The following is a 56,101-nucleotide window of genomic DNA, read 5'->3' on the forward strand; positions in this document are numbered from 1 at the left end:
ACGACCCGGTCGGTGTCGCGCTGTCCGTGCTGATCGCCGTCGGCGCCGCGACCGCCGCGCTGTGGTCGGCCGTCACCATCCGCGGCTTCCTGACCAGCCTCGGGGCGAGCCTGGTCATGGGCGTGGCGGTGTCCGGGATGCACTACACGGGCATGGCCGCCGTCAGCGTCCATGTGCACGACTCGACCGGCGGGACATGGGCGGGCGACTCACCCACCTCCCTGCTGCTGCCGATGCTGCTGGGGCCGGTGGTCTTCCTGCTGCTGGCCGGGGTCGTGGTGATGTTCGATCCCCTGCTGGTGCTGGGCGAGCGGTCGCCGGCGCCCCGGCCGGACGCCCCCGCCGCCAACTCGGCGACCTCGAACCGCCCTTCGTGGCGCGCGTCGGCCTCGTCCGTACGCAAGCGGTGAGCGGCCCGCCCGCGGACGGGCCTGGCTCGATTGTTACGGTGCACCGGTGTCTGACTCCTCACGCGATACCGCCGAAGGCGCCGGCTGGGGTACCAGCGAACGGGGCGCGTACCGGCGGTTGATGCCGCCGAAGACCGAGAAGATCTCCTGGCTGGATCCGAAGATGCTGTGGGTCGCGCGCAACGGCGTGCTGGCCTCGTGGTTCGGGGATCCGACGGGCCGGACGCGCAGCCGGTGGGTGGCGCAGCGGGCGGCTTGCGGCGCACCGGCCGACAAGGTGATCCGGCGCGACGACCCGGACCGGTTCTCGTTCCTCGTGATCGGCGACACCGGTGAGGGCGACGACCCGCAGTACGCCGTCGTGCCGGGCTTGCTGAAGACCGGTCAGGACACCCGGTTCGCCGTGCTGGCCAGCGACGTGATCTACCCGGTGGGCAGCGCGGACGACTACGACGCCAAGTTCTTCCGCCCGTACCAGGACTACCGGGCGCCGATCTACGCGATACCCGGCAACCACGACTGGTACGAGGACCTCGGCGGCTTCATGCGCGTCTTCTGCGACGATGCGCCGCCCCTGCCGCCCGAGCACCGGCCGCGCCCGTTCACCCGGGCCTGGCTGCGCTCGCTGCTGTGGCACCGGCCGCGCCCGGACGCGGGGCGACACCTCGCCGAGGTACGTACCTTGCGCTCCGCTCCGGAGCAACAGGCCGTCCAGCCGGGCCCGTACTGGGCGATCGACGCCGGTCCGGTGCGGATCATCGGCATCGACACGGGTCTGCTCGGCACCCTCGACGCCGAGCAGGGCGCCTGGCTGCGTGAGGTCTCCCGGGGGCCCCGCCCGAAGATCCTGGTCACCGGCTCACCCCTGTACGTGGACGGCCGGCGCGAGCCCTGCGCCATCGAAGGGGGCGGCACCGTCGACGACATCGTCCGCGACCCGGACCACCATTATGTGGCGGCGATCGGCGGCGACATCCACAACTACCAGCGCTACCCGGTGCGGCTGGACGACGGACGCACGCTCCAGTACGTCGTCGCGGGCGGGGGCGGCGCGTTCATGCACGCCACCCACACGATCCCCCGGGTCAACGCCGCGGGCGTCTCCGAGCAGGACTTCCGCTGTTACCCGCTGCGCGGCGACTCCCTGGCCTTCTACAGCCGCCTCTACGGCCGGCGGCTGCGGATGCGCCGCTTCTTCACGCTCACCGAGGCCGAGGCGACGGCCGTGATCGCCGAGCGCCTCGGGATCAAGCCCACCCGCGTTCCGGGCGCCCCGGCCCGTGTCACCCGGCGCGTCCGCCTGGTCGCCGGACTGCTCGGCACCGGCCGCCGCCCCGACAAGGCCAGGCGGTTCCGGCTGCCGGTGCGGAAGATCTACACGTCGCTGTTCTCGCCGAGTTCGGCGACGTACAGCCCGCCGTTCTTCAAGTGCTTCCTGCGTCTGGACGTCTCTCCGGAGTCGGTCCGGCTGCGCTGCCACGCCGCCACCGGCAACCGCGCCCAGGAAGTCGCCCCGCCGGTCGAGGACGAGGTGACGATCCCGCTGCGCTGACCGGGCGGAGCGGGAACAGGAGGGGCCACCGTCCGGGTCGCCCAACGACCGCCCCGCTCGTTTGTGCGAAGGCACGGTCGAAACCGCCGGAGTCGACGACTGCCAGGACATACTCCGGCTCACGCACTTCCATCAGGCCCCCCTGCATCGCCACGGCGCCGGTCACGTCACGTCACGCGAGTGCCCTCGCGGTCTTCGAGGGCGCTGATGGCGGTTGCGGTGAGGCTGTGCGTGATGTGACCTCGCATCAGCTGAGCGGCTTCGGCGGAGCGGCCGTCCACGATGAGGGAGACGAGTTGGTGGTGTTCCTGTAGATCCCGGGTGCGGGGTTCGTCACCGGGCGGGAGTTCGAGGCCGAGGCGCCGGTAGCGGTCGGACTTGTCCCACAGGTCGTCCAGGAGCCGGATGAGGACGTCGTTGTGCGAGGCCCGGTACACCGCCTGGTGGAAGGCGCGGTGGGCCGTGAGTGCCTCTTCCCCCCATTGGCGGGTGACGGGGAGGAGCTTGTCGACGGCGGCCTGCATGGTGGCGATGTCGTCGTCGGTCCGTCGCTGGGCGGCGAGTTCGGCGGCGGTCGGGTCCAGGGACAGACGGACCTCGAAGAGCTGGCGGGCCTCGTTCGAGTTCATGACGGAGACCCGGACGTCGCGGTGGGTGTCGACGGTGACGAGTCCCTCGCTGCTGAGGCGGCGGATGGCCTCGCGCAGGGGCGTGATGCTCATGTTGAGGGACTCGGCGAGGTCGTACTGGGCGAGCCGTGACCCGGCATGCTCAGCGAGCCGATCGAGGCGGTGGACAACGGCCAGGTGGAGAGCGTGTACACCGCCGAGCTGCTCGGCCGCCCCGTGGTCAAGGCATGGAACGCCGCCCTGGCAGAGACCCAGCGGACCAAGGGTGTTCCGTCCGGAACACCCGGCCGCCTCGCCATCCCCGTCGCCGGCGACTTCGAGGAGGCGCGGCGTGTGGCCATGCAGCTGGTGGACGACACCGGCTTCGACCCCTACGACGCCGGCACGCTGGCCGACTCCTGGCGCCAGCAGCCCAACAGCCCCGCCTACTGCACCGAACTGACCCTCGCCGAACTGCCGGCAGCCCTGGCCGCGGCCGACCGCGTCAAGGACGCGGCCATCCGCGACAGCCTCCCGGAACGCTTCGCCGCCCTCCCGGCCCACCCCACCGTCGACGACGTCGTCGAGATGAACCGCGCCGCCCACCGCTGATACACCCGACGCGGCTTTCGTGCACCCAACGGCACGAGGGCGGCAGCGCTGGGCGCCACGAACACACAAAGACGAACACAAAGAGCACACAGTCCCCCCACGCCGCAGCCTCGGCACCCCGCTGCCTGTGAACATCCGCAAGCCTGCAAGCACCCGCACGAGTGCATCTCGCGTCAGGCCTTCACTTCGGCTGCCACCTCGCACGGCCTGCCGTACCGCGCCGTGCCGCGGCCGCCGTGGCGGCGACTGCGCGCCATGGAGAGGAATCACCTTGCCCGCCACCACATCAGCCTTCACCGAGATCGCACACTCCCGACGCTCTCCCCGGCAGTTCCTGCCCACCGCCCTGTCCCCTTCGGACATCCGCGGCGTGCTGGAAGACGCACAGACGGCGCCCTCGAACAGCAACACCCAGCCGTGGTCGGTGCACGTCGTCTCGGGTGCGGTGCGAGACGCCCTGGCCGAAGAGCTGCTCCGGGCCGAAGAGGAAGGGCGGACCTCCCCGGATTTCACCGACGGCTACGGCGACGGCCTCTACCTCGAGCGCTCGCAGGCCCTGGGCGCACGTGTCTACCGGGCCCGGGGCGTCGAGCGCTCGGACCGGGACGGCCGGAGGGCGGCGGTGCGCGAGAACCTGGAGTTCTACGGCGCTCCCCACGCCGCCTTCCTCTTCATGCCGGCACTCGGCGACGGGGTACGGACGGCCGGCGACATCGGCATGTACGCGCAGAACTTCCTGCTCTCGCTGGCGGCCCGGGGACTGGCCGGCATCCCGCAGACCGTACTCGGCGTCTACGCCGACACCGTCCGCGAATTTCTGGGTGTGCCCGCGGAGCTCAAGCTGCTGTTCGGCATCTCCTTCGGCATGGCTGACCCGGCGGCACCCGTGAACACGCTCCGCACAGAGCGGGTTCCGCTGCACCGGAGCGTGGTCCTGCACGACACACCCGGAGTCCTCGACAGGCCGTAGTTCCTGCGCCCGCGGACCCCATCCAGTGCTGTGCTCGGGTTTGGGGCCGACCCTCGGTCGGCCCCAAACCCGGGTATCCTCACGGCCTTTGACAACCCAGAAGAAGCCTCCGCCCCCGAGGGGGCAAGTGGAGGTGTTCTCCCCTTAAAAAGGGGGTCCGTTCCGGGCAAGGAGTCACACGTGAAGATCGGTATTCTCGGCACCGGGAACATCGGCAAAACGTTGATCAGTCGGTTGAGCGCGGCCGGGCACGAGGTGAAGGCGGCCAATTCGCGCGGCCCGGAGACGATCGGGGCGGACGTGCCGGCCTCGGGCGGACGCGCGGTGACCGCGGCGGAAGCCGTAGTGGACGTCGACGCCGTGATCCTCTCCCTTCCCTTCGACCGCATTCCGCAGGTCACACCACTGATCGCCCCGTGAGAGGCTCTCGCATCTCGCGGCACCCCACCGGAGACTGGTCTGGCACCCGGGCAGGTAGACCTCCCCGTCAGGTCACCAGTGGCCCGGAGAGGTCCCGGTGATCGGCTCCGACGCCGTGCCGTCCACCCCGACGGGCACATCCCCCGCGAGCATCACCCGGTGCATGATGCGCGGATGGTCGAGCTGGGACGTGTCGCCCGGGGCCAGATGCATCGTGGCGCGGTTGTCCCAGAACGCCACGCTGCCCGGCTCCCAGCGGAAGCGGACCGTGTACTCGGGCCGAACCGCCTGCTCCAGCAGCATCTCCAGGATCGCGGCACTCTCGGGCCGGGAGAGGCCGGCGATCTGCTCGACGTAGTAGCCGTTGACGTACAAAATCCGCTCCCCCGTCTCCGGATGGACGCGCACCAGGGGGTGCAGGGAGGCGACCTGACGGTCGAGCAGGTGGCGGACGTACGCGTCGTCGCCCGGCCGCGGCTGATAACCGACGCCGAGGCGGTGTTCGGCACGCAGTCCGTCGACGAACCGCCGCAGCGGCGCGGAGAGTCCGGCGTACGCCGCCGCCAGGTTCGACCAAGTGGTGTCGCCGCCGTAGGGCGGTACGGTCTCGGCGCGCAGGATCGTCGCGGCGGGCGGGTCGACGCGGGCGCCGTGGTCGCAGTGCCAGCCGCGCAGCAGGGTGTGACGGCGGCGCCGCAGCCACTCGTCGTGCTCCATGCCGAACCGTCCGCCCAGCTCCAGCCGGTCGGCGGTCGTCTCGATCCCGGGGAAGTCCGGGGGCGAGGCCTTGCCCCGCCGGGGCAGCTCCACGATCTCGCCGAACCGGCGCGCGAACGCCATGTGCCCGGCGTGGTCCAGCCGTTGCCCCCGGAAGAAGACCACCTTCCACCGCAGCACCGCCGCCCGGATCGCGGCGACCACGGCGTCGTCGAGATCCCCGGCCAGATCGACCCCGCCGATCTCGGCCCCGATGTACCCGGCGGCCGGTTTCACCTCCAACCCGGCCTTCCGCGCCGCCTCGTCCGTCATCCCGCTGTCCGTCGTCATGAGCGCTCCGCTGGTCGTGGGCGTGGTCCGGCCTTCCCGAAGATCGTGACAGCGATCTCAGCCGAGGGCGACCATGCCTCAGCGTTCCGGGCCTGCGCCCTGACCGCCCTGCGCCCTGCGCCCCGCGCCCTGGCCGACCTAAACCCTGAACTCGCGGATCACGGTGTTCCGGAACACCGCCTTCCCCTCGACCGTGAAGAGCGCCAGCCCCGTGTCGACCAGGTAGGGGAAGGCCGCCGACGAGTGCACGTACCGGCCGTCGTCCACGAACATCTCCACGGAGGTGCGGTCGACCAGGACACGCAGTCGCACCGCCCGCCGGCCCGGGTCGAACGGGCTGTGGCTCTCCTGCCACCTGCCCGTCATGTCGGGCGACACGGTGGGGCGGCGGTTGAGGTAGGCGTAGTCGCGGTGGACACCCGCGTCGATGTGCCGGACGCCGTCCGGGGAGCGCCGCAGTTGCACCCCCGCACCCGTGAGCTGGTCCCAGGTGATCTCGCAGGTCAGCTCGTAGGCGGTGCCCCGGTAGTCGAGCAGACGCGTGCCCTCGACCTCCAGGTCGCCCAGCGTCACCGTGCGCGAGACGTACCCGTCGAGCGCGGCGACCGGCCGGGACGCCAGGAAGTACCTGCCGTCACCCCCGCGCTTCAGCGTGATCTCGCGGACGATCGAGTCGGTGCCGTTGAAGCCGTCGCTGTCGATCGTGGGCGTGATGTGGGCGTAGTCCCAGTTGTTCAGCCACCCGATCGCGTAGCGGGTCCCCTCGTCGGGGGTGCCGTCGGTGCCGCGCTTGTCGAAGGTCACCGCCCCGTACCAGTCCCAGCCGTAGTCGAGCCACTGGGGATCGGTCGTGTCGGCGGTGAAGGCACTGCCGTCGAAGGAGCCCGTCCAGTACGCGTACGTGTTGGGCAGCCCGGCCCCCTTGCCGTTGGCGCTGACCCCGAGCACCCACTTCGGCGTGCCGTCCCCGGCGCGGATCCGGAACAGGTCGGGGCACTCCAGCACGCCGATACCGCCCTTGACGAACCCGCTCACGTACGTCCAGGTCTTGAGGTCGGCGGAGTGGTAGAAGCCCACCTTGTCGTTCTCGGCGAGGGTCATCACCCACCGGTCGCGTTCCTCGTCGCGGATCACCTTCGGGTCGCGGAAGTCGCGCACACCGGGGTTGGGCAGCACCGGGTCGGTGCCGTGCGGGGTGAAGGTGCGGCCGCCGTCGGTGGAGTAGTACAGGTACTGCGCCTGGTCGGCGGGGCCGTCGTGCGGTGACATCGTGGCCAGCACGACGACCGCTCCCGCCCCGAAGCCTGCCGTGTCGTGCGTGTCCACCACCGCGGACCCCGACCAGACGTCGCCGCCCGGCGTGGTGTCCTTGGGCACGGCGATCCCCCCGTCCGTGAAGGAGACCAGGTCGGTGCTCGTGGCCAGGCGCCAGGCGGTGCCGACCTCACCGGCGAGGTAGTCGGCGTTGTGGAGGTAGTAGTAGTGATAGCTGCCGTCGATCCAGACCGGCCTCTGCGGGTCGTTCTTCCACTGCTCGGGGACGGTGAAGTGGTACCCGGCGCGGTAGCTCGCGCGGGCCGTCCGGGGCCCGGCCGCCGCCGGACCCGCCGTCGGCAGCAGAGCGCCGGCCGCGCCCACGGCCGACCCGGCGAACAGAGCTCTCCTGGTGATCCCTCGCATCACACACCTCGTCCCTCTCCTCGGAAACTGCGGCTCATGGGATCAGGACTTTCGGACCTAACTCGTTAAAGGTCAAGCGCCCGCGCGCCTTGACAGGACCCTTCCGCACTCACATCATCTGGGGCATCAACCCACGGCTAACACGAGTTAGGCCCCACACACGATGACCGACTCGCACCTCACCCGCCGCTCTCTGCTGCGGTACGGCGCCTATGGCGCGGGCGCCGCCGCCCTGGCCGGCACCGCCGCGAGCTGGGACCGGCTCACCGGAGCCGACATCCCCGGCCGGGACGACGGCTCCCTCGTCGTCGCCACGCTGGGCCCCGCCTACGGGCCGGAGGCCATCCGCACGCTCCGCGAGGGCTTCGCCGAGCTGCACCCCGACATCAAGCTCCGGATCAACGCGGTCCAGGCCGTCGACTGGTCGGACTTCTTCGCGAAGATCCTCACTCAGGTCGCCGCGGGCACCGCCCCCGACCTCGTCTACGTCGCCACCGAGGGCGTGCAGCTGTTCGCGCAGCGGCTCGGGGTGGCCCTGGACAAGTGGGTGAAGCGGGACGCGGCCGAACTGAAGGAGTACTTCACCGACGTCCACCCCTCGCTGGTGGAGTCGATGATGTACGAGGGCAGCCTCTACCAGCTGCCGGTGGAGTTCAACGCGGCCGACATGTACTTCAACCGCCAGGTACTGCGCCGGGCGGGGGCGAACTTCCCGCCGGCCGACTGGACCCGTGACGACTTCACGGCACTGCTGCGGGACATGAAGAAGTCGAGCGGCGCCCGCTTCACGCCGTACTTCTGGACCAACCGGCTCTGGGGCGGTGTGGTGCCCTGGCTGTTCGCGAACGACACGAACCTGCTCACCGAGTCCAAGGCACCCGGCGGCGACTGGCTGTGGGACGGCTTCTATCCGGCCGGGCAGCGCAAGGGCCGCGGCGGGGGCTTCCGCTGGACGACGCCGCAGGCCACGCACGACCGGGTGGAGGAGGTCTACGACTACCTCGCCTCCCTGATCCAGGACGGCCTGTGCACCCGCCCCGAGGGCGGCAACGGCCAGAACCTCATCGGCGTGTTCTCCACCGGCCGGGTCGGCGTCACCCCGGCGGGCGGCTTCTGGGCGGGCGGACTGCACCTGGCCGGGATGGAGCGGGACGGGTTCGACGTGCAGTACTTCCCGCGCTGGCGCACCCAGCGCATGCAGTACGGCGCGGCGGGCTACGCGCTGCTGCGCACCTCGAAGATGCAGGACGAGGCGTGGGAGTTCATCAAGTACGCCGCCCGCAAGGACACCCTGGAGCGGCTGTTCGCCACGAACCAGACGACCCCGGCCCGCCGCTCGCTGCTGACCGCCGGCCGCTACGCGAAGACCGGCCCGGTCCACTGGCCGGTCTTCTACGACACCCTCGACCGGTTCCCGGACACGGGACCCATCCCGGCGCCGCCGCAGGTCGCCGAGGTCGAGCAGGTGCTGCTGAAGCACACCGGCACGGCCCTGGCCTCCGCGCGTTCGGTGCGTCCCGCGCTGCGCCGGATGCAGGGCGATCTGGAGAAGGCCATGGAGCGTGACGTATGACGAACACCCAGATACCGCCCGCGCGGGCCGAACGCCCCGCGGCCCCGCCCGTCCCGGCGCCGAAGGGCCCCTCGGCCCGTGACCGCGGCACCCGGCTGCTGGCCACACTGTTCCTGACCCCGACGATCGTCGGCATCGTGGTCTTCACGGTCGTGCCCATCGTCGGCTCGGTGATCCTGAGTCTCTTCCACTGGAACGTCATCGACTCGCCCTCCTACGCCGGGCTCTCCAACTACGGCGAGGTGTTCGGCGACGAGACCGTGCTGGTCTCCTTCCGCAACACGCTGGTGTTCATGGTGTTCGCGGTGGCCCTGCAACTGTTCGTCGCGCTGGCCCTCGCGCTGACGCTCAACGGGCGGATGCCGATGTGGCTGCGGTCGGTGTTCCGCTCGGCGTTCTTCTTCCCGCTGGTGCTGTCCGCCGCGTCGATCTCGGTGGTGATGAAGTACCTGTTCAACCAGGACTTCGGGGTGATCAACTGGGCGCTCGGCTTCGTCGGGATCGCGCCGGTGCCGTGGCTGACGTCGGAGAACGCGGCGATGGTGACGGTGGTCCTGGTCTACGTCTGGCAGCAGTTCGGCTTCTCGTTCCTGCTGTTCGTCGGCGGGCTGAACAACATTCCGAAGGAGATCCACGAGGCGGCCGCCCTCGACGGCGCGACGGGCCTGCGCAAGCACCTGACCGTCACGCTGCCGCTGCTCTCGCCGACGCTGCTGGTCGCCTCGGTCGTCGGCATCATCAACGCCCTCCAGGTCTTCGAGCAGCCGTACGTCCTGACCAACGGAGGCCCCGGCGACTCCACCCGCACGGTCGTGATGGTCATCTACGAGACGGCGTTCGAGCAGCTGCGCTTCGGCGAGGCGTCCGCGGTGGGTGTGCTGCTGTTCGTGCTGATCATGGCGGTCACCGCCCTCCAGTTCCGGCTCAGCCGGCGTTTCGTCCACTACCAGTGAGCCGGGTGAGTCCTCCCATGAGCCAAGCAACCCTCTCCTCCAGCCGTGTGCGGCACGGGCTGGCGCCGTGGGCGCGGATCGCCGGCCTGGCCGTGTGCGCGCTGCTCACCCTCGGCCCGGTGGTGTGGACGGTGTCCACCTCGCTGCGCACCCCGGCCGAGGCCTTCGACCTCCCGCCGCAGCTCATCCCGTCGAACCCCTCCACCGAGGCCTACCGCGGGGTCTTCGACCAGATCGACGTCTGGCTGCTGGCGTTGAACTCCACGCTGGTCACGGCCCTGATCGCCGTCGGCCAGATGATCACGGCGGGCCTGGCCGGATACGCCTTCGCCCGGCTGGAGTTCCGCTTCAAGAAGCCGCTGTTCGGCCTGGTGCTGGCGACGATGATGGTGCCGTTGCAGGTCACCATCGTGCCGGTGTTCCTGGTGCTGAAGTCGATGAGCCTGACCGACACCCTGCTCGGGCTGATCATCCCGGCCTTCCCGACCGCGTTCGGCACGTTCCTGATGCGCCAGTACTTCCTCGGCATGCCCAAGGACCTGGGCGAGGCGGCGATGCTGGACGGGGCCGGGCCCTGGCGGACCTTCCGGTCGGTGTACGCCCCGCTGGCCGCGCCCGGCCTCGCGATCGTCGGCGTCCTGGCCTTCAACTACCACTGGAACGAGTTCTTCCGCCCGCTGATCCTCGAGACGTCGGGCCAGAACTACACGTTGCCGCTGGGGCTGGTCTCCCTCCAGGGCAACCTCGGCACCGGCTCCATCTCCGTGGTGCTCGCCGGTGTCGTCCTCTCCATGATCCCCGCTGTCGCCGTGTTCGTCGTCGGCCAGCGCCCTCTGCGCGAGGGCATCACGTCCGCAGGAGTCAACCGTTGAGCCTCGCCGCTCCCCCGCACGACCCGCACGCCCCGCGTTTCCGGGTCCGCCCGCCCGCCAACTGGATGAACGACCCCAACGGTCCCTTCCGCTGGCGCGGCCGCCATCACCTGTTCTACCAGCACAACCCGGACGCCCCGGTGCACGCCAACGTCCACTGGGGCCATGCCTCCAGCGTCGACCTCGCGCACTGGGAGCACCATCCGATCGCGCTCACCCCCACCCCGGGCGGCCCGGACGAGGCGGGCTGCTGGTCGGGGTGCGTGGTCGACGACGGGGGCGTGCCGACGGCCGTCTACACCGGGGTCGACCGCGATCACACCGGGCTCGGCACGATCTGTCTGGCCCGGGCGGCGGACCCGGACGATCCCGCGCTGACCGAGTGGAGGCCCCGGCCCGTCCCGGTGGTCACGGGCCCGCCCGAGGGTCTGGACGTGGTGATGTTCCGCGACCCGTTCGTCTTCCGGCACGAGGGCCGGCGCTGGGCGCTGGTCGGCGCGGGGCACGCCGACGGCACCCCGTCGGTCCTCCTCTACGACTGCGACGACCTCACCGACTGGCGGTTCGCGGGCGTGCTCCTGGACGGACACGACCCGGTCGTCCGGGCCACGTTCGGCGGCCGGGCCACCGGCTGGGAGTGCCCGCAGCTGTACGCCGCGCGGGACGGCGCGTGGGTGCTGGTGGTGTCCCTGTGGGACGGCCACCCGTGGACCACGGGCTACCTCACGGGCCGCCTGGACACGGACCTGCGCTTCACCTCCCGCACGGGCGGCCTGCTCGACCACGGCCGTGACTTCTACGCCCCCGCCGTGCTCCAGGAACCGGACCGGGCCCTGATGTGGGGCTGGTCGTGGGAGGCCCGCGAGCAGGGCGAGGCCGACTGGGCCGGTGTCCTCACCGCTCCCCGTGTCGTCGACGTCCATCCCGACGGGGCCCTGCGGGTGTTCCCGGCGCCGGAGCTGCGCCGGCTGCGGGCCGCCGAGCCGTTCGTCACCGCCCCGGGCCGGGCCGCGCTGCCGGCGGCCTACGACCTGACGGTCAGCGCCCGCGCCCGCACCACGGTCGGTCTGCTGAGGTCGGCCGCGGGCGACGAGCTGACGGTCTGCCTGGACCCGGACGCGGGCACGGTGACACTGAACCGGGGCGGCTGGCCCCGCGAGGAGGCGGCGGCACCGGTCGTCGTCCCGGTGCCGCCGGGCGAGGACCTCACCCTGCGCGTCCTCGTGGACGGCTCGCTGTACGAACTGTTCGTGGGCGACCGGGCCACGGTCACCGAGCGCGTCTACGAACGCGCGGACGACATCAGGGAGTTGAGCGTGACGCCCGGTGCGTCCGTCACCGGATGGGCGCTGGTCCCACCGACGAACGGCTGATCACCGGGCAGGCCAGGCGCCGCACCGTGGCGGGCGGCGTCCGGCCGGTGGCGAGGGAGTCGAGGAGCAGCCGCGCGGCGGCCTCCCCCATCGCCCGGTGGGGCAGCGCGACCGTGGTGAGGGGCGGCGCGAGGTGGGCTGCCATGTGCTCCTGGTCGTCGTAGCCCACCACCGACAGGTCGCCGGGGACGGTGATGCCGAGCCGGGTCGCTGCGTGCAGGACGCCCGCCGCGACCCGGTCGTTGTAGGCGAAGATCCCGGTGGGCCTGAGCTCGGGTGCGGCGTCGTCGAGGAGGCGTGTGGCGCCCTCGTAGCCGGCGGAGATCTCTCCTCCGGTGCGGACCACCCAGTCGCGCGGCACGGTGATGCCCTCGGCGCGCAGCGCGTCGCGGAAGCCGCGCAGCCGCTCCACCGAGGCGATGTCGTCCTGCCCGCCGACGAGCGCGACCCGCCGGTGCCCCTGTTCCAGGAGCAGCCGGGCCGCCGTACGGCCGCCGGCGCGCTCGGCGGGGATGACGGCGGGCAGCGAGTCGTCCTCCGGCAGGCAGTTGGCGAGGACGGAGAGGGTGCGGTGCAGGCCCTCGGGGACACGGACGCTGCGCAGCGACATGGCGGCGTAGATGATGCCGTCGACGCGCCGGTCGAGGAGTTCGGCGACCGCGGCGTCCTCCTTGTCCGGGTCGCCGCCGGAGTCGATGGTGAGGACCAGGTGCTCGCCCGCCCAGGCCGTGTCCATGGCGCCGCGCAGCAGCCGTCCGGCGAACGGGGAGGAGGCGATCTCGTCGGTGACCAGGCCGATCACGGCCGTACGGCTGCGGCGCAGGCCGCGGGCGACGGGGTCGGGCCGGTAGCCCAGCTGGGTGGCGGCCTGCCGGATGCGTTCCTGGGTCGCGGGCGAGAGGTTGCCGGCGGCCCGGCCGTTGAACACGAAGGACACGGCGGTGTGCGACACGCCGGCGAGCCGTGCGACGTCCCGCGAGGTGGGTCGTCCCGATCCCGTCGCCGGCTTCTCCTCGGCGCTGCCCATGCCGTCCGCCGCCTTCATCCCCCACCCGTCCGGTTGATCATTGCTCACCCTATCCGTGACGCTGGAGGGACGACACAGTCAAGGGGAAGGTCCGACGGTGATCAGCATCCCGACACACACGCTCCATGACGGTACGGCGCTCCCCGCCCTGGGCCTGGGCACCTGGCCGCTCGGCGACGACGAGGCGCAGCAGGCGGTGCTCTCGGCCCTGGAGGCCGGCTACCGCCTGATCGACACGGCGACGAACTACCGCAACGAGACGGGAGTCGGCCGCGGTGTGGCCTCCGGCGTGGTGCCGCGCGAGGAGGTCGTCGTGACGACGAAACTCCCGGGCCGGCACCACGGCTACGAGGAGACCCTCGCGTCGTTCGAGGAGTCGCGGGCCCGCCTGGGCCTGGAGTACGTCGACCTGTACCTGATCCACTGGCCGCTGCCGCGCGTGGACCGGTACGTCGACTCCTGGAAGGCCATGATCAAGCTGCGCGAGGAGGGGCTCGTCCGGTCGATCGGCGTCTCCAACTTCACGGCCGGCCACATCGAGCGGCTGGAGAAGGAGACGGGGGTGCTGCCCTCGGTCAACCAGATCGAGCTGCACCCGCTGCTGCCGCAGGAGGAGCTGCGCGCCTTCCACGCGGGCAAGGGCATCGTCACCGAGAGCTGGAGCCCGCTGGGGCGGGGCACGGACCTGCTGGAGGATCCCGCCGTGGCGCGGATCGCCGAGGCGCACGGGGTGTCGCCGGGGCAGGTCGTGCTGCGCTGGCACACGCAGCTGGGCGCGGTACCGATCCCCAAGTCGGCGAACCCCGAGCGGCAGCGCGCCAACCTCGACGTCTTCGGCTTCGAGCTGAGCGAGGACGAGATGCGGGCCGTCGCGGACAGGCGGCAGCGGAGGGTCGGCGGGGACCCCGAGGTGCACGAGGAGTTCTGACGGGTACCCGGGCGCCGGCGAGGCGGGAAGGAGCCGCAGGTGGCTGACCGGGACCGGCTGCGGGACTACCGCGGCAAGCGCGATTTCGACCGGAGCGGCGAGCCCCGGGGACGCGGTGCGTCCGCCGGCGACGGGCCGCGGTTCGTGGTGCAGATCCACGACGCGAGCACGGTGCACTTCGACTTCCGGTTGCAGGTGGACGGCGTGCTGAAGTCCTGGTCGGTCCCGAAGGGCCCCTCGGCCGACCCGAAGGACAAGCGGCTCGCCGTGCCGACGGAGGACCATCCGCTGGAGTACGAGGAGTTCGAGGGCGTGATCCCCCGTGGCGAGTACGGCGCCGGCACGGTGATCGTCTGGGACCACGGCACGTACGAACCGCTGAGCCACGACCGCAAGGGCCGGCCCGTCGACTTCGCGGAGTCGCTGGAGCGCGGTCACGCCACGTTCCGGCTGAGCGGTTCCAAGCTGCGCGGCGAGTACGCCCTGACCCGGTTCCGCAGCGGTCAGGGCGGCGACGGTGAGGAGGCCTGGCTGCTGGTGAAGCGGACCGGGGGCGGGACCCGTGCGCACGGGGCTCCCGATCCCCGCCGGGCCCGCTCGGCCACGTCCGGCCGCACGCTCGCCCAGGTCGCCTCGGACGCGTCCGGAGAGTGAGCCGGCCGGTCAGAACAGCGGTGTGAGCGACTGTTCGCACCAGATCGTCTTGCCCCGGGTGGTCTGCCGGCTGCCCCAGCGCTGGGTGAGCTGGGCGACCAGCAGCAGACCGCGGCCGCCCTCGTCGTCCTGGTGGGCCCGTCGCAGGTGCGGGGAGGTCGAACTGCCGTCGGACACCTCGCAGATGAGGGTCTGGTCCCGGATCAGACGGAGCTGGATGGGCGGGGCACCGTACCGGATGGCGTTGGTGACCAGTTCGCTGACGACGAGTTCGGTGACGAAGGCCGTCTCGTCCATGCCCCACGCGGCGAGCTGGTCGGTGGCGGCCTGCCGGGTCGCGGCCACCTCCGCGGGGTCGGGGGAAACGTCCCAGGTGGCGACCTGGTCGGCGCCCAGGGCCCGGGTCCGGGCCAGCAGCAGGGCCACGTCGTCGCTGGGCTCCTCCGGCAGGACGGCCTTCAGTACGGTGTCGCACAGGGCGTCCAGCGAGTCGGCGGGCACGGTCAGGGCGCGGCACAGCTCGTCGGTGGCGTGGTCGACGTCGCGGTCGCGGTCCTCGACGAGTCCGTCGGTGTAGAGGGCGACGACGGAGCCCTCGGGCAGTTGGAGCTCCGTCGCCTCGAACGGCAGACCTCCCACGCCCAGCGGGGGGCCTGCGCTCATGGGGATCAGCCGGGCGGATCCGTCGGGCAGCACCAGGGCGGGTGCGGGGTGCCCGGCGGCGGCCAGGTTCAGCCGGCGTGTGACGGGGTCGTAGACGGCGTAGAGGCAGGTCGCGCCGAGTTCGGCGACCTCGTCGCCCTGGTCGTCCGAGGCGAGATGGGTGACCAGGTCGTCGAGGTGGGTGAGGAGCTCGTCGGGCGGGAGGTCCACGTCGGCGAGGGTGCGGACGGCCGTGACCAGCCGGCCCATGGTGGCCGTGGAGGGGATGCCGTGCCCCACGACGTCCCCGACGACCAGCGCGACGCGGCTGCCGGACAGCGGGATGACGTCGAACCAGTCGCCGCCGATGCCGGCCGCCGATCCGGAGGGCAGATAGCGGTGGGCCACCTGGACGGCGGCCTGGCCGGGCAGACCCCTGGGCAGCAGGCTGTGCTGGAGGGCGAGGGCGGTGGTGCGCTCGCGGGCGAACCGGCGGGCGTTGTCGACACAGACCGCGGCCCGGCTGGCGAGTTCCTCGGCGAACACGGCGTCGTCCGCGCCATAGTCGTCGGCCTGCGCCACGCGGACGGCTACGGCGACACCCAGCGTGGTGCCGCGGGCCCGCAGCGGTACGGCCAGCATCGAATGGGCGCCTTCGCGGTAGGGCCGTCCCTTCGGGGCGCGGGAATTGCGTTCGGCGACCCAGCGCATGAACGCCGGCTCTCCTGCCTGGCTGAGGATGGCCCCGCCTTCCCGCATGGCCCGGGCGATCGGCGAGAACGGGGTGTAGACGTCGACTTCTCCCAGATGCACGGCCGCCTCGGGGGTGCCCTCGGTGACGGAGCCGTGCGCGACCCGCCTGAGGGCGATCTCGTCGGCCGGCACCGTCGGCTGCTCGTCCGCGCCGAGCACCCAGTCGAACAAATCCACGCTCGCGAAGTCCGCGAAGCGGGGCACCACGACCCCGATGAGCTCCTCGGCCGTGCGCACCACGTCAAGGGTGGTGCCGATGGCGGCCGCGGCCTCGTTGAGCAGGGCCAGCCGCTGGCGGGCCCAGTACTGCTCGGTGCTGTCGAACGCGGCCAGGGCGGTGCCGACGAGCTCGCCGGCGGCATTCCGCACCGGCCACATCTCGGTGACCCAGGCGTGCTCCCGGTTCAGGGCCGGCGCACCGGTGTAGCTCTCGTAGCGCACCGGCCGGCCCGTCTCCACGACATGCCTGAGATGCCAGTTGAAGCCACGCATGTGCTCGGCCTCTCCCACGGTCTCCGGGAAGTGCCGGCCGAGCAGGGTCTCCTCGGGCACGCCCATCACATGGCAGGCGGCCTCGTTGAGCCGCAGGTAGCGCTGGCCGGTGTCGAAGACGGACATCGACATGGACGCCTGCTGGAAGGCGAGGCCCGCGAGGGACGTCTCCCCGTGGCCGGGCGACGCGGCGGTGATCACGTACCCGCCCGACTCCCCGTCCGGGCCCGTCACGGCGCACGCTCTGACGCGGAGCCCGACGAGATAGCCGTCGCGGTGCCGCACCATGACGGTGCCCGACCGCGCGGACACCGCCTCGGGCGGCACGGCCTCGGCGAGCAGCTCCCGCACGGCACGGCCCAAGGCCTCATGGGCCGGATAGCCGGTCAGCCGCCGGGCTCCCTCGCTCCACCCCGTCAGAATGCCGCGGGCGTCGATGATCGCAGCAGCGGAGGCGTCCTCCATTCGTCCAGGATTATCCCTTTGGCGCCCTCTATCAACCGCGGCGCCGCATTCGTGACGATGTCAGGCCCGGTGGGCGCGCAGTGCGGTGAGCGCCCGGTCGGCGTGCGCGTTCACGCGCAGTTCGCTGCGGACGACGTCGAGGACGGTGCGGTCCTGAGCGATGACGAACGTGGTGCGCTTGGTGGGCGCCAGGGAGAAGCCGCGCTTCACCCCGAACCGTTCGCGGACCGCGCCGTCGGCGTCGGACAGCAGCGACATGCCGAGGCCGTGCCGTCCGGCGAACTCCTGCTGGCGCTCGACGTCGTCTCCGCTGATGCCGACGGGGCGTGCTCCCACGGCGGCGAACTCGGCGGCGAGGTCACGGAAGTGGCAGGCCTGGGCGGTGCAGCCGGGGGTCAGGGCGGCCGGGTAGAAGAAGAGCACGACGGGGCCCTCGTCGAGCAGCTCGGACAGGCTGCGGACGGTGCCGGTCTCATCGGGCAGGGCGAAGTCCTCGACCTTGTCCCCGGTCTCCACGCGCGCGGTCACGACCTGCCCTCCGCGTTCCGGGCGACGCCGCGGGCCCAGAGCACGAGGGGCACCTGCAGGGGCAGTCGTCCGAAGGCGGCGGCCTTCTGCGGGGTGGGGCGGTGGCGCCAGTCGGCGGCCATCTTGACGTTGGCCGGGAACACCCCGACGAAGAAGGCGGCCGTTGCGAGCGCGGCGGCCCTGCGGGTGCGCGGCAGCGCCAGACCGGCGGCGAGGGCGAGCTCGGCGGCGCCGCTGGCGTAGGTCCAGGCCCTCGGTGTGCCGGGCAGGCCGCGCGGGATGGTCGCGTCGAACGGGCGTGGGGTGGCGAAGTGGGCGACGCCCGCGGTGGCCAGGAGGCCGGCGAGCAGCAGGGGCGAGCGTTCGGACCGGGACACGGTTCCTCCTCTGAAGGCCTGCCGCGCATTATTACCGGTCGGTAGTCGAGTTCAGTTCACCGGGTCGAGGGTGTGCCGGTGGTGGCTGCCCGGCGTGTAGCCGAAGGAGCGGCGAAAGACGTCGATGAACGCGCTGGCGGAGGACCAGCCGCAGCGGTGTGCCACGGTCGTGACGGGCAGGCCGTCGGCCAGCATCCGCAGGGCGTGATAGAGCCGCGACTGGGTGCGCCACTGCGGGAACGTCATGCCGACCTCGGCGCGGAAGAGCCGGCTGAGGGTCCGCTCCCCCACCCCGGTCGCCGCCCCGAGCTCGGCGAGGGTGCGCACGTCGGCCGGGTCGGCGTGCACCAGCGCGCAGACGGCGGCCAGGCGCGGGTCGGTGGGGGTGGGCAGGCGCAGCGGCTGCTGGGGCGAGAGCCGCAGTTGGTCGCGCAGGACGGCGCGCAGCCGGCGGCGCTCGGGGCTGTCGTCGCCGGGGTCGCGGGTGTAGGCGAGGATCAGCTCGCGCAGCAGGGGGCTGACGCCGAGGACGGCCGGGTGGTCCAGGCCGAGGGGGTTGTCGGCTGCGGACAGGCCGACCAGGTGCAGGTCGAGCCGGCCGTGGGCGCGATGGGCGTGGACGGTGCCGGCCGGGACCCAGATGGCGCGGGTGCCGGGGGCGAACCAGGTGCCGGCGTCGGTGGTGACGGCGACGACCCCGGCGCCCGCGTAGACGATCTGGTGATCGTCGTGCCGGTGGGCGTCGATGCGGTCGCCCGCGGTGAGCCGCTGGGCGCGGGTGGGGGCCGTGGGGGTGTGGCGGATCTTCGGCACGATCCGGCAGATTATCGGAAGCGGGCCAGGTGCCCGGCGGACGACGATCGCCGGGTGACCACTTCGAGACGCGATCGACCCGTCACCCTGATGTCTTCGGGGCACGCCTGTGTGGACGTGTACCAGGGAGCCGTGGCTGCCCTGGTGCCGTACTTCGTCGCCGAGCGTGCCTACTCCTATGCCGCCGCTTCGGGTGTCGTCCTGGCGGCGTCCCTGCTGTCGTCGCTGGTGCAGCCGCTGTTCGGGGTGCTCACCGACCGGTGGGCGATGCCGTGGGTGCTGCCGTTGAGCGCGCTGACGGCCGGGGCGGGCGTCGCCCTGAGCGGGGTGACCGGCTCCTACGCGCTGACCCTGGCGGCGGTGGCCGTGTCGGGGGTGGGCGTGGCCGCCTACCATCCCGAGGCCGCCCGGGTGGCGCGGGTCGTCGCCCGGGGCCGGCACACGGCCATGGGCTGGTTCTCCTTCGGCGGCAACGCCGGGTTCGCCCTGGCGCCCCTGCTGGTCTTCGCCGTGGTGGCCACGGGCGGGCTGCGCGCCTCTCCCCTGCTGGTCGTCCCGGCTCTGGCGGGGGCGGCACTGTGCGCGGCGGCGGTGCGATCGGCGGGACCCGGCGCTTGGAGTGCCGGTGCGTCCACCGCCGTGGGCGAGGACGACTGGCCGTCCTTCCTGCGGCTGTCCGGGGCCGTGGTCTGCCGCTCCGTGGTGTTCGTCGGCCTGAGCACGTTCGTCTCCCTCTTTGTGCGGGAGCGCACCGGTGGTGGGGAGGCGGCCGGTACGGCGGCCCTGTTCGTGCTCTACGCCGGTGGCGCGGTCGGCACGCTGGCCGGGGGCCGACTGGCGGAGCGGTACGGGCGGACGGCGGTGGTGCGCCGGTCGTACGCCCTGACGGTCCTGGCCGTGGCCGGGCTGGTCCTGGTGCCCAGGCCGCCGGTGTACCTGTTCACGGCCCTGGCGTCGGCGGGGCTGTATGTGCCGTTCTCGCTGCACATCACGCTGGGCCAGGACTTTCTGCCACGGCGCGTCGGCACCGCGAGCGGGGTCACGTTGGGCCTGACGGTGAGCGTCGGCGGCCTCGCGGCGCCCGCGCTCGGCGCCCTGGCCGACGCGACGTCCCTCCGGACGGCCCTGCTGCCCCTCGTCGCACTGCCCGCGCTGGGCCGACTGCTGCTGTGCGGCCTGCGCGAGCCGGTGCCACCGGGGGCCGCGGTGCCCGAGCGGGCGGATCCGCAGGAGCCGGTGGCGCGGTGATCGGGTGACGGGGCTCAGGGACGGCCTGCCGGCGTCATCCGGCCCGGAGCGGAACTCCGGCGGTGCCCGGCCGGGCTGTCCCCCGCCCGGCATGACCGACCGGCCGGACCGGCCGGGGCTCACACCGTGCCGGCCCGGGCCGACTGGGGTTCGCCCTCCTCGTCCACCGAGTGGGCCAGGAAGTCGTCGACCATGCGGTGGAACAGCGTCGCGAGGTGGCGCAGCTCCTCGGGCGACCAGTCCGAGAGGGCCATCTGCATGCCGCGGACCCCGGCGTCGCGGACCTTGGCGATGGCCTCGCCGCCGGCGTCGGTGAGCTCGATGCGCTGAGCGCGGCGGTCGTCCGGGTCGGGGACGCGGGTGACGTACCCGGACTTCTGCAGCTGCTGCACCGTGCGTGTGACGTGCGAGGCCTCCACGCCCAGCCGGACGGCGAGCTCCCCGGGCCGCAGCGGCTCGGAGTCGGCGATCTGACGGAGCAGCGCGACGGCGGCACGGTCGAGCGGCACCCCCGCCAGGGCCATCAGCCGGTCGTGCTGACGGGCGCGCGTGCTCAGGTAGGTGATGCGGGTGAGCGCACGCTCGATCTCGATCACTTCCGGGGAGGGGACGTCGGGGAGCGGTGGTGTGGACATGAGCACCAGACTACCATCTCGTTGCGTAACTCAACTAAATCGGGCCCGGGACGCCGTTCAGGGGAAACAGGCCGCGAACAGGCGTGAGCACCGGCAGGCTCGTCGACACCTCACCCGTGGACCTGCCGCTGATCCCGCCCATGCTCGCCACGGCCGGCACCCTGCCGCCCGCCGCGCAGGACACGCGCTGGGCCTACGAGACCAAGCAGGACGGCCAGCGCGTGGTGGCCTATCTGCCCGGGGACGGCAGCGTACTGCTGCGCGCCCGCTCCGGGGACGACATCACGGCCGCCTACCCCGAACTCCGGCCGCTGGGCACCGCGCTCGGCACCACGCCCGCCGTACTGGACGGCGAGATCATGGCCCTGGACGACCAGGGCCGCGCCAGCTTCCAGCTGCTCCAGTCGAGGATGGGTCTGGCGCACGCACCCGCCAGGGCCGCGCGGCGGGCCGCGGAGGTCCCGGTCCATCTCGTGCTGTTCGACCTGATGCACCTGGAGGGCCACTCCCTCCTCGGACTCCCCTACGCACGACGCCGCGCGACGCTGGAAGACCTCGGAATCGCCGGCCCCTCCTGGTCGACCCCGCGCGCCCTCGTCGGTCACGGCGCCGAAGCCCTGCGCGCCACCCGGGAGCACGGCCTGGAGGGTCTGGTCTGCAAGCGGCTGGACTCGGTGTACGAACCGGGCGTCCGCTCCCGGGCCTGGATCAAGATCCGCAACATGCGCACCGAGGACGTCCTGGTCGGCGGATGGCAGCCCGGCAAGGGGCGGCTCACCGGCCTGCCCGGCGCGGTGCTGGTCGGACAGCGCGCCGCCGGACGGCTGCGCTACGTCGGCAGCGTGGGCACCGGCTGGAGCGAGGCCGAACGCACAGAACTGGCCGGGCTGCTGCGGGCCGCCGCGACCGACGTCTGCCCCTTCGACCCCGCCCCGCGCGCCCCGGGTGCGCACTGGGTCCTGCCCCGCCTGGTCGGTGAGGTCCGCTACAGCACCCGCACCCGGGAGGGGCTGCTGAGGCAGCCGTCCTGGCTGCGGCTCCGGCCCGATCTCGCCCCCGGCGACTCGGCGGCCGACATCCCGGACGACCTGGTCTGAAACGGCGGCCGGACTCCAACTATTGGGCTGCGATTCACCCTTGAGATCCTCCACCCCTCTTGGCATGGACGCGTTCAACCTGGAAGCTGAACCTCCCTTTCCCCCACAGCCATTGGGCTGCGCCCGGACCGAGGAGGACGCAGTGTCGTCACGCAAGTTCGCCCACCGCGGGAGATGGCTCACCGGAGCGGCCGGTGCCGCCGCTCTCGTCCTCGCCTTCCCGGCCACGGCCTTCGCGGCCCCGCCGCCGGCACTGCCCGCCAACGCGGACGCGCTGGAGCGGACGTATCAGCCCGCCTACGACTACGACACCGACGGCTGCTACTCGAGCCCCGCCATCGGCCCGGACGGCACGGTGAACGGCGGGCTCAACCCGACCGGCGCCCTGAACGGCGACTGCCGGGACGCCTCGGACCTCGACAACACCAACGGCTACGCGCGCTCCAAGTGCAACAACGGCTGGTGCGCGATCCTGTACGCGCTCTACTTCGAGAAGGACCAGGCCGTGGCCGGGAGCGGCATCGGCGGCCACCGGCACGACTTCGAGCACGTCGCGGTGTTCGTACAGGACAACCAGGTGAAGTACGTGTCGACGTCCGCTCACGGCGGGTTCACGGTGCACGCGGCTTCCTCGGTCCGCTTCGACGGCACGCACGCGAAGATCGTCTACCACAAGGACGGTGTCCGGACCCACTGCTTCCGCGCGGCCAACTCCAATGACGAGCCGCCGGAGAACCACAAGGGCACCTGGCAGTACCCGGCGCTGGTCGGCTGGAACGGCTACCCGGCCGGGGTGCGCGACAAGCTCACGTCGTACGACTTCGGCAGCGCCAACTTCGGTCTGAAGGACGCCAACTTCGCCAACCACCTGGCGTCGGCCAAGCCCTCCGGCATCTCCTTCGATCCGTACGCCTGACGCCTGACGCCTGCGGACCCGGTCCGGCCCTCCGACCGGTCCGGGTCTCCGGCCGGACCGGGTCTCCGCCGCGTGATCCACTCGTTCCGAACTGACGCCCGATACCCGGCAGTCGGAGGACGTACGGCACGAACGCCCCCGCCGAAGGGTCTATCGTGTCCGCATGTCCGTCCCCGAACTGATTCGCATCGTCTCCCGCGACTCCCCCATGGCCCTCGCCCAGGTGGAGCGCGTCCGGACCGAGTTGGCCGCCGCCCATCCCGGAGTGCGCACCGAGGTCGTGCCGGTGAAGACCACCGGCGACAAGTGGATGGGCGATCTCTCCCAGGTCGAGGGCAAGGGCGCGTTCACCAAGGAGGTCGACGCGGCGCTGCTGGCCGGCGAGGCCGACCTCGCCGTGCACTGCGTGAAGGACGTGCCCGCCGACCGGCCGCTCCCGGCGGGGACGGTGTTCGCCGCATTCCTCAAGCGGGACGACATCCGTGACGCCCTGATCCACCCGGGCGGGCTCACCCTGGACGAGTTGCCGGCCGGGACGCGGATCGGCACCTCCTCGGTGCGCCGGGTGGCGCAGCTGGCCGCCACGCATCCGCACCTGGAGTGCGTGCCGTTCCGCGGCAACGCCAACCGGCGTCTGGCGAAGCTGGCCGCCGGGGAGGCGGACGCCCTGCTGCTCGCGGTGTCCGGCCTGGAGCGCATCGGCCGCGAGGACGTGATCACCGAGATCCTCTCGACCGAGACGATGATGCCGCCCATCGGCGCGGGTGTGCTGGCGCTGCAGTGCCGCGAGGACGACGCCGCGCTGATCGACGCGGTGAGCGGTCTCGGCGACCCGGACACCCACCGGGAGACCACCGCCGAGCGCATGTTCCTGCATGTGCTCCAGGGGCACTGCAACAGCCCCATCGCCGGGTTCGCGCAGGTGGACCGCAGCGGCGAACTGTCCCTGCGGGCCTGCGTGTTCACCCCGGACGGCAAGACGCGCCTCAACGCCCACGAGTGGGCGGGCCGTCTCGACCCGGCCACGCTCGGCACGTCGGTCGCGGTGGCCCTGCTGCGTCAGGGAGCCCGCGAGATCATCGACGGCATCCCGCACTGACCTCCGCGACGCCCTGACGCCGGATCAGGCGGTGCCTTCCTCCGCCTGATCCCGCAGGAAGACACTCACCTGGTGCGCCAGGCTGTCCCGCACCGCGCCCTGCTGGCCGCCGGCGGCTCCCTCGTGCGCCCCGATGCCGCCCGCCCACAACCGGCGGCCGGTCCACTCCTCCTCGACGCGCAACTGCACCTGAACGTCCACGAGGCTCAACGAGGCCTCGGCACCGGCCGCGTACAGCACGGCGGTGGCCCGGCGCAGCGGATAGACGTCGAAGCCCTCGATGAACTGCGAGTTGCGCCAGTCGATGAAGGCGCTCTCCCCGTCCGGGCCGAGCCGGACGTCGATCTGGCCGTCCTCAAGGTGGACGCCGAGCTGGCGGTTGCCACGGTTCTCGACCGTCACCCGGAGGCAGAAGTACGTCAGTCCGTCAGCGGCGTCGTCCCGGCCGCGGGGCGGCTCGGCCAGTTCCAGACGGTGGACGCGGACGCGCAGACCGGCATGCTCGTCGTACTCCTGCCAGTCCCCGACCACGTTCGGCTCGTACACGCTGCACCCTCTCGACCTCTGGAAGCTGCTTCCTATCTGTGGTCTCAGCGCACTGTCAAATGAGCAGAATGCGCTGTGGCCAGGCAGTTCATCCTTTTTGATCGGTGATCAAGCCGTGCCCAGCGGTTATCCGGAAACAGTCGGAGAAAGCGCTTGCACCGACGTGCCGCACATCACTTCCACGAGTGAAGATCAACGTGCCAGACGGCCCAGCAGGGCCGAGGCCGCGGTGACGCCGAGCGCGGCCGCCACGAACAGCACCGCGAAGTCGGACGCCAGATGGTGAGGGGTACCGAGCAGGAGCCCGCGCAGGGCGTCGACCTCGTAGCTGAGCGGGTTGGCCTTGCTGACGGCCTGGAGCCAGCCGGGCATCACGGACACCGGGTACAGGGCGTTGGAGCCGAAGAACAGCGGCATGGTGATCGCCTGTCCGATGCCCATGAGGCGGTCGCGGCTGAGGACGATGCCGGCGATGGTCATCGACAGGCAGGAGAAGAAGGCCGAGCCGAGGACGACGATCACGGCGACGGCGAGCAGTTTGAGCGGGTTCCACGTCAGGGCCACGCCGAGCACGGCGGCGATGAGGAGCACGACGACGGCCTGGACGAGCGACTTCACCCCGGCCGCGAACGCCTTGCCGGTGATCAGCGCCGACCGCGGGGTCGGGGTGACGAGGAGCTTGTTGAGGACTCCGGCGTCCCGCTCCCAGATGATCTGGATGCCGTAGAAGATGGCGATGAACATCGCGGACTGGGCGATGATGCCGGGCGCCAGGTAGTCGACGTAGGGGATGCCGCCGGTGGGGATCGCCCTGATCCGGGTGAAGGTCTGACCGAAGATCAGCAGCCAGAGGGCCGGCTGGACCGCGCGGGTGTACAGCTCGGTGCGGTCGTGGCGCAGTTTCTGCAGTTCGACGGCACACATCGCGCCGACGCGGGCGGGCAGCAGACGCCAGCCCGCTCGGGGCTGCGGGGGGTTCAGCAGCAGGTCGATGCGGTGGGCGGGGGCGGGGGCGGGGTCAGCCGACGCGGCGGGCGGTGCGGCGGGTGCTTCGGACATCGCGGAAATCTCCTGACTCGTCGTCGAGACCGCTGCCGGCCACGTCCCGGAAGACGTCCTCCAGCGTGGGCAGCGCGTCCGGGGCCGCGCCCGCGGCGCGGCGGCGGGCGCCGAGTCCCTCCCTGAGCTCGGCCGGGGTGCCGAGGGCCCGGATCCGGCCACGGTGCATCAGGGCGACCCGGTCGCAGTACTGGTCGGCCTCGTCCATGTAGTGGGTGGTGACGAGCACGGTCATGCCGGTGGCTTCACGGACGGCGCCGATGTGCTCCCACACGCCGGTGCGGGCGATCGGGTCGAGGCCGATGGTGGGCTCGTCGAGGATCAGCAGCCGCGGGGCGCTGACCAGGGCCTGGGCGAGTTCGAGGCGGCGGACCATGCCACCGGAGTACGTGGCGGCCAGCCGGTCGGCGGCGTCGGCGAGGCCGACCGCGGCCAGGGCCTGGGCGACGCGCTCGGCGCGCTCCCCGCGGGGCACGTCGAAGACCCGGGCGAACAGGGCGACGTTCTCCCGCCCGGTGAGCCCGGCGTCCGCGGACAGCTGCTGCGGTACGTAGCCGAGCAGCCGGCGTACGGCCATGCGGTCTCCGGCGGCGTCCCGGCCGAAGACGCGGACCATGCCGGCGGGCACGGGCAGCAGGGTGGTGATGCAGCGGATGGCGGTGGTCTTGCCGGCGCCGTTGGGTCCGAGCAGCCCGAAGACCTCGCCCCGGCGGACGGTGAGGTCGAGTCCGTCCACGGCGTTGTGGTCGCCGAAGGCGTAGGTGAGGCCGGTGCAGGCGACGGCGTCGGCCGGGGGTGAGGGGGTCGCGTCGGTCCCGGATGGGGCGGTGTCGGGCGTCATGACTCCTCGGCCTCCTCGTGCAGGGTGTCGGCCAGCTTGCGCAGGGCCGGGATCGCCGCGTGCAGCGCCCGGCGGTCCGGCTCGTCGAGGCGCGCCACATGGCGGCGTACGAGCTCGGCGCGGCGCCTGCGCCACTCGCGCAGCCGTGTCCCGGCGGCGGCGGTGGGCAGCAGCCGGGCGGCCCGCCGGTCGGCCGGGTCGGTCTCGCGGACCAGGTAGCCCGCCTTCGCCAGCTGGTTGACCAGGGTGGACACCGAGTTGGCCGCCAGACCGAGGTCCTTGGCCGCGTCGGAGATGCCGATGCCGGGCCGGGTCACGACCAGGCGGAGCAGTTCCACCTCCGCGCCGCGCAGCCGCGGGTCGGGCATCTGCCGTCGCAGGCGCCGCCGGATCAGCCGCTGGACGCCGACGAGCGCATCGGCCAGCTCTTCGGGGAAGGTCTGCGGCTCCATGCGGCCGAGATTAGCTCTGCGACAGAGGTAATCGGCCCAAGGTGAGGTCAAGCGAGGTCAAAGGACGCCCTCGAATCGAGCGCGCCCTTGAGAGCGCCCGCGTCCCCCAAATGCCGTATTGTCTGAATTGTCAGTGCTTCGGACAGGAGGCACGTGCGTGGGGAGCCGGCCGACCGGGCCCCCGGTGCTTTTCCGTGAGGTCCGAGGCCGCGTTTCCCACGGTGTCTGTCCCTACTCAGCACCTGCTCAGGGAGGTACGCACCATGCGTATCGCCGGCAGCACCCGAACGCACCCCCATGACGACGCCCCCGACACCGCCGCGGCGTTCGCGCGACTGGCGCGGCTGCCCGAGGGGCCCGAGCGCAAGGCCCTGCGGGACGAGCTGGTCGAGGCCTGGCTCCCCATGGCCGAGCGGATCGCCGTCCGCTTCCGGGGCCGCGGTGAGGCCCTCGAGGACCTGTACCAGGTGGCGGCTCTCGGCCTGGTGAAGGCGGTCGACCACTACGACCCGGCCCGCGGCAACGCCTTCGAGGCCTACGCCGTACCGACGGTCACCGGCGAGATCAAGCGCCACTTCCGTGACCACATGTGGACACTGCACGTGCCCCGCCGGGTCCAGGACCTGCGCAACCGGGTGCGGCACGCCTCCAAGGAACTGTCGCAGACCACCCCGGGGCGCTCCCCCACGGTCGCCGAGATCGCCGAGTACGCCCAGCTCACCGAGGGTGAGGTGCGTACCGGCATGGAGGCCTTGGAGTGCTTCTCCGCGCTGTCCCTGGAGGCGGAGATGCCCGGGACCGACGGTTACGCCCTCGGGGACGCGATCGGCGGGCCCGACCCGGCCTTCGACATCGTCGTCAACCGCGTCGCCGTCAGGCCCTGCCTCGAGGCGCTGCCCGAGCGCGAGCGGATCATTCTCTATCTGCGGTTCTTCAAGGGCATGACGCAAAGCCGCATCGCGGAGCAGCTCGGCATCTCGCAGATGCACGTCTCCCGCCTGCTGAGCAGCTGCTTCGCCCATCTGCGTGAGGAACTGCTGGCCGAGGCCCGGTGAAGCAGGCGCCGCCGGAGATCACCCCTGCGGCGGCGAGCCGGGGATCTGCGTCGGTCCGGCGCGGTCGAGGGCGTCTTCCAGGGCGGCCCGGATCTCCTCGGGCATCACGCCCGTGCGCCCCCAGACGAGGATCAGTTCCGCGACGTTGCGCAGCTTGATGTTGGTGTGCTGGGAGACCTCCTTCAGCACGGCCCACCCCTGGTCGGGGGAGATCCGGCCGAGCGCGACGACCATGCCGATCGCCTGGTCCACGACGGCGTGGGATACGACGGCCTCCTTCAGCTGCTGGACCTCTTCCTGCAACGCGAAGATCCGATCCGAGCCCCCGTCCGTGGGCATGGTCACCTCCGGGTCCGGTGCGCCGCTGCGCCCGAGGTCCCAGCGGGTGCTTGAGTACCTTGACGCAGTGTCCGACTCATCCATCGTCCTCACTCGGCCCGCCCGGTGCCACCGGGGCGGACCAGGCCGGACGCCGTTTCGGCGCCCTCGCCGGGGTACTCGGCAGGCGCCCACAGCGGTTCCGGTTGGACACTGGTGTCAATCCTCCGGTGGCTGCCAGGCCGACGAGATCAGGACGCGACTGCCATGAACCACGACATGCCCACCTCCTCCGGCACGAAGGACGTCGTCTCATCACACTCCGTTTTCGGCGCGCCCTGTTGGGTGAGCCTGACGAGCCGGGACGTCGAGGCGACCGAGGAGTTCTACGGCGCCGTGCTGGGCTGGCAGTGGCGGCCGGCCAAACTCGGCGACCGGTTCCGGATCGCGCTGGTCGACGGCTCGCCGGTGGCCGGGATCGCGGGGGTGGCGGCCATGTGGCAGATGGCCGTGGCGTGGACGCCGTATTTCGCGGTGCGCAGCGCGGACAAGGCGGTCGCGCGGGTGCAGGAGCGCATGGGTACGGTCGCGGTCGGACCGATCTCCCTGCCGCCGGGGCGGGCGGCGCTGCTGGCCGACCGGGACGGGGCCACGTTTGGCATCTGGGAGGGCGACCTCTTCACCGACTGGGAGACCTGGCGCAACGCCCAGCCGGCCTTCATCACGCTCCACACCCGTGACGCGTTCGACGCGGCGATCTTCTACGGCGAGATCCTCGAATGGGCGACGCAGCGGCCCGGCTGCTGCGAGGTCAACTACGAGGGCGGCGAGGTCGTGCTGCGCAGCCGCGGGGACGTGGTGGCCCGGATCGAGTCCGGCGCCCTGGAAGCGGCCCCCGACCCCGCGATCCGGCCGCACTGGCAGGTCCACTTCTCCGTCGACGACGTGGAGGCCTGCGCCCGCACGGCGGAACTCCACGGCGGCAGTGTCCTGTCCAAGGGCAGCGACGAGGCGGTGCTGCGGGACCACGAGGGCGCGCAGTTCACGGTGACCGAGCGCCGCGAGCACTGACCCGGGCCCGCTCCACGAGCACCGACCCGGGCCACTCCCCTCACTCCTTCTCGCGCGCCGCCCGTGACGGCCGGGACAGCAGGACCAGGCTGCGGGCCCCGACGGTGAGGGCCGTCCCCGCCTTGTGCTCCGCCTCGTCGGGCGTGCCCTCCGGGTCGGCCGTGTCGATGAGGGCCGTCCACCGCTCGCCGTAGGAGGCCTTCGGAAGACGGAAGTCGACCGGCTCCCAGTGGCTGTTGAGCAGCAGCAGGAACGAGTCGTCGACGACCGGGCGGCCCCACGGGTCGGGTTCGGCGATGGCGTCGCCGTTGAGAAAGACGCCGACGGAGTGCGCGTCGCCGCGCTGCCAGTCGTCGTCGGTCATCTCGCCGGCGTCCGGCGCCAGCCACACCAGATCGGGCAGCGGCTGGTCCGCGCGGGTCAGGGTCTCGCCGCGGAAGAAGCGGCGCCGGCGCAGTACGGGGTGTCCCGTGCGCAGCCGGATGAGGTACCGGGTGAACTCCAGCAGGTCGCGCTGCTCCTCGGTGAGTCGCCAGTCGATCCAGGAGATGTCGTTGTCCTGGCAGTAGGCGTTGTTGTTGCCGCCCTGGGTGCGCCCGAGTTCGTCGCCGTGGGAGAGCATGGGGATGCCCTGGGACAGCAGCAGCGTGGCGAGGAAGTTGCGCTGCTGGCGCGTGCGCAGCTCCCGCACGGCCGGGTCGCGGGTCGCGCCCTCGGCGCCGCAGTTCCAGGAGCGGTTGGTGCTCTCGCCGTCCTGGTTGTCCTCGCCGTTGTCCTCGTTGTGCTTGTCGTTGTACGAGACGAGGTCGCGCAGGGTGAAGCCGTCGTGCGCGGTGACGAAGTTGACGCTGGCGCGGGGCCGGCGCCTGCTGTGCTGGTACAGGTCGGAGGAGCCCGTGAGCCGGGAGGCGAACTCGCCGAGGGTGTGGTCCTCACCGCGCCAGAAGTCGCGGACCGCGTCGCGGTACATGCCGTTCCACTCCGACCACAGCGGCGGGAAGTTGCCCACCTGGTAGCCGCCCTCGCCGACGTCCCACGGCTCGGCGATCAGTTTGACGCGGCTGATCACCGGGTCCTGCTGGATGAGGTCGAAGAACGCCGACAGCCGGTCCACCTCGTGGAACTGCCGGGCGAGCGTCGCCGCGAGGTCGAACCGGAAGCCGTCGACATGCATCTCGGTCACCCAGTACCGCAGCGAGTCCATGATCAGCTGAAGGACGTAGGGGTGCCGCATCAGCAGGCTGTTGCCGGTGCCGGTGGTGTCGTAGTAGTGCTCCCAGTCGCCGTCGACCAGGCGGTAGTACGAGGAGTTGTCGATGCCGCGGAAGGACAGCGTGGGGCCCCTCTCGTTGCCCTCGGCGGTGTGGTTGTAGACCACGTCGAGGATCACTTCGAGCCCGGCCGCGTGCAGGGTCTTCACCATCTGCTTGAACTCGGCGACCTGTTCCCCGCGTGTCCCGTGGGCGGCGTAGCCGTTGTGGGGCGCGAAGAAGCCGATGGTGTTGTAGCCCCAGTAGTTGGCCAGGCCGCGGTCGTGCAGCACACCGTCGTGGACGAACTGGTGGACCGGCATCAGCTCCACGGCCGTGACGCCCAGGGAGGTCAGGTGGTCGACGACCGCAGGGTGCGCCAGCCCGGCGTAGGTGCCCCGCAGGTCCTCGGGCACCTCGGGGTGGGTGCGGCTCATGCCCTTGACGTGCGCCTCGTAGATCACGGTGTCGGCGTACGGCCGGCAGGGCCGGGCGTCGTCGCCCCAGTCGAAGGCCGGGTCGGTGACGACGCCGAGCATGGTGTGCCCGGCGCTGTCGGCCGGGTCGGGGCCGTCGGGGTCGCGCTCGTAGAGCGAGGGGTGGTTGTCGATCTGTCCGTCCACCGCACGGGCGTACGGGTCGAGCAGGAGTTTCGCCGGGTTGCAGCGGTGCCCGGCGGCCGGGGCCCACGGCCCGTGCACGCGGTAGCCGTAGCGCTGGCCGGGGCCGACGCCGGGGAGGTAGCCGTGCCACACGAAGCCGTCGACCTCGTTCAGCGGCACCCGGGTGTGGGTGCCGTCGTCGTCCACGAGGACCAGCTCGACGCGTTCGGCGACCTCGCTGAAGAGCGCGAAGTTGGTGCCCTCCCCGTCGTAGGCCGCACCCAGCGGGTAGGGGCGCCCGCTCCAGGCGGACACCCCTTTCCGAGTCTGCCGGCGCGTCACCGGGCGTCCTCCAGGACGTCGCCCGGTGTACTGGCCGGTCCGGCCAGTTGCGCGACGCGCTCCTCGCGGGGCACGTCGAGACCCTCGCTCTCCCGCGGCGCGGGAGCGGTCGGCACCAGCGGGACGCGTTCACCGGCGCGGGCGCGCTGCGAGAACCAGATGACCTTGCTGCCGGTCTCGGTCGCACAGCAGCCCCAGCCGTCGCTCATCGCCGCGAGGTGCTCCAGGCAGCCTCGCAGCTCCTGGTCCGGGCGCAGGGCCCGGTCGTTGTCCCCGATGGCGGTGATCAGGTGCTGCCGGTTCCACCACATCTCGATCGACGTGTTCTTGTCCGTGGCGTGCTCGTCGATGGCGTTGAGCAGCATCTCGGCACCGCCGCAGACGGGCTGGACCAGGTTGTCCAGGTCCCAGAACTTCAGGTGAGCGGCCAGAATGCGGCTGACCTGTCCCACCCGTTCCGGGCTGACTTCCACGTCGAGGTGGTAGTAGCAGGGCACTGCGGTCTTCATCGGTCGGCTCCTCACCGCGAAGCTCAGTTCCTTCTCACTCCCGCGGTCTGCGGGACGTACCCCGAACACGGAACGTGAGCGCCTATCGCTTCTGAGTCACCCTCAGCCTGAGGGTGCTAGCCCGTTCGTGCAACACGAGCGCACGACTGAGGCGGTAGGGCCCACAAGTGAGCGGTTCAGGTGGTCCGAACGGCCCAGATGAGCCGCCAATGGTTGAAGATCCAACAAGACGCTGCGTCGCCGCGCGTGCACCATGTGTGAAGAACTCGATCGCCGTTACGGATCCGTGGCGCTGTGCGCACGGCCGCCGTCCGACCGTCGGGAGACCGTGCCCCTCGAGCCCGAAAGGTGATCGGCGCCATGCTGCTACCCGCCAAAGCCGAAGTCGCCCGGCAGTTGCGGCGTTACCGGGCCTGGGAACGCGTGATGCTCGCGGCACCGAACGACCGCACGGTGCGGACCACCTTCGAGGACTCCGGCTACACGCTCTGCGTGCTGATGGGCAAGCGCTGCGCACGGGAGGCGGCGGACGCGGCCGAGCGGTTCCTGCGCACCAACCAGGTCGCGTATCTGGAGGAGCAGCAGATCACCTGCTTGCAGGAGCAGCACGTCACCTGTCTGCAGGAACCCGTCGAGCGGCCTCGCCCGGCCGCGGCGGTCCGACGCAGACCGTCGGCGGCGGAACGGAGATCCCCGCCCGCCGAGCGGAGATCCACCGCGGGAAGGTAGCGCCCTTCCCGCACTTCTTGTCCCCTGAACCGGGCCCCGCGGCCCGGCTTTCGAGCACGGTGGAGGTGAGGACCATGAGTAGGACCCGGGCCATCGGCCGTATCCCGGTACGGGACGTCCGCCCGGCCGTGGAGAGCGGCAACCGGCCGGCGAAGGCGGTCGTGGGTGAGACGTTCGAGGTCACCGCCACCGTGTTCCGGGAGGGGCACGACGCGGTGGCCGCCCATGTCGTCCTGAAGGATCCCGAGGGCCGTCCCGGCCCGTGGACGCCGATGCGCGAGCTCGCCCCCGGCAGCGACCGGTGGGGCGCCGAGGTCAGCGCGAACGCCGTCGGCCGCTGGTCGTACCGGGTGGAGGCCTGGAGCGACCCGGTGGCCACCTGGCGCCACACGGCGGGCATAAAGATCCCGGCGGGCATCGATCCGGGCCTGGTCCTGGAGGAGGGCGCGGAACTCTACGAGCGGGCAGCGGCCGGCGTGCCGAAGGAAGCCGGCCGCGATGTGCTGCTCTCCGCCGCGGAGGTTTTGCGCGACGATTCGCTGCCCACGGCCGACAGGTTCGCGGCGGCGCTGACGCCGGAGGTGGACGCGGTCCTGGAGCGGCATCCGTTGCGGGACCTGGTCACCAGCAGTGAGCCCCTGCCGCTCCTCGTGGAGCGGGAGCGGGCCCTGTACGGCTCGTGGTACGAGTTCTTCCCGCGCTCGGAGGGCACCCGTGAGCAGCCCCACGGCACCTTCCGCACGGCCGCCCGGCGGTTGCCGGCGATCGCGGCGATGGGGTTCGACGTGGTCTACCTGCCGCCGATCCACCCCATCGGCACGACCTTCCGCAAGGGCAGGAACAACACCCTCTCCCCCGGCCCGGACGATGTCGGTGTGCCGTGGGCGATCGGTTCGCCGGAGGGCGGGCACGACGCCGTGCACCCCGCTCTGGGCAGCCTGGAGGACTTCGTCTGGTTCGTCGGGCGGGCACGGGAGCTGGGCATGGAGGTGGCGCTGGACTTCGCGCTGCAGTGCTCACCGGACCACCCCTGGGTGCACAAGCACCCGGAGTGGTTCCACCACCGCCCCGACGGCACCATCGCCTACGCGGAGAACCCGCCGAAGAAGTACCAGGACATCTACCCCATCGCCTTCGACGCCGACATGGACGGCCTGGTGGCGGAGACGGTGCGGGTGCTGCGGCACTGGATGGACGCCGGGGTGCGGATCTTCCGGGTGGACAATCCGCACACCAAGCCGGTGGTGTTCTGGGAGCGGGTCATCGGCGAGGTCAACCGCACCGACCCCGATGTGATCTTCCTGGCCGAGGCGTTCACCCGGCCGGCGATGATGCACACCCTGGCCCAGATCGGCTTCCAGCAGTCCTACACCTACTTCACCTGGCGCAACTCCAAAGAGGAGCTGACCGAGTACCTGACGGAGCTGTCGGGTGAGGCCGCCTCCTACATGCGGCCCAACTTCTTCCCCAACACCCCCGACATCCTGCACGCCTACCTCCAGCACGGCGGCCGTCCCGCCTTCGAGGTCCGGGCCGTGCTCGCCGCGACGCTGTCACCGTCCTGGGGCATCTACTCCGGCTACGAACTGTGCGAGAACACCCCGCTGCGCGAGGGCAGCGAGGAGTACCTCGACTCGGAGAAGTACCAGCTCCGCCACCGCGACTGGGCAGCCGCCGAACGCGAGGGCCGCAGCATCGCCCCGCTGCTCACCCGCCTCAACACCATCCGCCGGGAACACCGGGCACTGCACCAGCTCAGAAACCTCCGCTTCCACCCCACCGACAACGACGCGCTCATCGCGTACAGCAAGCGCAGCGGATCCGATGTCGTCCTGGTGGTGGCCAACCTCGACCCGCATCGCGCCCAGCAGGGCACGGTCTCGCTCGACATGCCGCAACTCGGCCTGGACTGGCACGCGTCGGTGCCGGTACGCGACGAGCTCACCGGCGAGACCTACCACTGGGGCAGGAACAACTACGTGCGGCTGGAGCCGGGGCGGGCTCCCGCGCACGTCCTTCACCTCCAGTCCCCGCCCGCCGCGCACGCGACCCCAGGGGCAGGAACGTCATGACCGTGAACGAGCCCGTGCTGGACACCTTCGAGGACACCCCCGCGAGGGACCGTGATCCCGACTGGTTCAAGCGCGCCGTCTTCTACGAGGTGCTCGTCCGCTCCTTCCAGGACAGCAACGGCGACGGTGTCGGCGACCTCAAGGGCCTGACCGCGAAACTGGACTACCTCCAGTGGCTCGGCGTCGACTGCCTGTGGCTGCCGCCGTTCTTCAAGTCCCCCCTGCGCGACGGCGGCTACGACGTCTCCGACTACACCGCCGTACTGCCCGAGTTCGGCGACCTGGCCGACTTCGTGGAGTTCGTCGACGCCGCCCACCAGCGCGGCATGCGCGTGATCATCGACTTCGTCATGAACCACACCAGCGACCAGCACCCCTGGTTCCAGGAGTCGCGCAAGGACCCCGACGGCCCCTACGGCGACTACTACGTGTGGGCCGACGACGACAAGGGCTACCCGGACGCGCGGATCATCTTCGTGGACACGGAGACCTCGAACTGGACCTTCGACCCGGTGCGCGGCCAGTACTTCTTCCACCGCTTCTTCTCCCACCAGCCGGACCTCAACTACGAGAACCCGCGCGTCCAGGAGGAGATCCTGGCCGCGCTGAAGTTCTGGCTGGACCTGGGCATCGACGGGTTCCGGCTGGACGCGGTGCCCTATCTCTACGCGGCCGAGGGCACCAACTGCGAGAACCTGCCCGCCTCGCACGCGTTCCTCAAGCGCGTCCGCCGCGAGATCGACGCCCTGTACCCGGACACCGTGCTGCTGGCCGAGGCCAACCAGTGGCCCGAGGACGTCGTCGACTACTTCGGCGACTACCCCAGCGGCGGCGACGAGTGCCACATGGCGTTCCACTTCCCGGTCATGCCGCGCATCTTCATGGCGGTGCGGCGCGAGTCGCGCTACCCCGTCTCGGAAATCCTGGCCAAGACCCCGGCCATCCCCTCGGGCTGCCAGTGGGGGATGTTCCTGCGCAACCACGACGAGCTGACGCTCGAGATGGTCACGGACGAAGAGCGCGACTACATGTGGGCCGAGTACGCCAAGGACCCGCGCATGCGCGCCAACATCGGCATCCGCAGGCGACTGGCCCCGCTGCTGGACAACGACCGGCACACCATCGAGCTGTTCACCGCGCTGCTGCTCGCCCTCCCCGGTTCGCCGATCCTGTACTACGGCGACGAGATCGGCATGGGCGACAACATCTGGCTCGGCGACCGGGACGCCGTCCGGACCCCCATGCAGTGGACCCCGGACCGCAACGCCGGCTTCTCCACCTGTGACCCGGGCCGCCTCTACCTCCCGGCGATCATGGACCCGGTCTACGGCCACCAGGTGACCAATGTCGAGGCGTCGATGTCGTCGCCGTCGTCGCTGCTGCACTGGACCCGCCGCATGATCGAGATCCGCAAGCAGAACCCGGCCTTCGGACTCGGCTCGTACACCGAACTGCCCTCCTCCAACCCGGCGGTGCTGGCGTTCCTGCGGGAGTACGAGGACGACCTGGTCCTGTGTGTCAACAACTTCGCGCGGTTCGCGCAGCCCACCGAGCTGGACCTGCGCGAGTTCGCGGGGCGGCACCCGGTGGAGCTGTTCGGCGGGGTCCGCTTCCCCGCCATCGGCGAGCTGCCGTACCTGCTGACCCTCGGGGGCCACGGCTTCTACTGGTTCCGGCTCACTCGAGTCGCATCCCGCATCGGCCGGCGACTGTGAGCCTGCGCCGAGACAAGGAGGCGTGACCATGCCGAAGACCGCATCCCTGCACCCGGACCTCCCGCGCCTGGCCGAGCCCATGGAGTCGCTCGGCGGGCTGCTGCGCGACTGGCTGCCCCGGCAGCGCTGGTTCGCGGGCAAGGACCGGCCGGTCACCGAGCTCGGCCTGCTGTCGATGACCGAGCTCTTCCCGGGCTGTCTGCATCTGCTGGTCCACGCCGGTCACGCGGGCCACACGGGCGTGCCCTCGCCCGGCGGGGCTCCCCCGGCCGGCGACTGCTACCAGCTGCTGCTCGGCGTGCGCGAGCACCCCTCGCCGCGGCTCGGGCGGGCGCTGATCGGGCGGGTGCAGGACGGGCCCCTGGCCGGCCTGACCGTCTACGACGCGCTGCACGACCCCCGTTCGGCCCAGCTGCTGCTGGAGCGGCTGCGGCATCCGGGCACCGCGGGCCCCCTGCGCTTCGACTGCGACCCGGACCAGCGGGTGCCCGCCGGACTGGTGCCGCGGCTGCTGGACGCCGAGCAGTCCAACTCCTCGCTGGTCTACGGCGACGAGTACATCCTGAAGGTCTTCCGGCGCATCCAGCCGGGCGTCAACCCGGACCTGGAGGTGCCGGGCGCGCTGGCCCGTCAGGGCTGTCACCGCGTGCCCGCGCCCGTGGCCTGGTTCCAGACGAACCATCCGTTCAAGGCCACCCTCGGCGTGCTCCAGCCGTATCTGCGGGACGCCTCCGACGGCTGGACGCTGGGGCTGAACGCGCTGGCCGCCGGGGAGGACTTCACGGTCCAGGCCCGGGCGCTGGGCGCGGCCACGGCGGAGGTGCACCTCGCGCTGGCGTCGGCGTTCCCCGTCGGCGGGCCCGGGGAGAACGGGCAGACGGCGGCCGCGATGATCGAGCGGCTGGACGCCGCCGCGCACTGCGTGCCCGCGCTGCAGCCGTTCGTGCCGGGTCTGCGGACCGCGTTCGCGGCCCTCACGAGCTGCGATCCGGGGCCACCCGCCCAGCGCATCCACGGTGACCTGCACCTGGGTCAGGTGCTGCGGGCGGGGCGCGAGTGGTTCGTCATCGACTTCGAGGGCGAGCCGTCCCGGCCGCTCTCCGAACGGCGCAGCGCCCACTCCCCCGTGCGGGACATCGCCGGGATGCTGCGTTCCTTCGACTACGCCGCCCGGCAGCGCCGCCCCTGGCGCCCGGAGTGGGCCCGGCGTTGCCGCGAGGCCTACTGCGCGGGCTACGCGGCCCGCGCCGGCTGGGACCCACGCAAGAAACACGGACTGCTCCGCGCCTATGAGACGGACCGGGCCGTGTACGAGGTGCTGTACGAGGCACGGCACCGCCCCGACTGGCTGCCTGTACCGATGGCGGCGATCGAGCGCCTCGCCGTGAGAGGAGACTGAGCCGTGGCCCTGCGCGACACCTCAATCCCGGAGCCGTCCGGCCCGGTCCCGAGCACGACCGCCCCCGCCCTGAGTCCCGAGGACCGCGGGCGCCTGCTGGCGGGTGCCCATCACGATCCGCACGCGCTGCTGGGTGCCCACCCGGCGCCCGGCGGGATCGTGTTCCGGGCGCTGCGCCCCTTCGCCCGCGCGGTGAGCGTGGTGATCGACGGCAGGCGCACGGCCCTCGTCTCGGAGGGCGAGGGCTTCTTCTCGGGCGTGCTGCCGCTGGACGCGATCCCCGACTACACGCTGCACGTCGCGTACGAGGGCGGTGAGCAGGAGACGCACGACCCGTACCACTTCCTGCCCGCGCTCGGCGAGCTCGACCTGCACCTGATCCGCGAGGGCCGGCACGAGGAGCTGTGGCAGGCGCTCGGCGCGCAGCCCATGACCCACCAGGGCGTGACCGGCACCCGGTTCACGGTGTGGGCGCCGAACGCACAGGGCGTGCGGGTCGCCACCGACTTCACCCACTGGGACGGCACGCAGTTCCCGATGCGGTCCCTGGGCGCCTCGGGCGTGTGGGAGCTATTCCTGCCGAGTGTCGGCGAGGGCACCGCGTACAAGTTCGAGATCCACTCCCGGCACGGGCACCGCTTCCTCAAGGCCGACCCGATGGCCCGGCGCTGCGAGGAGCCGCCCAACACCGCGTCGATCGTGACGGCCTCGCACTACGAGTGGGGCGACACCGAGTGGATGGCGCACCGCGCCGACACGCCTGTGCACGAGGCGCCGTTCTCGGTGTACGAGGTGCACCTGGCGTCGTGGCGGCCGGGGCTGACCTACCGGCAGCTCGCCGAGGAACTCCCGAAGTACGTGAAGGACATGGGCTTCACGCACGTGGAGTTGATGCCGGTCGCCGAGCACCCCTTCCACGGGTCCTGGGGCTACCAGGTCACGGGGTTCTACGCGCCGACGTCCAGGCTGGGCACGCCGGACGACTTCCGGTTCTTCGTCGACGCCTGCCACCGGGCCGGTATCGGCGTGATCATGGACTGGGTGCCGGCGCACTTCCCGAAGGACGACTGGGCACTGGCCCGGTTCGACGGTGAGCCGCTGTACGAGCCCGGTGACGACCGGCGTGCGGAGCACCCGGACTGGGGCACGTACGAGTTCGACTTCGGCCGCACCGAGGTGCGCAACTTCCTCGTCGCGAACGCCGTGTACTGGTGCGAGGAGTTCCACATCGACGGGCTGCGCGTGGACGCCGTCGCCTCGATGCTCTACCTGGACTACTCGCGCGAGGACGGCCAGTGGGAGCCCAACGCCTACGGCGGCCGGGAGGACCTGGCGGCGATGGGGTTCCTCCAGGAGATGAACGCGACCGTGTACCGGCGGGCGCCGGGCGTGGTCACGATCGCGGAGGAGTCCACCGCCTGGGGCGGCGTGACCCGGCCGACCGACACCGGCGGGCTCGGGTTCGGGCTGAAATGGAACATGGGCTGGATGCACGACTCGCTGGAGTACATCGCCCACGAGCCGGTGCACCGCAAGTACCACCACCACGAGATGACGTTCTCGATGGTGTACGCCTACAGCGAGAACTACGTGCTGCCGATCTCCCACGACGAGGTCGTGCACGGCAAGCAGGCGCTGGTGTCGAAGATGCCCGGCGACTGGTGGCAGCGGCGCGCCACCCACCGTGCCTACCTCGGCTTCATGTGGGGCCACCCCGGCAAGCAGCTGCTGTTCATGGGGCAGGAGTTCGCGCAGGGGGCCGAGTGGTCGGTGGAGCAGGGCCCGGAGTGGTGGCTGCTCGACGACGGCTACCACTCGGCGGGCGACCACCGGGGCGTGCGCGACCTGGTCCGCGACCTGAACTCCGCCTACCGGGGGACGCCGGCGCTGTGGCAGTGCGACACCCGCCCGGAGGGCTTCCGGTGGGTGGCGGTGGACTCGGCCGACGACAACGTCCTCGCGTTCCTGCGCTACGACGCCGAGGGCACTCCGCTGCTGGCGGTGTCGAACTTCTCCCCCGTGGTGCGGCAGGACTACGGCCTGTGGGTGCCGGGTGACGTCGTCGCCTGGGAGGAACGTCTCAACACCGACGACACGCGCTACGGCGGCAGCGGCGTCACCAATCCGGATCCGGTCAAGCCGGAGGAGGGTCGCCTCCGTCTCACGCTGCCTCCGCTGGCCACGGTGTGGCTGACGCCGTTCGCCGCGTGAAGTCCTGTCGCCCCGGCAGGTGTCCCACCCGCCTGTGAGGGGCACTGGGGGTCGTACCACCGGGAGCACCCGGTGGTACGGCGCGGCAGGGCACAGAAGGGCGGGCATCAGGTGCGCACCGTGGGAGTGGAGGAGGAACTCCTCCTGGTCGATCCGGAGACCGGAGAACCGCGGGCGCTGTCCGCAGCGGTGCTCGCCCGGGCGGAGAAGGACGACGCGGATCAGGACGTCTTCGAGAAGGAACTCCACGAGCAGATGCTGGAGTTCGCCACCCATCCGCAGTCGTCCATGGAGAGCCTGCGCGCGGAGATCGTCCGGTGCCGCAAGGAGGCCGCCCGGCACGCGGGGGAGATCGGCTGCACCGTGGCGGCCCTGGCCACCTCGCCGCTGCCCGTCAGCCCGGCCGTCGGAGTCAACCGGCGCTACCGGTGGATGGAGGAGCAGTACGGCATCGCCACCCGGGAGCAGCTCGTCATGGGCTGTCACGTGCACGTGTCGGTGGAGTCCGACGAGGAGGGCGTCGCGGTCGTCGACCGGCTGCGGCCATGGCTCCCGGTGCTGCGGGCGCTCAGCGCGAACTCGCCGTTCTGGCAGGGCAACGACACGGGATACAGCAGTTACCGCAGCAGGGTGTGGGGGCGCTGGCCGTCGGCCGGGCCGGCCGAGATCTTCGGCTCGGCGGAGCGGTACCACCGTCTGATCTCCGACATGGTGGAGACCGGCGTCATCCTCGACGACGGGATGATCTACTTCGACGCCCGGCTGTCCCAGCGGTACCCGACCGTGGAGCTCCGGGTCTCGGACGTCTGCCTGCACTCCGGCACGGCCGTGCTGATCGCCACGCTCGTCCGCGGGCTGGTGGAGACCGCCGCGCGCGAGTGGCGGGCCGGCCGCGAGCCGCTCGGCCACAGCGTCAGCCTGCTGCGGCTGGCCGACTGGCAGGCCGCCCGGTCCGGCCTCTCGGGCGAACTGCTGCACCCCGAGACCATGCGGCGGATGCCCGCCGAGACCGTCGTCCGTGCCCTGCTGGACCATGTCGAGGAGGCCCTCGACGCCACGGGCGACCTGGAGCGGGCCGGCGCCGCCTGCGAGGAACTGCTGCGGGACGGCAACGGCGCGCAGGTGCAGCGCGCACTGATGGAGCGCACGGGGAGTCTGCGGGACGTCGTCACCGAGTGCGTCCGCCAGACACAGGCGTGAAGCGTTCCGTCCCGCTCGGACCGGGGGTTCAGAGGATCAGGACGAGGGCGTAGACCGGGGGTTCAGAGGATCAGGACGAGGGCGTAGGCCAGGAAGAACGCCGCGATCAGCACCGCGATGACGATGATCACCGTCAGCGGGGCCTTGGCCCAGCCCTTGGTCGGATTGTGGGTCTCCCGGGGCAGCGTCTCCGGCATGCTGCTCTCCGCGGGCGGGGTCTCGCCCGGCGGCACACCGCCGCCGGGCTCCAGACCGGGGGTGCGTTCTGGTTCGGGATCGGGGCTGATGTGAGTCATGTCGTCCGGGTCCCCCGATCACGCCGAGATCATCAGGGGGTCCACTTCCGTATTTTCCGACCCCGAAGGGTCCTGACTCGACTACATTCGAGCACCGCCGATGACGGTACCCGTCGGCAATGTCACACCCCGTACACGTCAGGAGCAGTGCATGCGCGACCTCGCCCTCGCTCCCCCGGCCGTGGCGCCCCTGACCGGCGGGCTCGCCGACAGCGTCTTCGAGACGGCGGACCGCGAACCGACCCGGCCGATGCTCGCCCGCCGGGCCGACCCCGTCTCCACGACCTGGGAGGAGGTGACGGCGATCGAGCTGCGCGACCAGGTGGTGGAGGTGGCCAAGGGACTGATCGCCTCCGGGATCGCGCCGGGCCACCGCGTGGCGATCATGGCGCGCACCCGGTTCGAGTGGACGGTGCTGTGCTACGCGCTGTGGGCCGTGGGCGCCGAGGTCGTCCCGGTCTACCCGACGGCCTCGCGCGACCAGGTGGAGTGGATCCTGCGGGACACCGGCTGCGTGGCCGTGGTCGTCGAGGACGAGCAGGGCGTCATGACCGTCGGCTCGGTGTGCGCCTCGCTGCCGCTGCTGCGCCACGTCTGGCAGCTGGACGCGGGCGCCCTGGAGGAGCTGACGGACCGCGGGGAGTTCATCCCGATCGCCACGGTCGACTCGATGCGGCGCATCGTGCTGCCGGACTCCACGGCCGTCATCGCCTACACCTCCGGCACCTCCGGGCACGCCATGGGCTGCGCCCTCAGCCACCGCAACCTGGCCGGCCCCTGCGACACGCTGCTGGCGGGCTGGGGGCACACGGCGGCGCCGCGCGGGGAGCAGGGCTCCGTGCTGGCCTTCCTGCCCTTCTCCCATGTGTACGGGCTGATGATCCAGGGGCTGTGCGTGCGCGGCGGACTGCTGATGGGACACCAGGGCGATCTGAGCGGGGAGGCGCTGTCGTCGGCGCTGCGCACCTTCCGGCCGACGTACCTCTACGCGGTCCCGTCGGTCCTGGAGAAGATCTACAAGAACTTCCTGCGCACGGCGCAGCAGGGGGGCCACGGCGGACTGTTCGAGCGGGCCGCGGAGACGGCACGGGACTTCGCCGCGGCCCTGGAACGCCAGCGGCTGGGCCGCGGCCGCGGGCCCGGCTTCGACCTGCGGCTCCAGCACGCCCTGTACGAGCGCACGGTGTACCGCAGGCTGCGTGCGGCGCTGGGCGGGCGGGTGCAACGGGCGACGTCCGGCGGCTCCCCCCTCAGTCGCGATCTGTCCCTCTTCTACGAGGGCATCGGCATCTACGTGCACGACGGGTACGGCCTGACGGAGACCGCCGGCGGGGTGACGATGCAGCCGCTCGGCCGGGAGAAGTCGGGGACGGTCGGGCAGCCCCTGCCGGGCACGGAGATCCAGGTGGCCGAGGACGGGGAGATCCTGGTGCGCGGCCCGTCGGTGTTCCAGGGGTACGTGGGCGACCGGGCCGCCACCCGGGCGGCGCTGCGCGGCGGGTGGCTCGCCACCGGGGATCTCGGGCGGCTGGACGCGGAGGGCTATCTGACGATCACCGGCCGCAAGAAGGACATCATCATCACCAGCAGCGGCAAGAGCGTCGCCCCACTGGCCCTGGAGCAGCGGCTGCGGGTGCACCCGCTCGTCCACCAGGCCGTGGTCGTGGGGGACAACCGGCCCTGTGTCGGCGCCCTGATCACGCTGGATCCGGAGTTCCTGGCGCACTGGCGGGCCGGGCTGGCGGTGCAGGGCGAGATGAGGGAGGCCCGGGAGGAGAACGCGCTGCGGGAGGAGGTCGCGCGGGCCGTGGCCGCCGCCAACAGTGTCGTGTCACCGTCGGAGTCGATCCGGGTGTTCCGGGTTCTGCCGGAGTCGTTCGACGTGACCAACGGGCTGCTCACGCCGTCGATGAAGCTGCGCCGGGACGAGATCGTGCGGCACTACGCTTCCGAGATCGACGCGATGTACCGGTCACGCAGGCGTCCGGGGCGGCCGAGCGCCCCGGACGAACCCTCGAACTGGGACGATTCCGACAACGTGTTCCGCTGAGCGTGCGACCGGACGAGTAGGCCACGCCCACTCGGGAACACGCAACAGTGGCGACGCAAGAGAAAGGACGACAGCCCTGACGACAGCTCTCGCTGACGCCCGGGCCGGAAAGGCGATATGTCAACCGAGCCGCGTGGGGACGACGCCCTGACCTCCGAGGAGATCCCGAGCCGCACGAACAGCTTCGTGGGCGAGCCGCACGACGTGACAGGTGCGCGGCTGGCCGCGGAGGAGTTCTTGCGTGATCTGGCACGCTCCTCTCCGCCCTCTGCCCCCGAGTACTGGGACGACATCCTGCTGGTGGTGACGGAACTGGCCGCCAACGCGGTCCAGTACGCCCCCGGTCCGTTCGCTCTGCGGATGCGCCGGACCTTCGACGGGGTGCATGTGGTCCTGCACGACACCAGCACCACGGAGCCCGCCCCTCGCCCCTTCGATCCGCGCAGCGGCGGCGGGGGCATCGGCTGGCACCTGATCCACACGCTCTGCGACCAGGTGAGCGTGGTGGCCGACGACCGCGGCAAGGACGTGCACGTGTTCTTGCCCTGGTGAGACCTGCCGTGATGAGTCTTGCCCTGTGGGTCTTCTCATCCTGACGAGCCGGGAGCGTCACGGGCGCTGTGCGCCCGTGACCGGCTCAGACCGAGGCCGTCTCGCGCGGCGGCAGCCGGTCGTAGTAGTCCCCCACGGCCCGCAGGTACTCCTGGTCCCTCGTCTCGCTGTCGGTCTGGAAGCGGGGCGCCGCCTTGGCGTCCGCCCTGCTACAGGCCAGTGTGACTTTCCTCCCCTGTGTGTCGATGCCGGTGACCACTCCGGCCGGCACCAGGACGCTACGGCCGAACACCCAGACGCCGGTGTCGACGACCAGGTGCCGCATGTCGTACGGGGCTGCCTCCCGGTCCACGTGCCCGATCGTGCCGTCGGTCGCGGCGACGGCGTACCCGGTCAGGTCCTGCCCCTCGGTGTGACCGCTGTCCGGCGCGTACGACCAGATTCTGTCGATGGCCACGCTGCCCCATCCTCCCTGGCGATGCGCTGATCGCGATTGCTGCGGCGGACGCCTCGCGCCCGACCCGTTCCACAGCAGCAACTACCCTGCTGCCGCAAGCGCATTCGGCGCACACACCTGCGACCGCGGGCGACTTCCGGCGGGCCGGTCCCGAGGATGTTTCCGGGAGCGGTGCATGGAGGGTGGTTTCCGGGGTAATCGCGGGGGCGCGGTGACATCCGAAGCCCGTCAGTGAAGGGAGGGGCATGAGAATCGGCATTCGAGTCCGGAGAACCACCGGGATCCCCTCGCACCGCGGTCATCCCCAGAGGTGACCAGCCCAGGCCGTAGCACTTGTTGGAGGTATCCGTGCCCCTCGCCCAGAACCCGCTGTCCGTGGAAGTCGAACTGCCCCGGGAGGACGTGGCCCTGATCACGGTCGACGGCTACCTGGACGTCGACACCGCGACCGAGTTCCAGGCCCATCTGGCCAACCAACTCCACCACGGCCGACGGCATTTCCTCATCGACCTCTCGTCCGTGCCCTTCATGGACTCGTCCGGGATGAACATCATTCTCCGGGTGTACCAGGAGACCCGTAAGACCGAGGGCAGCGTGCACGTCATCAGCCCGACGCAGGCCGTGCGGCGCATCCTCGATCTGACCGGCGTCAGCATCACGGTGCCGATATCGGAGAACGTCGACGAGGCCCTGGCCCGTGTCGACGCGGGGCCGGACCTCCCGGAGGAGCCGAACGACTGACGGTCCGGGTCCCCTCGGGCACGGCGCCGGCGAAGACCGGTGGTCCGGTGCCCTCGCTCCGCCGTGCCCGGACGGCGACTCACCCCCTTCGCACACCGGAAACGGCGGGCGCCAACCGCCGTTCGCCCGAACCGGATCTGTTCCCCCGGAGCAGGTGTCGTGCGAGGTCGGCCCATGGTTAGAGTTGTCGCCCGGCAAGTGTCACATCGCCGTCTCGTTGCCAGAAGCGGGCTCGGTCGACGCAACGCGGATGAGGAGAGAACCAGGTGCCGGAGCACGAAGCGGACGGACAGCTCGCCACGCCCACCGACGAGGTCAGGGACTTCCTGCACCGCCGGCGTGAGCAGATCGCCCAGCGGTGGGCGGACGAGCCCTTGTTCCGCACGGTGTTCACCGTCTCGCGCGACGAGGCGGTGGAAGCGGGCAAGGTCATCGTGGACGCGCTGGCCCAAGTGGCCGACTCGGGCCAGGTGGAGGACCCGGACGCCGCCGGATTCAGCACCGTGCGCGAGCAGCTGGGCCGGATGGGGGCTGCGCGCTCCCGTGCCGGGCTGTCCAACACCCAGATCTCCAGCGAACTGGCCGCCCTGCGGCCGCCCGTGGAGAACCTGCTGGCCGCCGACCTGGAGCAGGCGCCACCCGAGCACCTGCGGGCCTGTTCGACCGCGCTGACGGTGCTGACGGGCACCCTGCGGCTGGTGGCCATGCAGACCGCGCTGAGCGAGTGGCAGGCGCTCAGCGACCGGCAGCGGATGCAGCTGATGGAGGTGGCCACGCCCGTCATCCGGCTGTGGGACGGCATCGTGGCCGTGCCGCTCATCGGGACGCTCGACAGCGCCCGCAGCCAGATCGTGATGGAGACGCTGCTGAACGCGGTCGTCGAGCAGCACGCGCGGTTCGCGATCCTCGACATCACCGGGGTGCCGACGGTCGACTCGCTGGTGGCTCAGCACCTGATGAAGACGGTCGCCGCGGCGCGCCTCATGGGCGCCGAGTGCATCGTCTCGGGTATCCGCCCCGCCATCGCCCAGACCATCGTGCATCTCGGCCTGGACCTGGACGTGATCACCCGCGCGAGCCTCTCCGACGCGCTGGGGTACGCGCTGCACCAGCTCGGCGCGGACATCGTGAACCCGGGTGCGGGTCTGCGGTGAACGACGCCCACCCCCGTCCCGTGACCGGCTACGTGCCGGTCCTCCGGCTCGGCGACGTCCTGCTGGTCACGCTCCAGGGAGACCTGCACGACAGCACGGCGCAGCAGCTCCAGCAGGACCTCTCGGAGACCATCTCCCGTACCGGGGTGCGCGGGGTCCTCATCGACATCTCGGGTGTGGAGATCGTCGACTCCTTCCTCGGGCGGGTGCTGGCCGAGATCGCGGCGCAGTCCAAGCTCCTGGCCGCGCGCACCGTGGTGGCCGGCATGCGCCCGGCGGTCGCCATCACCCTGGTCGAGCTGGGTCTGACGCTGCCGGGGCTGAGCACCGCGCTCAGTACCGAGGCGGGCATGGAGCTCCTCGCGCGGCAGGCCCCGGTGACCCGCCCCGGCAGTCCGCGTCAGGAGAGTCCGTGATGCACACCGCCGCGGGCATCGAGGCCTGCCTGCCCATCCGGTCCGACATGGACCTGGTGTGGGTGCGCCAGCACGTACGGCAGGCCGCTGCCCAGCTCGGCTTCGGCCTGGTGGACCAGACCAAGCTCGTCACCGCGGCCAGCGAGCTGGCCCGCAACACCCTGGTGCACGGCGGTGGCGGACGGATGGAGGCGACGCAGGTCGGCAGGGCGGGCGCGCAGGGGCTGCGGTTGGCCTTCGCCGACGAGGGGCCGGGCATCGCCGACCTCGACCTGGCGCTGAGCGACGGCTACACCTCCGGCGGCGGTCTGGGGATGGGGCTGAGCGGTGCGCGGCGGCTGGTGCACGACTTCGACATCGACACCACGCCGGGCTCGGGCACCACGGTGTGGGTGACCTGCTGGGTGGGCCGGCCGCCGCGTCCGCGCGAGGGGGTCTGATGCCGCGCGTGTGGGACGTGCCGGTGCGCGACTCGACCCGGGTGCACGACGCGCAGGTCGCGGCGGAGGGCGCCGCCGCGCTGGCCGGGCTGGACGAGCGGCGCACGGCGGCGGCCGCGCTGGTCGCGACGGAGCTTGCCACGAATCTGCTGAAGCACGCCGAGGGTGGCCAGGTGCTCATCGAGGTCGTGGCTCCGCCGGTGCTGCGGGAGGGCCGGGAGGGGTCCCGGACGGTGCAGATAGCCGCGATCGACCACGGCCCCGGCATCGCGGACGTGCCCGCGGCGCTGCGCGACGGCTTTTCCACGAGCCGCTCGCTCGGCGCGGGCCTCGGCACGTGCCTGCGCCTCTCCGACGACTTCGCCCTGCACAGCGTCCCCGGCCGCGGCACGGTCGCGGTGGCCCGCGTGAGCACGGCACCCCGGGGCGGTGAGGCGCCGGTGCGGCCCGGGGACGGGGCCGCCGCCGGCGGGCAGTGGCCCGACGGCGAGCCGCTCGGCGCGGTGGCCGGCGACGGTCTGACGGGCCATACGGCGGTGTCCGGCGGGGCGCCGGCCTCCGCCGGACAGGCTCAGGGCACCACCGCCGGTCCCGCGCCTGCGGCGGACCGTGCACAGGGGGCAGCGCGGGGGGCATACGAAGCACCGGGCCATGCCCACCTGGGTACGGGCGCGCCGGTCCCTCCGACGGCAACGAGCCGCGCCCTCGACACCGGCACACCGACCCCTCGGGCGCCGGCTCACGGGCTCGCGGACGCAGGCAGCCCGGCCTCTCAAGCGGCACCGGCTCACGGATCAGCGGACGCAGGAACCCCGGCGACCGACTGGGCTCCCCCGACGGCAGAGTCCCACGTCCTCGCGGACGCCGGTGCCGACCCGGCCCGCCGTACGGCACCGCTCGGCGGCTCCCCGGACCCCGGAGGCACCCCGCAGAACCGTTCCTTGCCGGTCACCGGGGTACGGGCCGGTGGGGTCAACATCCCCTACGGCGGAGCCGAGTACTCGGGGGACGCCTGGGCATGGGTCCGGGCCGGGGACCGTGTGACGTTGATGCTGGCGGACGGGCTGGGGCACGGGCCCGAGGCCGCGCGAGCCTCGTCGGCCGCGGTCGCGGCGCTGTACCGCTGGGCCCACCTCTCCCCCGCCGAGTCGCTGGGGCGCCTGCACGAGGCGCTGAAGGGCACGCGGGGCGCGGCCGTCGCCATGGCCCAGCTCGACCTGGCGGCCGGGCGGCTGAGCTTCGCCGGAATCGGCAACGTGGGGGCGCGACTGCACACCGGCGGCACCTGGCGCCACCTGCTGTCGCGGCCCGGCATCGTCGGGGTGCACCGGCCCGGCACCCTCCGCGAGGAGGAGGCCGACTGGGCGGACGACCCGCTGCTGATCCTGCACACCGACGGCCTGCCCAGCCGCTGGACGCCGCCGTCCGGCCCTGGGCTGCCCGAGGCCGACCCGGCCGTGACGGCCGCCGTGACGATACGTGACACCAGCAGTCCCGCCCGGCCGGTGCGGGACGACACCGCCGTGGCCGTGCTGACCTCGACCCCGCCGGAACGCCCATGATGCCCACTTGGCAGATCACCACCGTCACCGACGCGGCCCGCGCCCGCATCTCGCTCGCGCGCCTGGCCGCCGCGTACGGTGTGCCCACCGTCGAACGGACCCGGCTCGCCGCCGCCCTCAGCGCCCACCTGCGCCAGTGCCTCACCAAGGGCGGCACCTGGCGGCTCACCATGAACCTGGCGGGCTCCCCCGCCGAGGAGGGGCTGCTGCACGTCGTGGTGACCCCGTCGCCGGAGACGTGCGCCGCGGGGGAGCCGCTCTGGGAGGTCACCGTCCCCTGCCCCGAGGCGGCCGAGGCCGCCGAGGACGGCACCGTGGCCGACGACCCCGCCGCCCTGTCGGAGGCGCTGCTCGGCGCCGACGAGGACACGGCCGTGGTGCTGGACAAACTCACCGAGCAGGAGGATCTGGTCCTCTTCCACCGCGAGGAGCTGCACCAGACCAACCAGGGCGTCCTGGCCCTGCACGCCGAGCTGGACGCGGCCGGGCGGGCCCAGCGCGAGGCCTTCGCCGCCGAGCGCAGCGCCCGCAACGAGGCGGAGAGCGCCCGGCGCAGACTGACGTTCCTCGCGGACGCGAGCGCCGTGCTGACGGCGTCGCTGAACCACGAGGAGATCGTGCGCCGGCTGCCGGACCTGCTGGTGCCGGAGTACGCGAGCAGCGTCGACGTCTGGCTGTTCGACCACGAGGAGGACAGGCACCGCTCGGCGCCGCATCCGGCCGCGGCCGTGGTCGCGGCCCGTACCGGGCGGCCCCAGTACGCCGCCGACCACCCCGGCAACCTGCCCGGCGTGGAGGACCAGCCGCCGTCGGCGCTGGAACCCGGGCGGCCGCTGCTGTGTGTGCCGCTGCCGACGCGGCGGGCGCCGCTGGGGGTCCTGATGCTGTCGCCGCCCGGCGCGCGCTGGGACCCGGACGACGCCGTGATGCTGATCGAGCTCACCCGGCGGGCCAGCATCGCGATCGACAACGCCCGGCGCTTCGAGCACAACCGCGACATCGCCGAGACGCTGCAGCGCGCCCTGCTGACGGATCTGCCGACCACGCCGGGCCTCAGCCTGGCCGCGCGGTACCTTCCGGCCACGCACGGGCTGAACATCGGAGGCGACTGGTACGACGCGTTCCCCCAGCGGGACGGCGGTCTGATCACCGTCATCGGCGACGTGACCGGCCACGGTCTGCACGCGGCGGTCATGATGAGCCAGCTGCGCACCGCGCTGCGGGCGTACGCCGTCGACGGTGACAGCCCGGGCCGGCTGCTGACCCGGTTGCACCGGTTCCTGCACCATCTCCAGCCGGACCTGTACGCCACCGCCGTCATCGCGCGGTTCCACCCGGACGAGCCCACGCTGACCTGGGCCGCCGCTGGGCATCCACCGCCGGTGCTGAGGCTGCCCGACGGCACCGTGCGCACCCTCGACGCCAAGCCCGGCGCGATGCTCGGCATCCCGCTCACCCAGGAGATCGCCGACCACACGGAGCAGCTGGAACCCGGCTCGACGCTCGCGCTGTACACGGACGGGCTGGTGGAGCGGCGTGCGCAGGGCATAGACCCGGGGATCGAGAGGCTGGCCACGGCGCTCGGCGGGTTTTGTTCCGCGGAGCTGGACGCGGATCTGGAGGGGTCGGCGGACCGGCTTCTGCCCCCGTTGCTGAGCGATTCCGAGCGGGACGACGACGTGTGTCTGTTGCTCTGTCATTTCCAAGGCGGCGTTGGCTCCTGACGGCGGGTCCGGCCGGCCCGGTGTGCACGCGTTCTTCACTCCCGCCTGGTGCTTTTCGGCCACGGTGCGGGCATGGTGGTGATCGACGCGTTCGTCTGCCTGCCGCGTCCGACTGGCGCACCGGCGGGACACACGGTGGGATCGAAAGGGTGCGAACCAGCGATCCAGGGGCAGTCGGAAGGCGTTCGAGGCAGACCGCCTGGAGCCGCAGAAAGGGATGAACACCGTGACACGACCCAGGATCCTGGTGGTTGGCGCAGGCTTCGCCGGCGTGGAGTGCGTCCGCCGTCTGGAACGGAAACTCTCCCCGGACGAGGCCGACGTCACGCTGGTGACGCCGTTCGCGTACCAGCTCTACCTGCCGCTGCTCCCCCAGGTCGCCTCCGGCGTGCTGACGCCGCAGTCGATCGCCGTCTCCCTGCGCCGCAGCAAGAAGTACCGCACGCGGATCATTCCGGGCGGCGCCATCGGCGTGGACCTGAAGGCCAAGGTCTGCGTCATCCGCACCATCACCGACGAGATCGTCAACGAGCCGTACGACTACATCGTGCTGGCGCCCGGCAGCATCACCCGGACCTTCGACATCCCGGGGCTGACGGACCACGCGTTCGGGATGAAGACGCTCGCCGAGGCGGCGTACATCCGTGACCACGTCATCTCGCAGCTGGACCTGGCCGACGCCAGCCAGGACCCCGTGGAGCGGGCCTCGCGACTGCAGTTCGTGGTGGTCGGCGGCGGTTACGCGGGCACCGAGACCGCGGCGTGCCTGCAGCGGCTGACGCATGCCGCGGTCAAGCGCTACCCGCGGCTGGACCCGAGTCTGATCAAGTGGCACCTGATCGACATCGCGCCGAAGCTGATGCCGGAGCTGGGCGACAAGCTCGGCAGCAGCGCGCAGGAGATCCTGCGCCGGCGGGGCATCGACATCTCCCTGGGCACCTCCATCGCCAAGGCCGGCCCCGAGGAGGTCACCTTCACCGACGGGCGGGTGGTCCCGACCCGCACCCTCATCTGGACCGCCGGGGTCGTCGCCAGCCCGCTCATCGCCACGCTGGGCGCGGAGACCGTCAAGGGGCGGCTCGCGGTCGGCTCCGAGATGAACCTGCCGGGCGAGGACGGGGTGTTCGCGCTCGGCGACTCGGCCGCCGTGCCCGACGTGGCCAAGGGGGACGGCGCCATGTGCCCGCCCACCGCGCAGCACGCCCTGCGGCAGGGCAAGCACGTCGCCGACAACGTCATCGCGTCCCTGCGGGGCCAGGCGCTGAAGCCGTACGTCCACAAGGACCTCGGGCTCGTCGTCGACCTCGGCGGCACCGACGCGGTGTCCAAGCCGCTGGGCATCGAACTGCGCGGGCTGCCCGCCCAGGCTGTGGCCCGCGGCTACCACTGGTCGGCGCTGCGCACCAACGTGGCCAAGACGCGGGTGATGACGAACTGGCTGCTCAACGCGGTCGCGGGCGACGACTTCGTACGGACCGGGTTCCAGGCCCGCAAGGCCGCGCGGCTGAAGGACTTCGAGTACACGGACGCCTACCTGACGCCGGAGCAGGTGCGGGAGCAGGTCGGGGGACCCCGGCCGGAGTAGCACGGGCCGGGCGGAAGCTTCCGTTCGTGGCATGTCATGCTGAGATACGGATCTTGGTGTGAGTCGGGAGAGAGTGCGGCGGCGTGAGGGCAGCGGGACGCGCGGTGCGGGCACGACTACGGGACCGGATCGCGGCGTCCGACCCCGGTCTGCTGCGGTTGACGGCAGGGCTGCGGACGGTCGGCGCGATCGCCCTGACCCTGGCCGTGCTCTCCCTGCTGGGGGCCGATGTGCACCTTCTGGTGGCGGGGGCCATGGCGGCGATGGTCGCCACCTTCGCCATCCGGGAGAAGCAGCCCGGGGCACAGGCCGTGACCCTCGCGCTGGGACTCCCGGTGGCCCTGGCCTCGGTGTCCCTGGGCGCGGTGCTCAACACGCGTCTCGTCGTCGGTGACGCCTTCTTCGTCGTCCTGATCTTCTGCGCGGTCTACGGCCGCCGGTTCGGCGACCGGGGCACCGCGCTCGGGCTGATCGGCTTCCAGGTCTACTTCCTGTCGCTGTTCGTCGGCGCCACCCTCGGCACACTGCCCGCGCTGTGCGGTGCCATGGCCCTGGCGTTCTGCTCCAGTGCCCTGATGCGCTTCGCGGTGGTGCCCGCGACGCCCACGAGTGTGCTGCTGCGGCTGCGGCTGGCCTTCCGCGCACGCCTGGCGCAGCTGGTCTCCGCGCAGGTCGAGCTCCTCGACGCCCCCGCGGACGAGATGGACAAGGCGCTGGAGGCCGTACGCGACGGCACGGCGCGGCTCCACGAGACGGCGATGATGATCCAGGACCGGCTGGAGGAGGGCACCCCGGACGAGTCGGCGGCGCGGCTGGTGCAGCGCAGGATCGCGGACGCCGAGATCGCCGCCGAGCGGCTCGGCCTGCTGCTGCTGACCGCCCGCAGCGCCGAGCGGGCCGACACGCTCACCCTGCACCTGCCGGGCGCGGCCGCCCCGTCCCTGTCCGGGTCGGCCGTGCCGGACGAGGCGGGCGCCACGCTCCGCCGCGATCTGCAGGCGCTGCACGCCCTGGTGCTGCGGGCGGGCAGCGGTGACACGGGCACCGGGCTGGCCCACGTGCGCAATCGGCTCCTCGGCTACCGGGACGAAGAGAACCTGCCGCCCGCGTCGGCCGCAGTCCAGGACGTCTTCCGCGGCATCGGTGAGTCGGCCCGCGCGGTGCTCGGGCTGCGGATCGCGCTGGACGGCCCGCAGGACGAGTCGGACGACACCCCCGCGACGGCCCGCTCGCGTGAGGAACTGGACGCCGAGGACGCCGCGATCGACGCCGGCGAGGAAGCGGCGCCGGAGGAACAGACGGGCCTGCGGCGGCCCACCACCCGTGCGGCCGTACAGGTCGCCGTCGGCTCCTCGCTGGCGATCGTGGGCGGTGAGCTGCTGTCCACGCAGCGCTGGTACTGGGCGGTGCTGACGTGCTGGATCGTCTTCCTCAACACCGCGTCGACGGGCGAGATCCTGGTCAAGGGGTATCGGCGGCTGCTGGGCACGGTGTTCGGCGTGGTGGCCGGAATCCTCCTGGCCGGGCTGGTCGGCAAGCACACGTGGACGGCGTTCGCCCTGGTCCTGGTGCTGATCTTCGCGATGTTCTACTCGGCGCCGCTGTCGTACACGCTGATGTCGTTCTTCGTCACCGCGATGCTGGGACTGTTGTACACGCTGCTGCACACCTACAGCCTCGACGTGCTCGTGCTGCGGATCGAGGAGACGGCGCTCGGCGCGACCTGCGGGGTGGTGGCGGCGGCGCTGGTCCTGCCGGTGCGGACGGACCGCCGTACGAACGAACTGCTCGGCACCGTGCTGGAGCGGCTGGCCGAGGTCACCGAGGCCGCGGTGGGCCAGCTCAGCGGGGGGCCGGCTGACGAGCTGCTGGACAAGGCGCGCGACCTGGACCAGGCGCTGGCCGATCTGCGGGCCGCGACCCAGCCGCTGATCCACCCGGTCACACCGCTGCGGACCCGGCGTCACACGGCCCGGTACGTGGTGGCGCTGCTGGAGACGTGCGCGTACCACGCGCGGACGCTGGCGGCGACCGCCGAGCTGCTGCCCACGCATCCCTCGATCGCGGCGGACCCGCGACTGCGCGGGGCGGCCGGGCGCACGGTGCGCAACATCGAGACCATCGCGGTGCGGGTCGCCGACGAGCACGCGGACGCGCAGGTCGAGACCGGGGCGAGCATCGCCTCCCTGCTGGGATCCGACGCCGGCACACCGCGCTACGGCCGCATCACCGACCGCGTGCTGCGGCATCTGGAGCGGCTGGACGAGGCCGTGGTGGGTCTCGCCCGGCCGCTGGGGGTGCCGGTGGCGGCGCCCACGGGGTGAGAGCCGTCCCCGGAGCCGCCCCCGGGGTACGGGCCCCTGCCCGTCAGAAGTCCGTGGGCAGCCCGCTCACCTCGGCGATGCCCCGCAGCTCCTCGGTCTGCTTGTGCCGGTCCCGGATGTAGTCGGCTATCTCGCCGAGGCGGACCGGGTCGGACGCGGTGGTGGCGTCCGTGACGATCCTGACCGGGCCGGTGTCGTCGACGTCGAGTTCGACCACTTCGTTGTCCAGGCGGCCGGTGACGGCGGTGGCGATGACGAGGGCCACCTCGTCACGGACCTCCTGGGGCAGTTCGTCGTTGGCGCCGGAGTCGAGCGCGAAGTCGAGGCTGGACAGGCGTTCCTCGTCGATCGCCTCGAGGACCGGTTCCACCGCGCGCATCAGAAGGCGGTAGTCCTCCGTGTCCATCCGGATGCGCAGGAGGTCCAGGTACGCGTCCACGGGCCGGCCGTCGCCATGCGGAATCTCGGAATCGCTCATTGGCATCGTGTTCCCCGCAGAACGCGGCTCAGACGCGTCGCCACCGAGCCATGGCGAACGAGAACACTCCGAAGAGCACCAGCCCGGCCGCGACGCAGACCAGCAGCCAGGGGCCGAGCGGGGTGTCGGCGAAGGTGCGCAGGGTGTCGTCCAGGCCCTTGGCCTTGTCGGGTTCGTAGTCGATGGCCGCGCGGACGGCGAAGATCCCGGCCACCGCGAACACCAGCCCGCGGGCGGCGCCGCCGGCCACGCCGGTGACGTCCACCAGTTGCCGCGTCCGCCGGCTCATCTGCCCCAGCCGGAGTTTGTCGTGGTACTTGCGCAGCACCGCGCGTACGGCGATCCAGCCGCCGGCCACGACGATCCCGATGCCGGCGGCGCCGACCAGCCACTGTCCGGCGGGTATCTCCAGGACCCTGGCCGTGGCGTCCCGGGACTGCTGGTCGCTGGATCCGCCGCTCTGGTGGCGGCTGAGGGCGAACGACAGCACCGAGTAGGCGACGAAGACGTAGAAGGCGAAGCGGACCGCCGCCATCAGCCGCTTGCGTGCGCTGCGGCCGTCCTTGCCGACCGAGCCGAAGAGCACTTCGGACAGCCGCCACAGCGCCATGCCGACGAGCCCGATGCCCAGCGCCCACAGCAGCACCGCGCCGAAGGGTTTCTGTGCCAGTTCCTGCAGGGCTCCCCCGCGGTCGGCCTGCCGCCCGGTGTCGCCGAAGGCGATCTGCAGGGCCAGCACTCCGACGAGCAGATAGATCACGCCCCGGGCGGCGAAACCCGCCCGTGCCGCCCCCTCGGTCACCGAACCCCGCGCCATCCGGCGGGCCCGGAACCGACCGCTCTGTGCCATCGCACTCGTGTTCATGTCGACCTCCCGGCAGTGCGGATGCCCCGGGTCGGCGTTCACACACCCTCCACAGCCCTCGGACCAGGAGATTCCGCTTCTAGCCGGCATATCGGCGGCGCCGCGGCGCCGCCTCCGTGGCCGGTCAGGACCGCCGGAACCGCGATCCGCGGCCGGCGCTGCCGAGGGCGTGCAGATGTTCCAGCGCGTCCAGGACCACGGTGCCGTCGTGCCAGGCGAGCCAGCGGCCCGCCTGGCCGCCGATGGCGTCGAGGGCCTTCGTCTGGGTCGTCGTCAGTCCGTCGAGGGGCCGGTCCAGGTGGGCCGAGACCATGCCGACGCACAGCCCGGACGCGGTCGTCA

The 56,101-nt window shown here is 71.8% G+C and carries 53 protein-coding genes and 2 pseudogenes (2 of these 55 running past the window's edge); 34 read left to right on the forward strand and 21 right to left on the reverse strand.

Annotated features, from left to right (window positions below):
- On the forward strand, positions 1-410 hold the final stretch of the coding sequence (locus QOL88_RS01390; RefSeq protein WP_097214695.1) for an MHYT domain-containing protein. Its footprint begins 424 nt before the window's first position; 410 of the gene's 834 nt are visible here — the last part of the coding sequence; its start codon lies off the left edge, out of view; it ends in the stop codon at positions 408-410.
- A gap of 46 nt (positions 411-456) precedes the next feature.
- Entirely contained in the window at positions 457-1,962 is a 1,506-nt protein-coding gene (locus QOL88_RS01395; protein WP_097214696.1) for a metallophosphoesterase family protein, read from the forward strand.
- A 167-nt stretch (positions 1,963-2,129) separates the two neighbouring features.
- On the opposite strand, the gene QOL88_RS01400 is transcribed toward QOL88_RS01395, so the two are convergent.
- Complete coding sequence (locus QOL88_RS01400) at positions 2,130-2,684, reverse strand: GntR family transcriptional regulator (RefSeq protein ID WP_257027373.1); 555 nt, start codon at positions 2,682-2,684, stop codon at positions 2,130-2,132.
- Positions 2,685-2,729: 45 nt separating this feature from the next.
- On the opposite strand from QOL88_RS01400, the gene QOL88_RS01405 reads away from it, so the two are divergent.
- The 3 genes from QOL88_RS01405 to QOL88_RS01415 all read left to right on the forward strand — a co-directional run bounded on the left by QOL88_RS01405 (position 2,730) and on the right by QOL88_RS01415 (position 4,572).
- The gene (locus QOL88_RS01405) at positions 2,730-3,182 is read left to right on the forward strand and encodes an NADPH-dependent F420 reductase (protein ID WP_257027374.1); all 453 of its coding nucleotides are present in this window, start codon (positions 2,730-2,732) and stop codon (positions 3,180-3,182) included.
- A gap of 271 nt (positions 3,183-3,453) precedes the next feature.
- A complete protein-coding gene (locus tag QOL88_RS01410; protein ID WP_097214697.1) occupies positions 3,454-4,152 on the forward strand; it encodes a nitroreductase in 699 nt (232 codons plus the stop codon).
- Positions 4,153-4,332: 180 nt separating this feature from the next.
- A complete protein-coding gene (locus tag QOL88_RS01415; RefSeq protein ID WP_097214698.1) occupies positions 4,333-4,572 on the forward strand; it encodes an NAD(P)-binding domain-containing protein in 240 nt (79 codons plus the stop codon).
- A 72-nt stretch (positions 4,573-4,644) separates the two neighbouring features.
- Here the strand turns inward: QOL88_RS01415 and QOL88_RS01420 are convergent, their stop codons facing one another.
- Entirely contained in the window at positions 4,645-5,619 is a 975-nt protein-coding gene (locus tag QOL88_RS01420) for a TauD/TfdA dioxygenase family protein (RefSeq protein ID WP_097214699.1), read from the reverse strand.
- Between the two features lie 138 nt (positions 5,620-5,757).
- Positions 5,758-7,299 carry a glycoside hydrolase family 32 protein gene (locus QOL88_RS01425; RefSeq protein ID WP_097214700.1) on the reverse strand — a complete coding sequence of 514 codons (1,542 nt, stop codon included), beginning with the start codon at positions 7,297-7,299 and terminating at the stop codon, positions 5,758-5,760.
- A 163-nt stretch (positions 7,300-7,462) separates the two neighbouring features.
- Between QOL88_RS01425 and QOL88_RS01430 the strand changes: the two genes are divergently transcribed.
- The 4 genes from QOL88_RS01430 to QOL88_RS01445 are packed head-to-tail and all read left to right on the forward strand — an operon-like array spanning position 7,463 to position 12,070.
- Complete coding sequence (locus tag QOL88_RS01430; protein ID WP_097214701.1) at positions 7,463-8,872, forward strand: extracellular solute-binding protein; 1,410 nt, start codon at positions 7,463-7,465, stop codon at positions 8,870-8,872.
- Complete coding sequence (locus QOL88_RS01435; protein ID WP_097214702.1) at positions 8,869-9,825, forward strand: carbohydrate ABC transporter permease; 957 nt, start codon at positions 8,869-8,871, stop codon at positions 9,823-9,825. Before QOL88_RS01430 ends, QOL88_RS01435 begins: the two co-directional genes overlap by 4 nt.
- A gap of 17 nt (positions 9,826-9,842) precedes the next feature.
- Positions 9,843-10,697 carry a carbohydrate ABC transporter permease gene (locus QOL88_RS01440; RefSeq protein WP_030853770.1) on the forward strand — a complete coding sequence of 285 codons (855 nt, stop codon included), beginning with the start codon at positions 9,843-9,845 and terminating at the stop codon, positions 10,695-10,697.
- Positions 10,694-12,070, forward strand: coding sequence for a glycoside hydrolase family 32 protein (locus QOL88_RS01445; RefSeq protein WP_097214703.1), 1,377 nt, complete (start codon positions 10,694-10,696; stop codon positions 12,068-12,070). The genes QOL88_RS01440 and QOL88_RS01445 overlap by 4 nt, the downstream gene beginning before the upstream one ends.
- Here QOL88_RS01445 and QOL88_RS01450 read toward each other — a convergent pair.
- Positions 12,033-13,097 (reverse strand): LacI family DNA-binding transcriptional regulator, encoded by a 1,065-nt coding sequence (locus QOL88_RS01450; RefSeq protein WP_097222798.1) that lies wholly within the window; start codon positions 13,095-13,097, stop codon positions 12,033-12,035. The genes QOL88_RS01445 and QOL88_RS01450 overlap by 38 nt on opposite strands.
- Before the next feature lie 97 nt (positions 13,098-13,194).
- On the opposite strand from QOL88_RS01450, the gene QOL88_RS01455 reads away from it, so the two are divergent.
- Together QOL88_RS01455 and QOL88_RS01460 are read left to right on the forward strand one after the other, a co-directional pair.
- Entirely contained in the window at positions 13,195-14,025 is an 831-nt protein-coding gene (locus tag QOL88_RS01455) for an aldo/keto reductase (protein WP_097214704.1), read from the forward strand.
- 39 nt (positions 14,026-14,064) lie between these two features.
- Positions 14,065-14,679: a DNA polymerase ligase N-terminal domain-containing protein gene (locus QOL88_RS01460; RefSeq protein ID WP_097214705.1), complete on the forward strand. Its 615-nt coding sequence runs from the start codon at positions 14,065-14,067 to the stop codon at positions 14,677-14,679.
- 9 nt (positions 14,680-14,688) lie between these two features.
- Here the strand turns inward: QOL88_RS01460 and QOL88_RS01465 are convergent, their stop codons facing one another.
- Genes QOL88_RS01465 through QOL88_RS01480 form a run of 4 tightly spaced genes read right to left on the reverse strand, consistent with a single transcriptional unit; the run spans position 14,689 to position 18,749 of the window.
- Positions 14,689-17,031, reverse strand: a complete 2,343-nt coding sequence (locus tag QOL88_RS01465; RefSeq protein WP_097214706.1) for an ATP-binding SpoIIE family protein phosphatase — start codon at positions 17,029-17,031, stop codon at positions 14,689-14,691.
- Positions 17,032-17,091: 60 nt separating this feature from the next.
- The gene (locus QOL88_RS01470) at positions 17,092-17,559 is read right to left on the reverse strand and encodes a peroxiredoxin (protein ID WP_097214707.1); all 468 of its coding nucleotides are present in this window, start codon (positions 17,557-17,559) and stop codon (positions 17,092-17,094) included.
- Entirely contained in the window at positions 17,556-17,936 is a 381-nt protein-coding gene (locus QOL88_RS01475; protein WP_097214708.1) for a DoxX-related protein, read from the reverse strand. The genes QOL88_RS01470 and QOL88_RS01475 overlap by 4 nt, the downstream gene beginning before the upstream one ends.
- Before the next feature lie 51 nt (positions 17,937-17,987).
- Positions 17,988-18,749: an AraC family transcriptional regulator gene (locus tag QOL88_RS01480; protein WP_097214709.1), complete on the reverse strand. Its 762-nt coding sequence runs from the start codon at positions 18,747-18,749 to the stop codon at positions 17,988-17,990.
- Between the two features lie 90 nt (positions 18,750-18,839).
- Here QOL88_RS01480 and QOL88_RS01485 point away from each other — a divergent pair, with 90 nt between their 5' ends.
- Positions 18,840-19,997, forward strand: a complete 1,158-nt coding sequence (locus QOL88_RS01485) for an MFS transporter (RefSeq protein ID WP_097214710.1) — start codon at positions 18,840-18,842, stop codon at positions 19,995-19,997.
- A 119-nt stretch (positions 19,998-20,116) separates the two neighbouring features.
- Here QOL88_RS01485 and QOL88_RS01490 read toward each other — a convergent pair whose 3' ends face one another.
- Positions 20,117-20,632: a MarR family winged helix-turn-helix transcriptional regulator gene (locus QOL88_RS01490; RefSeq protein WP_097222799.1), complete on the reverse strand. Its 516-nt coding sequence runs from the start codon at positions 20,630-20,632 to the stop codon at positions 20,117-20,119.
- A gap of 116 nt (positions 20,633-20,748) precedes the next feature.
- Between QOL88_RS01490 and ligD the strand changes: the two genes are divergently transcribed.
- The 3 genes from ligD (at position 20,749) to hemC (ending at position 23,744) form a co-directional block, all read left to right on the forward strand.
- On the forward strand, positions 20,749-21,729 hold the full coding sequence (ligD, locus tag QOL88_RS01495; RefSeq protein WP_097222800.1) for a non-homologous end-joining DNA ligase: 981 nt from the start codon (positions 20,749-20,751) through the stop codon (positions 21,727-21,729).
- A 142-nt stretch (positions 21,730-21,871) separates the two neighbouring features.
- Entirely contained in the window at positions 21,872-22,645 is a 774-nt protein-coding gene (locus QOL88_RS01500) for an NPP1 family protein (RefSeq protein WP_097214711.1), read from the forward strand.
- A gap of 163 nt (positions 22,646-22,808) precedes the next feature.
- Positions 22,809-23,744: a hydroxymethylbilane synthase gene (gene hemC / locus QOL88_RS01505; RefSeq protein ID WP_097214712.1), complete on the forward strand. Its 936-nt coding sequence runs from the start codon at positions 22,809-22,811 to the stop codon at positions 23,742-23,744.
- A 24-nt stretch (positions 23,745-23,768) separates the two neighbouring features.
- Here the strand turns inward: hemC and QOL88_RS01510 are convergent, their stop codons facing one another.
- The 4 genes from QOL88_RS01510 to QOL88_RS01525 all read right to left on the reverse strand — a co-directional run bounded on the left by QOL88_RS01510 (position 23,769) and on the right by QOL88_RS01525 (position 26,642).
- Positions 23,769-24,290, reverse strand: a complete 522-nt coding sequence (locus QOL88_RS01510; protein ID WP_097214713.1) for a hypothetical protein — start codon at positions 24,288-24,290, stop codon at positions 23,769-23,771.
- A 192-nt stretch (positions 24,291-24,482) separates the two neighbouring features.
- Entirely contained in the window at positions 24,483-25,349 is an 867-nt protein-coding gene (locus QOL88_RS01515; protein ID WP_283445869.1) for an ABC transporter permease, read from the reverse strand.
- The gene (locus QOL88_RS01520) at positions 25,309-26,190 is read right to left on the reverse strand and encodes an ABC transporter ATP-binding protein (protein WP_097214714.1); all 882 of its coding nucleotides are present in this window, start codon (positions 26,188-26,190) and stop codon (positions 25,309-25,311) included. The genes QOL88_RS01515 and QOL88_RS01520 overlap by 41 nt, the downstream gene beginning before the upstream one ends.
- Entirely contained in the window at positions 26,187-26,642 is a 456-nt protein-coding gene (locus tag QOL88_RS01525) for a MarR family winged helix-turn-helix transcriptional regulator (RefSeq protein ID WP_097214715.1), read from the reverse strand. The genes QOL88_RS01520 and QOL88_RS01525 overlap by 4 nt, the downstream gene beginning before the upstream one ends.
- Before the next feature lie 263 nt (positions 26,643-26,905).
- Here QOL88_RS01525 and QOL88_RS01530 point away from each other — a divergent pair, with 263 nt between their 5' ends.
- Positions 26,906-27,697: an RNA polymerase sigma factor SigF gene (locus tag QOL88_RS01530; RefSeq protein WP_097214716.1), complete on the forward strand. Its 792-nt coding sequence runs from the start codon at positions 26,906-26,908 to the stop codon at positions 27,695-27,697.
- Between the two features lie 18 nt (positions 27,698-27,715).
- Here QOL88_RS01530 and QOL88_RS01535 read toward each other — a convergent pair whose 3' ends face one another.
- Complete coding sequence (locus QOL88_RS01535; RefSeq protein WP_097214717.1) at positions 27,716-28,036, reverse strand: ANTAR domain-containing protein; 321 nt, start codon at positions 28,034-28,036, stop codon at positions 27,716-27,718.
- Between the two features lie 246 nt (positions 28,037-28,282).
- Here QOL88_RS01535 and QOL88_RS01540 point away from each other — a divergent pair, with 246 nt between their 5' ends.
- On the forward strand, positions 28,283-29,086 hold the full coding sequence (locus QOL88_RS01540) for a VOC family protein (RefSeq protein WP_097214718.1): 804 nt from the start codon (positions 28,283-28,285) through the stop codon (positions 29,084-29,086).
- Positions 29,087-29,126: 40 nt separating this feature from the next.
- Here QOL88_RS01540 and glgX read toward each other — a convergent pair whose 3' ends face one another.
- Together glgX and QOL88_RS01550 are read right to left on the reverse strand one after the other, a co-directional pair.
- Entirely contained in the window at positions 29,127-31,280 is a 2,154-nt protein-coding gene (glgX, locus tag QOL88_RS01545) for a glycogen debranching protein GlgX (protein ID WP_097214719.1), read from the reverse strand.
- Positions 31,277-31,789, reverse strand: a complete 513-nt coding sequence (locus tag QOL88_RS01550) for a hypothetical protein (RefSeq protein ID WP_031112475.1) — start codon at positions 31,787-31,789, stop codon at positions 31,277-31,279. The genes glgX and QOL88_RS01550 overlap by 4 nt, the downstream gene beginning before the upstream one ends.
- Positions 31,790-32,149: 360 nt before the next feature.
- Between QOL88_RS01550 and QOL88_RS01555 the strand changes: the two genes are divergently transcribed.
- The 6 genes from QOL88_RS01555 (at position 32,150) to QOL88_RS01580 (ending at position 41,115) form a co-directional block, all read left to right on the forward strand.
- Positions 32,150-32,518, forward strand: coding sequence for a DUF5133 domain-containing protein (locus QOL88_RS01555; RefSeq protein ID WP_097222801.1), 369 nt, complete (start codon positions 32,150-32,152; stop codon positions 32,516-32,518).
- 74 nt (positions 32,519-32,592) lie between these two features.
- On the forward strand, positions 32,593-34,590 hold the full coding sequence (locus QOL88_RS01560; RefSeq protein WP_097214720.1) for an alpha-1,4-glucan--maltose-1-phosphate maltosyltransferase: 1,998 nt from the start codon (positions 32,593-32,595) through the stop codon (positions 34,588-34,590).
- Positions 34,587-36,305 (forward strand): maltose alpha-D-glucosyltransferase, encoded by a 1,719-nt coding sequence (gene treS / locus QOL88_RS01565; RefSeq protein ID WP_097214721.1) that lies wholly within the window; start codon positions 34,587-34,589, stop codon positions 36,303-36,305. The genes QOL88_RS01560 and treS overlap by 4 nt, the downstream gene beginning before the upstream one ends.
- Positions 36,306-36,333: 28 nt before the next feature.
- The gene (locus QOL88_RS01570; protein WP_097214722.1) at positions 36,334-37,704 is read left to right on the forward strand and encodes a maltokinase N-terminal cap-like domain-containing protein; all 1,371 of its coding nucleotides are present in this window, start codon (positions 36,334-36,336) and stop codon (positions 37,702-37,704) included.
- 3 nt (positions 37,705-37,707) lie between these two features.
- Positions 37,708-39,915 (forward strand): 1,4-alpha-glucan branching protein GlgB, encoded by a 2,208-nt coding sequence (gene glgB, locus QOL88_RS01575; protein ID WP_097214723.1) that lies wholly within the window; start codon positions 37,708-37,710, stop codon positions 39,913-39,915.
- Positions 39,916-40,026: 111 nt separating this feature from the next.
- A complete protein-coding gene (locus QOL88_RS01580; protein WP_097222802.1) occupies positions 40,027-41,115 on the forward strand; it encodes a glutamate--cysteine ligase 2 in 1,089 nt (362 codons plus the stop codon).
- A gap of 62 nt (positions 41,116-41,177) precedes the next feature.
- On the opposite strand, the gene QOL88_RS01585 is transcribed toward QOL88_RS01580, so the two are convergent.
- Complete coding sequence (locus QOL88_RS01585; RefSeq protein ID WP_097214724.1) at positions 41,178-41,411, reverse strand: DUF6480 family protein; 234 nt, start codon at positions 41,409-41,411, stop codon at positions 41,178-41,180.
- Between the two features lie 151 nt (positions 41,412-41,562).
- Here QOL88_RS01585 and QOL88_RS01590 point away from each other — a divergent pair, with 151 nt between their 5' ends.
- Positions 41,563-43,461, forward strand: a complete 1,899-nt coding sequence (locus tag QOL88_RS01590) for an AMP-dependent synthetase/ligase (protein WP_097214725.1) — start codon at positions 41,563-41,565, stop codon at positions 43,459-43,461.
- A 117-nt stretch (positions 43,462-43,578) separates the two neighbouring features.
- Positions 43,579-44,013, forward strand: coding sequence for an ATP-binding protein (locus QOL88_RS01595; protein ID WP_097214726.1), 435 nt, complete (start codon positions 43,579-43,581; stop codon positions 44,011-44,013).
- Positions 44,014-44,098: 85 nt separating this feature from the next.
- Here the strand turns inward: QOL88_RS01595 and QOL88_RS01600 are convergent, their stop codons facing one another.
- Complete coding sequence (locus tag QOL88_RS01600) at positions 44,099-44,470, reverse strand: hypothetical protein (protein ID WP_097214727.1); 372 nt, start codon at positions 44,468-44,470, stop codon at positions 44,099-44,101.
- A 348-nt stretch (positions 44,471-44,818) separates the two neighbouring features.
- Here QOL88_RS01600 and QOL88_RS01605 point away from each other — a divergent pair, with 348 nt between their 5' ends.
- The 9 genes and pseudogenes from QOL88_RS01605 (at position 44,819) to QOL88_RS01645 (ending at position 54,416) form a co-directional block, all read left to right on the forward strand.
- A complete protein-coding gene (locus QOL88_RS01605) occupies positions 44,819-45,211 on the forward strand; it encodes an STAS domain-containing protein (protein WP_097214728.1) in 393 nt (130 codons plus the stop codon).
- A 266-nt stretch (positions 45,212-45,477) separates the two neighbouring features.
- Positions 45,478-46,365 carry an STAS domain-containing protein gene (locus QOL88_RS01610; protein WP_097214729.1) on the forward strand — a complete coding sequence of 296 codons (888 nt, stop codon included), beginning with the start codon at positions 45,478-45,480 and terminating at the stop codon, positions 46,363-46,365.
- Positions 46,362-46,781 carry an STAS domain-containing protein gene (locus QOL88_RS01615; protein ID WP_097214730.1) on the forward strand — a complete coding sequence of 140 codons (420 nt, stop codon included), beginning with the start codon at positions 46,362-46,364 and terminating at the stop codon, positions 46,779-46,781. Before QOL88_RS01610 ends, QOL88_RS01615 begins: the two co-directional genes overlap by 4 nt.
- Positions 46,781-47,221, forward strand: a complete 441-nt coding sequence (locus QOL88_RS01620; protein ID WP_097214731.1) for an anti-sigma regulatory factor — start codon at positions 46,781-46,783, stop codon at positions 47,219-47,221. Before QOL88_RS01615 ends, QOL88_RS01620 begins: the two co-directional genes overlap by 1 nt.
- Positions 47,221-47,631: pseudogene (locus QOL88_RS01625) on the forward strand (anti-sigma regulatory factor); the annotation flags it as partial. The gene QOL88_RS01620 and the pseudogene QOL88_RS01625, both read left to right, overlap by 1 nt.
- A gap of 543 nt (positions 47,632-48,174) precedes the next feature.
- Positions 48,175-48,783: pseudogene (locus QOL88_RS01630) on the forward strand (SpoIIE family protein phosphatase); the annotation flags it as partial.
- Positions 48,780-50,507, forward strand: a complete 1,728-nt coding sequence (locus tag QOL88_RS01635) for a PP2C family protein-serine/threonine phosphatase (RefSeq protein WP_097214732.1) — start codon at positions 48,780-48,782, stop codon at positions 50,505-50,507. The pseudogene QOL88_RS01630 and the gene QOL88_RS01635, both read left to right, overlap by 4 nt.
- A gap of 217 nt (positions 50,508-50,724) precedes the next feature.
- Positions 50,725-52,092, forward strand: coding sequence for an NAD(P)/FAD-dependent oxidoreductase (locus QOL88_RS01640; RefSeq protein ID WP_097214733.1), 1,368 nt, complete (start codon positions 50,725-50,727; stop codon positions 52,090-52,092).
- A gap of 83 nt (positions 52,093-52,175) precedes the next feature.
- Positions 52,176-54,416 (forward strand): FUSC family protein, encoded by a 2,241-nt coding sequence (locus QOL88_RS01645; RefSeq protein WP_097214734.1) that lies wholly within the window; start codon positions 52,176-52,178, stop codon positions 54,414-54,416.
- A gap of 43 nt (positions 54,417-54,459) precedes the next feature.
- On the opposite strand, the gene QOL88_RS01650 is transcribed toward QOL88_RS01645, so the two are convergent.
- The 3 genes from QOL88_RS01650 to QOL88_RS01660 all read right to left on the reverse strand — a co-directional run.
- Positions 54,460-54,894, reverse strand: coding sequence for a hypothetical protein (locus QOL88_RS01650; protein ID WP_031113368.1), 435 nt, complete (start codon positions 54,892-54,894; stop codon positions 54,460-54,462).
- Between the two features lie 28 nt (positions 54,895-54,922).
- Positions 54,923-55,759 carry a DUF1206 domain-containing protein gene (locus QOL88_RS01655; protein WP_097222804.1) on the reverse strand — a complete coding sequence of 279 codons (837 nt, stop codon included), beginning with the start codon at positions 55,757-55,759 and terminating at the stop codon, positions 54,923-54,925.
- Positions 55,760-55,883: 124 nt separating this feature from the next.
- On the reverse strand, positions 55,884-56,101 hold the end of the coding sequence (locus QOL88_RS01660; RefSeq protein ID WP_097214735.1) for an ANTAR domain-containing protein. It continues 637 nt past the right edge of the window; 218 of the gene's 855 nt are visible here — the last part of the coding sequence; the start codon falls outside the window, past its right edge; it ends in the stop codon at positions 55,884-55,886.

The sequence above is a fragment of the Streptomyces sp. Ag82_O1-12 genome (assembly GCF_900182715.1).
GTDB lineage: Bacteria > Actinomycetota > Actinomycetes > Streptomycetales > Streptomycetaceae > Streptomyces > Streptomyces massasporeus.

Coding starts and splice junctions, on each gene's coding strand:
- QOL88_RS01520 (WP_097214714.1), bottom strand. CDS start 26,190: ATGACGCCCGACACCGCCCCATCCGGGACCGACGCGACCCCCTCACCC.
- QOL88_RS01655 (WP_097222804.1), bottom strand. CDS start 55,759: ATGAACACGAGTGCGATGGCACAGAGCGGTCGGTTCCGGGCCCGCCGG.
- QOL88_RS01560 (WP_097214720.1), top strand. CDS start 32,593: ATGAGTAGGACCCGGGCCATCGGCCGTATCCCGGTACGGGACGTCCGC.
- QOL88_RS01635 (WP_097214732.1), top strand. CDS start 48,780: ATGATGCCCACTTGGCAGATCACCACCGTCACCGACGCGGCCCGCGCC.
- QOL88_RS01515 (WP_283445869.1), bottom strand. CDS start 25,349: ATGTCCGAAGCACCCGCCGCACCGCCCGCCGCGTCGGCTGACCCCGCC.
- QOL88_RS01640 (WP_097214733.1), top strand. CDS start 50,725: ATGAACACCGTGACACGACCCAGGATCCTGGTGGTTGGCGCAGGCTTC.
- QOL88_RS01400 (WP_257027373.1), bottom strand. CDS start 2,684: ATGAGCATCACGCCCCTGCGCGAGGCCATCCGCCGCCTCAGCAGCGAG.
- QOL88_RS01590 (WP_097214725.1), top strand. CDS start 41,563: ATGCGCGACCTCGCCCTCGCTCCCCCGGCCGTGGCGCCCCTGACCGGC.
- QOL88_RS01550 (WP_031112475.1), bottom strand. CDS start 31,789: ATGAAGACCGCAGTGCCCTGCTACTACCACCTCGACGTGGAAGTCAGC.
- QOL88_RS01585 (WP_097214724.1), bottom strand. CDS start 41,411: ATGACTCACATCAGCCCCGATCCCGAACCAGAACGCACCCCCGGTCTG.
- QOL88_RS01555 (WP_097222801.1), top strand. CDS start 32,150: ATGCTGCTACCCGCCAAAGCCGAAGTCGCCCGGCAGTTGCGGCGTTAC.
- QOL88_RS01595 (WP_097214726.1), top strand. CDS start 43,579: ATGTCAACCGAGCCGCGTGGGGACGACGCCCTGACCTCCGAGGAGATC.
- QOL88_RS01485 (WP_097214710.1), top strand. CDS start 18,840: ATGTCTTCGGGGCACGCCTGTGTGGACGTGTACCAGGGAGCCGTGGCT.
- QOL88_RS01530 (WP_097214716.1), top strand. CDS start 26,906: ATGCGTATCGCCGGCAGCACCCGAACGCACCCCCATGACGACGCCCCC.
- QOL88_RS01620 (WP_097214731.1), top strand. CDS start 46,781: ATGCACACCGCCGCGGGCATCGAGGCCTGCCTGCCCATCCGGTCCGAC.
- QOL88_RS01465 (WP_097214706.1), bottom strand. CDS start 17,031: ATGGAGGACGCCTCCGCTGCTGCGATCATCGACGCCCGCGGCATTCTG.
- QOL88_RS01535 (WP_097214717.1), bottom strand. CDS start 28,036: ATGCCCACGGACGGGGGCTCGGATCGGATCTTCGCGTTGCAGGAAGAG.
- treS (WP_097214721.1), top strand. CDS start 34,587: ATGACCGTGAACGAGCCCGTGCTGGACACCTTCGAGGACACCCCCGCG.
- QOL88_RS01425 (WP_097214700.1), bottom strand. CDS start 7,299: ATGCGAGGGATCACCAGGAGAGCTCTGTTCGCCGGGTCGGCCGTGGGC.
- QOL88_RS01440 (WP_030853770.1), top strand. CDS start 9,843: ATGAGCCAAGCAACCCTCTCCTCCAGCCGTGTGCGGCACGGGCTGGCG.
- QOL88_RS01435 (WP_097214702.1), top strand. CDS start 8,869: ATGACGAACACCCAGATACCGCCCGCGCGGGCCGAACGCCCCGCGGCC.
- QOL88_RS01430 (WP_097214701.1), top strand. CDS start 7,463: ATGACCGACTCGCACCTCACCCGCCGCTCTCTGCTGCGGTACGGCGCC.
- QOL88_RS01540 (WP_097214718.1), top strand. CDS start 28,283: ATGAACCACGACATGCCCACCTCCTCCGGCACGAAGGACGTCGTCTCA.
- hemC (WP_097214712.1), top strand. CDS start 22,809: ATGTCCGTCCCCGAACTGATTCGCATCGTCTCCCGCGACTCCCCCATG.
- QOL88_RS01525 (WP_097214715.1), bottom strand. CDS start 26,642: ATGGAGCCGCAGACCTTCCCCGAAGAGCTGGCCGATGCGCTCGTCGGC.
- QOL88_RS01405 (WP_257027374.1), top strand. CDS start 2,730: ATGCTCAGCGAGCCGATCGAGGCGGTGGACAACGGCCAGGTGGAGAGC.
- QOL88_RS01420 (WP_097214699.1), bottom strand. CDS start 5,619: ATGACGACGGACAGCGGGATGACGGACGAGGCGGCGCGGAAGGCCGGG.
- QOL88_RS01650 (WP_031113368.1), bottom strand. CDS start 54,894: ATGAGCGATTCCGAGATTCCGCATGGCGACGGCCGGCCCGTGGACGCG.
- QOL88_RS01450 (WP_097222798.1), bottom strand. CDS start 13,097: ATGGGCAGCGCCGAGGAGAAGCCGGCGACGGGATCGGGACGACCCACC.
- QOL88_RS01490 (WP_097222799.1), bottom strand. CDS start 20,632: ATGTCCACACCACCGCTCCCCGACGTCCCCTCCCCGGAAGTGATCGAG.
- QOL88_RS01570 (WP_097214722.1), top strand. CDS start 36,334: ATGCCGAAGACCGCATCCCTGCACCCGGACCTCCCGCGCCTGGCCGAG.